Source organism: Nonomuraea sp. NPDC003560, assembly GCF_042878785.1.
GTDB lineage: Bacteria > Actinomycetota > Actinomycetes > Streptosporangiales > Streptosporangiaceae > Nonomuraea.
Genome location: NZ_JBIAOF010000015.1, coordinates 1 through 57,219, shown reverse-complemented (window position 1 = coordinate 57,219; position 57,219 = coordinate 1). Strand labels below are relative to the sequence as shown.

The window sequence follows — 57,219 nt, the reverse complement described above, 5'->3', positions numbered from 1 at the left end:
GCCACCAGAAGCTCGGCAACCTCGTCGTCCTGTACGACGACAACCACATCTCCATCGAGGACGACACCCTCATCGCCAAGTCCGAGGACGTCGTCAAGCGTTACGAGGCGTACGGCTGGCACACCGAGAGCGTCGACTGGACCGCCGGCGGCGAGTACGAGGAGGACGTCCAGGCGCTGTACGAGGCGCTGGAGGCGGCCAAGGCCGAGACCGACCGGCCCTCCTTCATCCGGCTGCGCACGATCATCGGCTGGCCGGCGCCGAACAAGAAGAACACCGGCAAGATCCATGGCGCGGCCCTGGGCGAGGCGGAGATCGCCGCGACCAAGGAGATCCTGGGCATGGACCCGGCCAAGAGCTTCGACGTGCCGGCCGAGGTGCTGCAGCACGCCCGCGAGGTGGTCGCCCGCGGCCGTACCGAGCGTGCCGAGTGGGACAAGGGTTATGCCGAATGGCGCCTGGCCAACCCCGAGCGGGCCAAGGAGTTCGACCGCATCTCCCACCGCGAGCTGCCCGCCGGCTGGGCCACGGCCCTGCCCGAGTTCGAGACCGGCTCCTCGATGGCCACCCGCAAGGCCAGCGGCGAGGTGCTGGGCGCGCTGGCGCCGGTGCTGCCCGAGCTGTGGGGCGGCTCGGCCGACCTGGCCGAGTCGAACCTGACCACGATGAAGGGCGAGCCGTCCTTCATCCCCGAGGAGTACCAGACCAAGGACTTCCCCGGTAACCGCTACGGCCGCACCCTGCACTTCGGCATCCGCGAGCACGCCATGGGCGCGATTCTCAACGGCATCGCCCTGCACGGCGGCACCCGCCCCTACGGCGGCACGTTCCTGGTCTTCTCCGACTACATGCGCCCCTCGGTGCGCCTGGCCGCGCTGATGAAGCTGCCGGTCACCTACGTCTGGACGCACGACTCCATCGGCCTGGGCGAGGACGGCCCCACCCACCAGCCGATCGAGCACCTGTGGGCGCTGCGCGCCATCCCCGGCCTCGACGTCGTCCGCCCGGCCGACGCCAACGAGACCGCGCACGCGTGGAAGACGATCCTGGAGCACACCGACCGTCCCGCCGCCCTGGCTCTGACCAGGCAGAACGTGCCGGTCTACGAGGGCACGAGCGCCGACGGCGTGGCCCGCGGCGGCTACGTGCTGCGCGAGGCGTCCGACGGCCAGCCGCACGTGATCATCATCGCCACCGGCAGTGAGGTCGAGGTGGCCGTGCAGGGCCGCGAGCTGCTGGAGGCGCAGGGCATCCCGGCACGAGTGGTGTCGATGCCGTGTGTCGAGTGGTTCAACGGGCAGGACTCCGCGTACCGGCAGACCGTCCTGCCGAGCTCGATCAGGGCTCGGGTCGCGGTCGAGGCCGGCGTCGCGCTCGGCTGGCACCAGTTCGTCGGCGAGTGCGGCGAAGTGGTCAGCCTGGAGCACTTCGGCGCCTCGGCGCCGTACAAGACGCTGTACGAGCAGTTCGGGCTCACGGCCGAGCGCGTGGCGGCCGCGGCCAAGGCGAGCCTCGCCAAGCTGGGTCAGGACAAGGGCGAGACGACGGGAAACTGAGAAGAAGATGAGCGAGAACCTCAACAAGCTGTCCGGCCAGGGCGTTTCCATCTGGCTCGACGACATCAGCCGCGAACGGCTGCGCACGGGCAACCTCGACCAGCTGATCCGCGAGAAGAACGTCGTCGGGGTCACCTCCAACCCGACGATCTTCGCCGGCGCGCTCAGCAAGGGCGACGCCTACAACGCCCAGCTCCACGACCTGGCCGTCCGCGGCGTCACCGTGGAGGAGGCCGTCCGCGCCATCACCACGTACGACATCCGCTGGGCCGCCGACGTGCTGCGCCCGGTCTACGACGCCACCGGCGGCGTGGACGGCCGCGTCTCGCTGGAGGTCGACCCGCGGCTGGCCCGCGAGAGCGAGAAGACCGTGGCCGAGGCCAGGGCGCTGTGGTGGATGGTCGACCGGCCCAACCTGTTCATCAAGATCCCGGCCACCCTTGAGGGCCTGCCCGCGATCACGCAGGCGCTGTCGGAGGGCATCAGCGTCAACGTCACGCTGATCTTCTCGCTGGAGCGCTACCGCGCGGTCATGGACGCCTGGCTGGCCGGCCTGGAGGCCGCGCAGGCCAAGGGCCTGGACCTGGCCACGATCGAGTCGGTGGCCTCGTTCTTCGTCAGCCGCGTCGACACCGAGATCGACAAGCGGCTCGACAAGCTCGGCAAGCCGGAGCTGAAGGGCAAGGCCGGCATCGCCAACGCGCGCCTGGCCTACGCCGCCTACGAGGAGGTCGTCAGCTCCGAGCGCTGGCAGCGCCTGCGCGCCGCGGGCGCCCGTCCGCAGCGCCCGCTGTGGGCCTCGACCGGGGTGAAGAACCCCGACTACTCCGACACCATGTACGTCGACCAGCTCGTCGCCCCCGGCACCGTCAACACGATGCCGGAGAAGACCCTCGACGCCACCGCCGACCACGCGCAGGTCACCGGCGACACCGTGCGCCCCTTCTACGAGCAGGCCTGGAACACCATGGCCGCGCTCAAGGACGCCGGCATCGACTACGACGACGTCGTGCGGGTGCTGGAGGAGGAGGGCGTCGAGAAGTTCGAGGCGTCCTGGAACGAGCTGCTGGAGAGCGTCACCAAGAATCTGGTGCCATGATCGAGGTGTCCTACCGCGAGGAGGGGGTGGCCGCGGCCGCCTCCTCCGTCGCGGGGCGCCTCGTCGCCGACGGCGTGCCCGCGCGGCTGGCCGGCGGCGACCCCACGCTGTGGGGTGAGGACGCCGAGGCGGTGGCGGCGGTCCGGCTCGGCTGGCTGACGCTGCCGCGCACCTCCCGCGAGCTCCTTCCCGAGCTGGGCAAGCTCGTGGAGCGGGCGCGCGCCGAGGGCCTGACGAACGTGGTGCTGGCCGGGATGGGCGGCTCGTCGCTGGCTCCCGAGGTGATCTGCCAGACCGCCGACGTGCCGCTGACCGTGCTCGACACGACCGACCCCGCGCAGGTCCGGCGGGCGCTGACCGACCTGCTGGAGTCCACGGTCGTGGTGGTGGCCAGCAAGAGCGGCTCGACCGTCGAGACCGACTGCCACCTGCGCATCTACGAACAGATCTTCACCGAGGCGGGCATCTCGCCCGCCGACCGGATCGTGGTCGTCACCGACCACGGCTCGCCGCTGGAGCAGCGGGCCGTCGAGGGCGGCTACCACCTGGTGCTGGCCGTCCCCGACGTGGGCGGCCGTTATTCGGCGCTGTCGGCGTTCGGGCTGGTGCCCAGCGCACTGGCCGGGGCCGACGTCGAGCGGCTGCTGGACGACGCCGAGGAGGTGCTGCCGCTGCTGTCCCTGGACACCGGCAACCCCGGCCTCGACCTGGGCGCGGCCCTCGGTGGCGCGGCGCTGGCCGGGCGCGACAAGCTCGTGCTGGAGGACCAGCTCTCCGGCATCAACGGGCTGCCCGACTGGATCGAGCAGCTCGTCGCCGAGTCCACCGGCAAGCAGGGCCGGGGCATCCTGCCGATCGTCAACGCCGACCCCAACCACACCAGCGACGAGCTGGTCGTCGCGATCGAGTCCGACAACGGCGCCGTACGCGTCGACGGGCCGCTCGGCGGCCAGTTCCTGGTCTGGGAGTACGCGACCGCCGTGGCCGGGCTGCTGCTGGAGATCGACCCGTTCGACCAGCCGAACGTGGCCGAGTCCAAGGAGAACACCGCGGCCCTGCTGGCCCTGCCCGACCTGCCGCTGGGCGCGCCCGCGCTGGTCGACGGGCCCGTCGAGGTCTACGGCGCGGTCCGCTCCCACGACCTGCCCGGCGTGCTGGCCGAGCTGCTGAAAGCCATCCCGCACGACGGCTACCTGGCCGTGATGGCCTACCTCGACCGCCTGGCCGCCTTCGACGCGCCGGTGCCCGAGGGGGCCGACTTCGAGCAGATGACCGACGCGTGGATGATGGCCGACGCGGCCACGCTGCGCGCCCTGCTCGCCATCCGCACCAACCGGCCGGTGACGTTCGGGTGGGGGCCGCGTTTCCTGCACTCGACCGGCCAGTACCACAAGGGCGGGCCGCAGAACGGCGTGTTCCTGCAGATCACGGGTGCGGTGGCCGACGACGTCGCCGTCCCCGGGCAGCCGTACACGCTGGGGCGGCTCCAGCTCGCGCAGGCGCTGGGCGACCTGGCCGCGCTGGAGACCCGCGGACGGCCCGCCGTACGCCTGCACTTGACGGACCGCGCGACGGGTGTCGCGCATTTGCTCGCAGCCGCACAGGAGGTTTGAGATGACTGACGAAGCATCTCCTGAGGAGGAGGTCGTCGCGGTGGCGGCGGCCGTGGCGAACACCGCCACGACATTGGAGGTCGCCGAGGCCAACCCCTTGCGCGACCCGCGTGACAAGCGGCTGCCGCGGGTGGCGGGACCGTGCGTGCTGGTGCTGTTCGGCGTGACGGGCGACCTGGCCAAGCGCAAGCTGCTGCCGGCCATTTACGACCTGGGCAACCGCGGCCTGCTGCCGCCCGGCTTCTCGCTGGTCGGTTTCGCCAGGCGCGACTGGAAGGACCAGGACTTCGCGCAGTTGACGCACGACGCGGTCAAGGCGCACGCGCGTACGCCGTTCCGCGAGGAGGTCTGGAAGCAGATCCTCGAAGGCATCCATTTCGTGCCGGGCGAGTTCTCCGACGACGGAGCCTTCGACGCGCTGGCGATGGCGTTGGCGGAGATCGACCAGACCCGCGGCACGGGCGGCAACTACGCTTTCTACCTGTCCGTCCCGCCCAAGTTCTTCCCCGTGGTGGTCGAGCAGCTCAAGCGCACCGGGCTGTCCGACGCGCCCGAGGGATCGTGGCGGCGGGTGGTCATCGAGAAGCCGTTCGGCCACGACCTGAAGTCGGCCCACGAGCTGAACGAGATCACCACGTCGGCGTTCCCGGAGAGCTCGATCTTCCGGATCGACCACTACCTGGGCAAGGAGACGGTCCAGAACATCCTGGCGCTGCGCTTCGCCAACAACCTGTACGAGCCCATCTGGAACCGCAGCTTCGTCGACCACGTGCAGATCACCATGGCCGAGGACATCGGCATCGGCGGGCGCGCCGGCTACTACGACGGCATCGGCGCGGCCCGCGACGTGATCCAGAACCACCTGCTCCAGCTGCTCGCGCTGGTCGCCATGGAGGACCCGACCTCCTTCGACGCCTCGGCGCTGCGCCGGGAGAAGGAGAAGGTGCTCAAGGCGGTGCGGCTGCCGTCCAACCTGGGGCTCAACACCGCGCGCGGCCAGTACGCGGCCGGGTGGCAGGGCGGCGAGAAGGTCGTCGGCTACCTCCAGGAGGAGGGCATCTCCGCCGAGTCGACCACCGAGACGTACGCGGCCATCAAGCTGGAGATCGCCAACCGGCGGTGGGCCGGGGTGCCGTTCTACCTGCGTACCGGCAAGCGGCTGGGCCGCCGGGTCACCGAGGTGGCCGTGGTGTTCCAGCGGGCGCCGCACCTGCCCTTCAGCAAGACCGACACCGAGATCCTGGGCCAGAACGCCCTGGTCATCCGCGTCCAGCCGGACGAGGGCATCACCGTGCGGTTCGGGTCGAAGGTCCCGGGCACCGCCATGGAGGTGCGCGACGTGTCCATGGACTTCGCCTACGGCGAGTCGTTCCTGGAGTCCTCGCCGGAGGCGTACGAGCGGCTGCTGCTCGACGTCATGATCGGCGACCCGCCGCTCTTCCCGCACCAGCGCGAGGTCGAGCTGTCCTGGACGATCCTCGACCCGATCGAGGACTTCTGGGCCACGCAGGGACAGCCCGAGGCCTACGAGTCGGGCTCGTGGGGCCCGGAGTCGGCCGACGCGATGATGGCGCGCGACGGCCGCGTGTGGAGGAGACTCTAGTGACGACGTTCATGCTGTCGGACACGACGGCCGGCAAGATCTCGGCGCAGCTCATGCTGCTGCGCCACCAGATGGGCGCGCCCGCCATCGGCATGGTGCTGACCCTCGTGGTGGTCTCCGAGGAGCGCCACCAGTACGACGCGCTGCGCGCCGCCACCGAGGCGGCCCGCGAACATCCCTCGCGCATCATCGTGGTGATCAAGCGGGAGGAGGCCGAGCCCAACCGGCTCGACGCCGAGCTGCGCATCGGCGAGAACACGCCGGGCGAGGTCGTGGTGCTGCGCCTGTACGGCGAGCTGACCCAGCACGCCGACTCCGTCGTCAGCCCCCTGCTGCTGCCCGACACCCCCGTGGTGGCCTGGTGGCCGGGCGCGGCCCCCGACGTGCCGTCCAAGGACGCGATCGGCGCCCTGGCCCAGCGGCGCATCACCGACGCCAAGGGCTTCGAGAACGGCGGCGCCGCGTCGCTGGTCACCCGCGCCAAGGGGTACGCCCCCGGCGACACCGACCTGGCCTGGGCCCGGCTGACGCCGTGGCGCAGCCTGCTGGCCGCCGCGTTCGACCAACCGGTGGGCAAGGTGCGCAAGGGCGTGGTGGAGGCCAGCGCCGGGCACCCGAGCGCGCCGCTGCTGGCGGCCTGGCTGTCGGAGCGGCTGGGTGCGCCGGTCAAGGTGGGCGAGTCGGCCGGTCCGGGCCTGACCGCCGTACGGCTGCAGACCGGCGACGGCGAGCTGTCGGTCATGCGTTCCGACGCGCGGCTGGCCACGCTGTCGCGGCCCGGCCAGCCCGACCGGAACGTGGCCCTGGCCAGGCGGCACACCTCCGAGCTGATGGCCGAGGAACTGCGCCGGCTGGACAGCGACGAGGTCTACGAGGCCGCCGTCAAGCGCTTCGCCCGTACGTACAAGGGCTGACCCCCTCCACTTGAGAAAGAAGTGTCGTGAGCGTTCCCAACGTTGTCGTGCACCGCGACGCCGACGTCCTGGCCAAGGCCGTGGCGGCGCGCATCATCACGCGCCTGGTCGACGTGCAGTCGGCCAAGGGGTCGGCCTCGATCGTGCTGACCGGCGGCACGGTCGGCATCGCCACGCTGGCCGCCATCGCCGCCACGCCCGCCCGTGACGCCGTCGACTGGCGGCGCCTGGACGTCTGGTGGGGCGACGAGCGTTTCGTACCCACCGGCGACAAGGAACGCAACGAGACCGGCGCCCGCCAGGCGCTGCTCGACCACGTGGACCTGGACCCCGGCCGGATCCACGTCATGCGCGGCCCCGACTCCGGCATGACGGCCGAGGAGTCGGCCGAGGCGTACGCCGCCGAGCTGCGCGCCGCGGCCCGCCCCGAGGACCACGGCCCGGTGCCGGCCTTCGACGTCATGCTCCTCGGCATGGGCCCCGACGCGCACGTGGCCTCGCTGTTCCCCGGCATGCCCGCCCTGTACGACACGCGCCCGGTCGTCTCCGTGCACGGCTCCCCCAAGCCGCCCCCCACCCGCATCTCCCTGACGCTGCCCGCCATCCAGGCGGCGCGCGAGGTGTGGGTGGTGGCGGCCGGCGAGGAGAAGTCGGGCGCGGTACGCCTGGCCCTGTCGGACTCGGGACACGTCCAGGTGCCCGCGGCCGGCGCCCGCGGCCGGGCCGGCACCCTGTTCCTCCTCGACCGCGCCGCCGCCACCAAGATCCCCCCAGAACTGGGCCGCCTTGCCTCCCCCTGACCTCGAACGCGGGTCGCGGGCGCACGACGATCCTGGCCGTCAGAGGTCGGCGGTCAGGGTGTCGATCTCCTTGAGGAGGGTCTGCTTGCGGTCGGCGGCCAGGTAGGAGGCGTTGACGGCGTTGCGGGCCAGTTGGGCCAGCTCGGTGGCGCCCAGGCCGAGCACGTGGGCGGCGGCGCGGTACTCCCCCGCCAGCGTGGTGGCGAACATGGGCGGGTCGTCGCTGTTGAGCGTGACGTACAGGCCCTCCTCCAGCATCCGGGGCAGCGGGTGGGCGGCGAGCTCGGGCACCTGGCCGGTGCAGACGTTGGAGGTGGGGCAGACGTCCAGGGGGAGCTGGGTCTCGCGCAGGTGGGCGACCAGGCGGGGGTCGGACAGGCAGTTGATGCCGTGGCCGATGCGCTCGGCGCCGTAGCCCTCGATGACCTCCCACATCGTCTCGGGGCCGCTCATCTCGCCGCCGTGCGGGACGCTGTGCAGGCCGGCGGCGCGTGCGGCGGTGAAGGCGTCGCGGTAGGCGTCGCGGTACTTGGGGCGGTCCTGTTCGATGCCTCCGATGCCGAAACCTACCAATGCGGCGGGAGGTTCGCGCAGAGCGTGGTCGACGGTGATCCGGGCGGCCTCCTCGCCGTACTCGCCGGGGATGTCGAAGATGTAGGCCATCTCCACGCCGTGGTCGGTCAGGGAGCGGCGGGCGGCCAGGTCGAGGGCCTCGGTCACCTCGCGCATGGGCATGCCGACCACGTGATGGGCGTACGGGGTGACCTGCAGCTCGGCGTACCGGCCGCCCTGTCCGGCGAGGTCCCTGGCCAGGCCGAGGACGAGGGTGGCGACGTCCTCGGGCTCGCGGACCAGGCTGTTGACGGCCTGGTACACGCGGGCGAAGTGGGGGAAGTCGAGGAAGGTGTAGAAGCGGCGCAGTTCCTCCTCGGTGGTCGGGACCTCACTGCCGGGATGCCGCCGGGACAGCTCCAGCACGGTGTCGACCGAGGCCGATCCGACCAGATGTACGTGCAGCTCCACCTTGGGCAGCGCGTCGATGAAGGCGTCGATGGTCATGGCGAAGACCATAAGCCTGAGCTTTCCTTCTGATACAGGGAATCGGGCGAAATTTCACCTTAAGATGTCAAGATTCGGGCTGCGGGGTAGGCTCCGGGGTTGTGAGGGATCCTGAGGCCTACGACCGCGGCTTCGCGCGGCTCAGCTCGCACACCGTCCAACCCCTGCTCGCCGCCGTGACCCGAGTCGCCGCCGTGACCCGAGTCGACACCGCGCCCCCAGGCGACACCCCGACCCGAGATGTCGCCGCGGCCCCAGGCGCCGACGTGACACCACGCTCGGAAGGCCGGGTGGAGCGGCGTCCTGAGGTCGGCGTTCCAGAGGGGCGTCGGGAGCGGATTCTTGACGTCGGATGTGGCACCGGCGTGGTCACGGCGGCCGCGCTCGCGGCCGGCGCCGAGGTCACCGCCGTGGACGCCGACCCCGCCATGCTGGAGTTGGTCGCCCGCCGCCACCCCGCCGCCACCGTCCGCCGGGCCACCCTGCCCGTCCTGCCGTTCGAGGACTCCTCCTTCGACGCCGTGGCGGGCAACTTCGTCGTCAACCACGTCGCCGACGTCCCGGCGACGCTCGCGGAGTTGCGCCGGGTGCTGCGTCCTGGCGGCGCCGTCGCGCTGACCTGGTGGAAGTCCGACGAGATGACGGCCACGAACGTCTTCGCCGAGGCCCTGGCGGCGGCGGGGGTGCCGTACGAACCCCCGGTCCGCCCCTTCGCCGCCGTGGAACGGCCGGAACGCTTCGCCGGGCTGCTGGAGCAGGCGGGCTTCACAGCCGTGGACGTGCGGACGCTGCGCTGGCGGCACCGGGTGGACGTCGCCGCCTGGTGGAGCGGCGTGGTCGAGGCGGGCGGCCCGCGTTTCGAGACGATCGCCCGTCAGCCGCCGGAGACCTACGCCCGCGTCCGGGCCTGCTACGACCGCCTGGCCGCCCCGTACGCCGGCACGGGCTTCCCCGTCTGCGCCCACCTGGCCCGCGGCGTGCGCTGATCGGGCGCAGGACCGGAGGACAGCCCCCATGAGCGGCGGGTTCCTGCGCTTTCGGCGGCACGCCCTTCAGCGGTGGGCGATCTCCTCGAACCGTACGCCCGTGAGCTGCGCGGACACCTCCCACAGCCGCCGCGCGACCTCCTCGGACCTGGCCGTCTCCGAGGGCGTGAGCAGCTTCAGCCGGGGGCCGACGAACTCGCCGCCGGTGATGTCCGGCGAGGTGGCGGCGTACAGCGAGGGGGCGGCACCGGCGTCGGCCGACTGGAGGAACAAGTGCAGGAGGGGCTGCAGGGGCCCCAGCTTGACGAAGCGGGTCGCGGTGGCACCCGGGTGGGTGGCCACGCTGATCAGGCCCGTACCGGCGCTGCTGGCCCGTCGCTGGAGCTCCAGGGTGAAGAGCAGGTTGGCGAGCTTGGACCGTCCGTACGCGCTCATCCGGCCGTAGCCGCGTTCCAGGGCGAGGTCGTCGAAGTCGAGCCTGCCCATGGAGTGCGCGTCGCTGGAAACGGTGACCACGCGGGCGTGCGGAGCGGCCAGGAGCCGTGGCAGGAGCAGCCCGGTGAGCGCGAAGTGGCCGAGGTGGTTGGTGCCGAACTGCAGCTCCCAGCCCTCCTTGGTCAGCTGACGGGGGATCAGGCCGATCCCGGCGTTGTTGATCAGCAGGTCCACCTTGTCCACCGTGTCGGCGAAGCGCCGGATCGAGGACTGGTCGGCCAGGTCGAGTGCGCCGTACGCGACGTCGGCCCCCGGCACGGCCCGCCGGATCTCCGCCACGGCGGCCTCGCCCTTGTCCGCCGAGCGGGCGGCCACGACGACGCGGGCGCCGTGCCGGGCCAGCTCGCGGGCGGTGGGCAGGCCGATGCCGCTGTTGGCGCCGGTCACGATGGCCGTTGTGCCGGTGAGGTCCGGGATGTCGGCGGGCGTCCAGGGGGCCATCGCCCCTCCTTGCAGGTGTACGAACGCGTTTCGTGCACCTTAGTCCAGTCGGCGGCGGGCGTGACGCTCCTCGCGGCGCGTGACCTCCAGACGTTGCCGGACCTCCTCCAGCCGCTTGCGGGCCTTGGCCAGCTTGCGTTCCAGCCGGGCGACCTTCTCGGCGCGCTCGTCGTGGTCGCGGGTGACCGACTCCAGCGCCTCGGCCCACTCCCGGTGGGCCGCCTCGGCCTCCGCGCGCTCCTTCGCCTTCCTGGCCTCCTTCGCCTCCTTGGCCTCCTTGGCTTCTCGGGCCTGCCTCGCCTCGGCCTCCGCCCGCGCCCGCGCCTCGGCCGCCGCGTCCCCAACGGCCCGCCCACGCCCACGCGCTCCGGGCCGGAGCTCGCTGGAGGGGGCGGTGGCCGGCGCAGCGGCGGGCGCGGTGGAACGGGCGGTGGCGGGCGCGGGGGCGAAGCCGCTGTAGCTGAGCGGTTTGGCCAGGCGGCCGGCCCGCACCTGGTCGGCGGCGCCGGCGTCCACGACGGCCGCGTCCAGCGTCTGGTCCACCTCCGAGGCGGCCGCCGCCGACAGGCCGCCGGCCTGCCTGGCCAGCCTCGCCACCTTGGCGGTCGCCTCGCCACGCGACCGGGTCAGCTCGGCCAGCGCCTCGGCGTCCTGCGCCTGCCAGGCCGCACGCAGCCGCTCCCCCACGCCGAGCAGTTCGGCCAGCTCGGCGGGGTGCTCCCGGGCCAGCCGGTTGACCGCCCAGGCCGAGACGGTGGGCTTGCGCAGCTTCGCGATGTCCCGCGAGAGCCGTACGTCGCCCGCCTCCTTGGCCGCGCGGACCTCGGCCGCGCGGGCGGCGGTGAACTCCGCCGGCGGGACTGCGTAGAGGCGGCCGGCCACCTCGTCAAGATCCACACAGGACAAATACCCCACACGGCGGGGTTTGTAGCGCATAGTGGAGGCAGCCCCAGTCGAACGGAGGCCCCCGGTGTTCGAACGCTTCACCGACCGTGCGCGCAGGGTCGTCGTGCTCGCCCAGGAGGAGGCGCGGCAGCTGAGCCACGACTACATCGGCACGGAACACATCCTGCTGGGCCTCATCCGCGAGGGCGAGGGGCTGGCCGCGCTGGTGCTCGACGGCTGCGGCGTGGAGCTGGAGCACGTACGGGCCTTCGTGGAGCGCGAGGTGGGCCGCGGGGCCAGCTCGCCGAGCGGGCACATCCCCTTCACCCCGCGCGCCAAGAAGGTGCTGGAGCTGTCCCTGCGCGAGGCCCTGCAACTGCGCCACAACTACATCGGCACCGAGCACATCCTGCTCGGGCTGATCAGGGAGGGCGAGGGGCTGGCCGCCCAGGCTCTGGCGGACACCGGCGCCGATCTGGCCGACGTCCGGCAGCGCCTGCTCGACCGGGTGGGCCGCGGCACCAGGGAACGTCCGACGGAGGTGTACTTCGGCGGCGGCTCGGTGCTCGCCGAACGGCTCACCCGCATCGAGGAGAGCCTGGAACGCATCGAGCGCCACCTGGGCATCGGCCCGGCCGCCGCCGGCCCGGCCGCCGCCGACCCCGAGTCCGGCGGGCCCGAGGAGGGCCTAGGCTGAGGCCCGCGCGCCGACCGGCAGCCGCGCCTCCACGACGCCGGGGTCCTCGGTCCGGCCGAGCGAGGCGCCCAGCGTGGTCAGCAGGCCGCGCATCCGCGCGTTGTCGGCCAGCAGGGTGGCCCTGACCTCCGCGTACCCGAGGTCGCGCGCCTGCCGCACCAGCATCCTGGCCAGCACGGCGCCCAGGCCACGCCCCTGCCAGCGGTCCTCGACCAGGAAGGCCATCTCGGCGATGCCGGGGTCGGGGGTGAACATGAGGTTCGCCATCGCCACGACCTGGCCGTCGTGTCCGGCGACCAGCGAGAAGCCCCTGCCGCGGTCGCAGAGCCGGTCGAACGCGCGCGGCGGGAGCGCGGGCATCGAGGTGAAGTAGCGGAACCTGCGGGCCTCGGGCGAGCATCTGTCGTGCAGGTCGCGCACCGCCTCGCGGTAGATCGTGGTGAGCGGCCGCACGGTGATCTCGGCGCCGTCGGCCAGTTTCAGTGCGCGTTCGGACGGGGTCTGCTCGGGCGCGGGCTGGGCGAGCCGGGCGAAGGAGGCCGCGCGGGCGGCCTCGGTCAGCGTGAACGGCAGCCCGGTGCGGCGCAGCCGGACCGCGCGCCGCCGCGCCACGGGCACGACGAGCAGGGTCGGGTCGGGGAGATCGCTCACCGGTTCACCATAGATCCACCGGGCGTCGTCCGCGCGCAGCAGCTCGGCCAGCAGCTCGGGCAGCCGCCAGGGCGTGGAACGCAGCCGGGAGGCCAGCAGCAGCGCTCTGGTCGGCTCGTCGGTCAGCTCGTGGGCGGTGGCGGGCACCACCTGGACGCGCCGGCCGCCGGCGGCCTCCAGCGCCTCGCGCACGGCCTCAGGGCCGGCCGGGATGTCGGCCACGAACTCGTCGACCGTGCCGTCGGCGTCGGACTGGACGCTCAGGCCGAGGATGTTGCCGCCCCTGGCGGCCAGGGCCGAGGCCAGCGAGGCCAGCCGTCCGGGTCGCTCGTCCACCGTGGTCCGGATGCGCAAGAATCCCATGGGAGGAGCATGCCTGGGACGTGTTACATGCCCGCTAACGACGGGTTTCATCACGAATTTCGGCGTGAGATGCGCCACCTAATCCCGATATAGCAGGATATGGGGCCATGAATGCGCGAGTTCCCTTGTCGTCCGGATTCGTCAACGGTGACGTGTCCTTCTGGTACCGCTCGTCCGGGGTGCCGGAGCCCGGTCCGCGGCTCGACGGCGACCTGCAGGCCGACGTGGCGATCGTCGGGGCCGGCTACACGGGGCTGTGGACCGCGTACTACCTCAAGAAGGCCCGCCCCTCGCTCCGGGTGGTGCTGCTGGAGCAGGAGTTCGCCGGGTTCGGCGCCTCGGGGCGCAACGGCGGCTGGCTGACCGGCGACCTGGCCGGCTCCCACGAACGGTACGGCTCGGACGCCCGCCGTCTGCAGCGCGAGATGTACGCCTCCATCGACGAGGTCATCGCGGTCTGCGAGAACGAGTCGATCGACTGCGACATCGTCAAGGGCGGCGTGGTGAACGTGGCCCGCACCCCCGCCCAGGCCGACCGGCTGCGCGCCTCGGTGGACGCCGCCCGCGCCTGGGGCATCGAGGAGGCGGACCTGCGCCTGGCCGACCCCTTGGAGCACGTCCGCGTGGCGGGCGCCCTGGCGGCCTCCTGGAGCCCCCACTGCGCCCGCATCCAGCCCGCCAAGCTGGCCCAGGGGCTGGCCAGGGCCGTACGCGACCTCGGCGTCCCGGTCTACGAGCGCACCCCGGTCACCGAGATCGCCCCCGGCCGGGCGGTGACCCCGTACGGGACGGTCACGGCGGCGTACGTCATCCGCGCCACCGAGGGCTTCACCGCCCGCCTGAACGGCCTGCGCCGCCAGTGGCTGCCCATGAACAGCTCCATGATCGTCACCGAGCCGCTCCCCGCCTCCTTCTGGGACGAGGTCGGCTGGCGGGGCGCCGAACTGCTCGGCGACCTCGCGCACTACTACATGTACGCCCAGCGCACCGCCGACGACCGCATCGCCTTCGGCGGCCGGGGCCGTCCCTACCTGTACGGCTCCCGCATCGACGCCCGCGGCCGCACCCACGAGTGGACGGTCGAGGCCCTGTGGCGGCTCCTGGTCGACTTCTTCCCCGCGGCCCGCTCCTCCTCGGTCGCGCACGCCTGGTCGGGCGTGCTGGGCGTGCCGCGCGACTGGTGCTCGACCGTGCACGTGGACCGCGCGACCGGCTTGGGCTGGGCCGGCGGCTACACCGGGCACGGCGTGACCACGACGAACCTCGCCGGGCGCACCCTGCGTGATCTCATACTCGGGGAGGAGACGGAGCTGACGTCCCTGCCGTGGGTGGGGCGCAAGGTGCGCTCCTGGGAGCCCGAGCCGCTGCGCTGGATGGGGTGCACGCGATGTACCGCCTGTACCGGGTGGCCGATCACCGGGAGCGTTCCATGCCCCGCACCTCGGCCCTGGCCCGCTTCGCCGACCTGATCACCGGCCACTGACCCCGCACCGAGAACCGCACTGAGAAAGGGAGAACCTCCTTGAACATCCTCTTCCGTGGTGGCAGCGCCTTCATCGGCGGCGCTGTGCGGCGCGACGCCGTGCTGGTGCGGGACGGGGTGATCGCCGCCGTCGGCCCGGAGGGCGAGCTGTCCCGCAGCGCCCCCGGCCACGACACCGTCGACCTGGACGGCGGCCTGCTCACCCCCGGCTTCATCGATGCGCACATGCACCCGGTACAAGCCGGACTCGAAAGAGCGAAGTGCGACTTGTCGGAGATCTTCGGCCTAGACACCTACATAGCCAAGATCTCCGACTACGCCACGAAAAATCCTGAAAAAGAGTGGATCGACGGCGGAGGCTGGGACATGTCAGCCTTCCCCAACGGCCTCCCTCACCGCTCCCAGCTCGACTTCCTCGACCGGCCGGCCTACCTGATCCAGCGTGACCACCACGCCGCCTGGGTCAACTCCCGCGCCCTCGACCTGGCCGGCATCACCCGGGACACCCCCGACCCCGCCGACGGCAGGATCGAGCGCGACGCCGACGGCACCCCGTCGGGCGTCCTGCACGAGGGCGCGATGGACCTCGTCGGCCTGCTGGCCCCCCGGCCCACCGCCGAGGACCAGGCCAGAGCCCTGGCCGAGGCCGAGCAGCACCTGTTCTCGCTGGGCGTCACCGGCTGGCAGGACGCCATCGTCGGCTCGTACGCCGGCTCTGACGACCAGCTTCCCACCTACCTCGACGCCGCCCGCGCGGGCCGGCTGCGCGCCCGCGTGGTGGGCGCGCTGTGGTGGGACAGGACGCGCGGCGAGGACCAGATCGAGGACCTGGTCCGCAGGCGGGCCGCCGCCGAGGGGCTGGACCGGTTCGCCGCCACCTCGGTCAAGATCATGCAGGACGGCATCACGGAGAACTTCACCGCCGCGACGCTGGAGCCGTACTGCCGGTGCGGCGGCACGGGCCTGTCCTACGTCGATCCCGGCAAGCTCAAGCGGTACGTCGCCGAGCTGGACCGGCTGGGCTTCCAGGTGCACTTCCACGCCATCGGCGAACGCGCCGTGCGCGAGGCCCTGGACAGCTTCGAGGGCACCGACCCGGCCAACCGCCACCACATCGCCCACCTGCAGATCATCGAGCCGTCCGACGTGCCGCGCTTCGCCGCGCTGGGCGTCACGGCCAACCTGCAGCCCCTGTGGGCCACCCACCACGCCCAGATGGACGAGCTGACGCTGCCGTTCCTGGGTGAGCCGCGCTCGTCGTGGCAGTACCCCTTCAAGGATCTCCAGGCGCACGGCACCCGGTTCTGCGCGGGCAGCGACTGGCCGGTCTCGGACGCCGACCCGATCCAGGGCATGCACGTGGCGGTGAACCGTACCGAACCGGGCGGATCGGTGCACGCGGGCTACCCGACGGCGCAGACGCCGTTCCTGCCCGGCCAGCGCCTCGACCTGGCCACGGCGTTGAGCGCGTACACCGAGGGGTCGGCCTGGATCAACCGTTCGCCGGCGGGCGTGATCGCGCCCGGCCGCCCGGCCGACCTGGTGGTGCTCGACCGCGACCCCTTCGAGCTGCCCCCGGCCGACATCTGGACGACGCGGGTGCGCATGACGTTCGTCGACGGCGTGGCGGTGCACGGCCGGTGACGCGCGAAGGGCCCCGGTGACCAGCACCAGGGCCCTTCCGCCGGCTCGCCTACCAGGGGGACTTGTTGTTGCGCAGGCGCTCCAGTGCCTCCTCGAGGATCGCCTTGCCGTCCTTGTCGCTCCGGCGCTCCTTCACGTAGGCCAGGTGCGTCTTGTACGGCTCGTTCTTGGGCGGGGCAGGCGGGGCCTCCTCGTCCTGTCCGGCTGGGAGGCCGCAACGTGGGCAATCCCACATCTCGGGGACCGCCGCGTCGCTGGCGAAACTGGGGCGCGTCTCGTGCATGTTGGCGCACCAGAACGAGACCCGCACTCTCGGAGCTGCCTCGCCGCGCTCGGCCTCCCCCATAGGGCCGGCGCCGACTCGGCTGCCACGGATCGCGTTGCCACTACCCACGGATGAACTCCTCGCTCGATCGCCCCGCGTCGTGACACGGGGGGAGAATCACTGTCACGCGTTAATCAGTTGTCTCAAGGCCGCATGAGCAGGCCGAGAGCGATGATGCAGACGAACCAGACGGTGCCCGTGATGACGGTCAGCCGGTCGAGGTTGCGCTCCACCACCGAGGAACCACCGAAGTTCGACGAGAAACCGCCGCCGAACATGTCAGACAGGCCGCCACCCTTGCCCTTGTGGAGCAGGACGAGCAGGATCATGAGACCGCTCGCCAGGATGAGGGCGATGGAGATTCCGATTTCCACGGTATGCCTGTTCCTTCAGTGCTCTGTTACGCGTGACGATTCAAACTTGCCTCTTGAGGGTACGGCCTGGTGTCAAGTCGCACCCTCAGAACGACTCAGTTAGCCAGGCAATTCGGAGAATCGGCAGATCTTGGCGAACTCCCCGGCATCGATGCTGGCACCGCCCACGAGCGCGCCGTCGACATCGGGTTGAGCCATGATCCCCACGATATTGCCGGACTTGACCGAGCCACCGTAAAGGATACGGACCGCGGAGGCCACTTCGGGGTCGTAGAGCTCCGCGAGTCTCACCCGCAACGCTCCGCAGACCTCCTGGGCGTCCTCCGGGGTGGCCACCTCGCCCGTGCCGATCGCCCACACGGGCTCGTAGGCCACCACTATCGATTTTGCCTGCTCGGCGCTGATTTTGCGCAGGGCGCCGTCGAGTTGACCGAGACTGTGCGCGATGTGGCCGCCCTCTTGGCGCACCGCCAGCCCCTCGCCGACGCACAGGATGGGCGTGAGCGAGTGCCGGTAGGCCGCCTGCACCTTGGCGTTGACGAGGTCGTCGTCCTCGCCGTGGTACTGGCGGCGCTCGGAGTGGCCGATGACCACGTACGTGCAGCCGAGCTTGGCCAGCATGACGCCCGACACCTCGCCGGTGTAGGCGCCGCCGTCGTACTGGGACAGGTCCTGAGCCCCGTAGACGATGCGCAGCTTGTCGCCGTCGACCAGCGTCTGGACGCTGCGCAGGTCGGTGAAGGGCGGCAGGACGGCCACCTCGGCCTTGTCGAAGTCCTTGTCGCTGAGCGCGAACGCCAGCTTCTGGACCAGGGCAATGGCCTCAAGGTGATTGAGGTTCATCTTCCAGTTGCCGGCGATGAGCGGCTTGCGCTGCTGGGCCACCTCAGTCCTCCAGAGCCGCGAGTCCGGGAAGGGTCTTGCCCTCAAGGTATTCCAGGCTGGCCCCGCCGCCGGTGGAGATGTGCGAGAAACCGTCCTCGGGCAGGCCCAGCCTGCGCACGGCCGCCGCGGAGTCGCCGCCGCCGACCACCGTGAAGGCGTCGGAGCCGATCAGGGCCTCGGCCACCGCCCTGGTGCCGCCGGAGAACGCGTCGAACTCGAACACGCCCATCGGGCCGTTCCAGAACACGGTCTTGGCGTCGGCCAGCTTGCTCGCGAACAGCTCGCGCGTCTTGGGGCCGATGTCGAGCCCCTCGCGGTCGGCCGGGATCGCGGTGGCCTCGACCACCTCGTGCTCGGCGTCGGCCGCGAAGGTGACGGCCGCCACCACGTCGACCGGCAGCACGAGGTCGACGCCCCGCTTACCGGCCTCGGCGAGGAAGCCGCGCACCTGGTCGAGCTGGTCCTCCTGGAGCAGCGACCGGCCCACCTCGTGGCCCTGGGCCTTGAGGAAGGTGTAGGCCATGCCGCCGCCGATCAGCAGCCGGTCGACCTTGGTGAGCAGGTTGGCGATGACGCCCAGCTTGTCGGAGACCTTGGCCCCGCCCAGGACGACCACGTAGGGACGCTCGGTGTCCTCGGTCAGCCTGCGCAGCACCTCGACCTCGGCCACGACCAGCCCGCCGGCCGCGTGCGGCAGCAGCTTGGGCACGTCGTAGACGCTGGCGTGCTTGCGGTGGACCGCGCCGAAGCCGTCGCCGACGTAGAGCTCGGCCAGGCCGGCCAGCTTCTCGGCGAACGCGCCGCGGACGGCGTCGTCCTTGGACTCCTCGCCCGGCTCGTAGCGCAGGTTCTCCAGCAGGGCGACCTGGCCCTCCTGAAGGGCCTCGACCGTCTGCCGGGCGCTGTCGCCGACCACGTCGGTGGCGAAGGCGACGTCCTGGCCGAGCAGCTCGCCCAGGCGGGCGGCCACCGGCCGGAGCGAGTACTCGGGATTGACCTTGCCCTTGGGCCTGCCCAGATGGGCGCAGACGACCACCTTGGCGCCGCGCCCGGCCAGCGCCTGGATCGTCGGCACCGACGCGCGGATGCGGCCGTCGTCGGTGATCTTCTCCCCGTCGAGCGGGACGTTGAGGTCGGCGCGCACGAGCACGCGCCGCCCCTTGACGTCGAGATCGTCGAGCGTGCGCATGCTCATGCTCCTGTTCCCGCAGCGGCCTCGGTCACGCTCACAGGTCGCGGCCGACCAGCTCGATCAGGTCGGCGAGGCGGTTGGAGTAGCCCCACTCGTTGTCGTACCAGCCGACGACCTTGACCTGGTTGCCGATGACCTTGGTGAGGCCGGCGTCGAAGATGCAGGAGTGGGGGTCGGTGACGATGTCGGAGGAGACGATCTCGTCCTCGGTGTAGCTGAGGATGCCCTTGAGCGGGCCCTCGGCGGCGGCCTTGACCGCGGCGTTGACCTCCTCGGCGGTGACCTCGCGGCTGACGTCGACGGTGAGGTCGGTGGCCGAGCCGGTGGGGATCGGCACGCGCATGGCGAAGCCGTCGAGCTTGCCCTTGAGCTCGGGCAGCACCAGGCCGATGGCCTTGGCGGCGCCGGTGGAGGTGGGCACCACGTTGAGGGCGGCGGCGCGGGCGCGGCGCAGGTCCTTGTGCGGGCCGTCCTGCAGGTTCTGGTCCTGCGTGTAGGCGTGGATGGTGGTCATCAGACCCTTCTCGATGGTGAAGGTGTCGTGGATGACCTTGGCCATCGGGGCCAGGCAGTTGGTGGTGCAGGACGCGTTGGAGATGATCGTGTGGCTGGCCGGGTCGTAGACGCCCTCGTTGACGCCCATCACGATGGTGACGTCCTCGTTCTTGGCCGGCGCGGAGATGATGACCTTCTTGGCGCCGTTGTCGGCGTGCACCTTGGCCTTGGAGGCGTCGGTGAACAGGCCGGTGGACTCCACCACGACGTCGACGCCGAGGTCGCCCCAGGGCAGCTTGGCCGGGTCGCGCTCCGCGAACGCCTTGATCGCCTTGCCGTCGACGGTGATCTCGTCGCTGGAGGCCTTCACCTCGTACGGCAGACGGCCCAGGATGCTGTCGTACTTCAGCAGGTGGGCGAGCGTCGCGTTGTCGGTCAGGTCGTTGACCGCGACGATCTCGATGTCCTTGCCGCTGGCGGCGACCGCGCGCCAGAAGTTGCGACCGATGCGGCCGAAGCCGTTGACGCCTACGCGGATGCTCACGGAAACCGATCTCCTCGAACAGATGGCGGTTGAATCTCAACCACGAACACTATCGGACCCAAATTGGTTTAGACCACTGCAGGTACCGCCCTGCGTATCCCCGTTCAGGGGGCGCAATTTGCGAGCTTCGAGTAAAGTGCCCGACTCGTCGGAGTAAATTCGTGCATTCTCTGGGGGCTGAGATGTCACATAAGCGGTCCGGCCTGCTTCCTGGACTGATCGCGGGGCTGGTCGCCGCGCTGGTCTGCGCGGCGGCCCTGGGGCTCGCGGTCCTGTTCCAGGACCGGCTGCCGAAGGCCGTGGCCACGCTGGGCAACGGCCACGCCCTGTCGGTGACGCTGTCGCTCCTGATCGCGCTGCTGGTCGCCCTGGCCGTGGGCGCGGCCCGCCCGCGCAACCGGGCGCTGCCGGTGGTGGCCGCCCTGTACGCGGCGGCGGCCGTCGCCGGCGGCCAGATCTCGGGCGTGTCCATCATCCTCGGCGCCGCGCGGCACACCTCCGCGACCGGCACGCCCTTCTCCCCGCGGCTCGGCGACATCACGGCGGCCAACGCCGGCGAGGGGCTTCCCCGCGCCCTGGCGGTCTACCGCGAGCCGCTCGCGCAGACGTGGCAGATGTGGCTGTACATCGCCGTCGCCGCCGTGGCGGCGCTCCTGCTGGTCACGTTGCGCGTCTTCCGCGTACGCCGCGCCGACCGGGCCGCCCTGGCCGCCCAGGAGGCGGAGGAGGCCGGGCAGGAGTACCGGGCGCCCTTCGAGCCCGCGCAACCGCCCGCCCAGTCCCCTGCACAGGTGCTCGCGCAGTCGCCCGGGCAGCAGGCCGCGCCCGCGGACCTGTTCACGCCGCGCAAGCCCGCCGGGGATTGACGGACGCCCACTCAGCGGCCGCCGGGCGGCCCACAGCGCGCTTCGTCACGGCGAGCGGCCCGTGAGCCCTCACGACCGGCCATGACGGGCGTGCGGGGACGTCGGCGCGTGCGGGCCACCGCGCGGAGCCGTACGGGATGGGGGTCTCCCGGACGGCGCCGCGGGCGCCCGCACGGCGGCCAGCCCGCTACGGCGCCAGCATGTCGACGGTGAGGTTGGCCTCGGTGTTCGGGATGCCCAGGTCGGAGGCGCGCTTGTCGGCCATCGCCAGCAGCCGCCTGATGCGCCCGGCGATGGCGTCCTTGGTCAGCGGCGGGTCGGCGATCTGGCCCAGCTCCTCCAGCGACGCCTGCTTGTGCTCCACCCGCAGCCGCCCGGCCACCACCAGGTGGTCCGGCGCCTCCTCGCCGAGGATCTCCAGCGCGCGCTGCACCCGCGCGCCCGCCGCGACGGCCGCCCGCGCCGAACGCCGCAGGTTGGCGTCGTCGAAGTTGGCCAGCCGGTTGGCGGTGGCCCGCACCTCGCGGCGCATCCGGCGCTCCTCCCAGGCCAGCACGCTGTCGTGCGCGCCGAGGCGGGTGAGCAGCGCGCTGATCGCGTCGCCGTCGCGGACCACGACGCGGTCGACGCCGCGCACCTCGCGGGCCTTGGCGTGGATCTTCAGCCGCCGGGCCGAGCCGACCAGCGCGAGCGCGGCCTCCGGCCCCGGGCAGGTGACCTCCAGGGACATCGAACGCCCCGGCTCGGTCAGCGAGCCGTGCGCCAGGAAGGCGCCCCGCCAGGCCGCCTCGGCGTCGCAGGCCGCACCGGCCACGACCTGCCGGGGCAGGCCGCGCACCGGGCGCCCGTGGTTGTCGATCAGGCCCGTCTGGCGGGCCAGCGCCTCACCGTCGCGGTAGACGCGCACCACGTAGCGCGAGCCCTTGCGCAGCCCGGCCGGCGCGAGCACGAGCACCTCGGCCTTGTGGCCGAACACCTCGCCGATGTCCTTGATCAGCCGCCGCGCGGTGGCGTTGGTGTCGAGCTCGGCCTCGATCACGATGCGGCCGCCCACCAGGTGCAGGCCGCTGGCGAACCGCAGCAGCGTGGACACCTCCGCCTTGCGGCAGCACGGTTTCAGCACCGGCAGGCGGCTCAGTTCGTCCTTCACCACACCTGTCATCGCCATAAGCGTTAGTCCTTCCCCCATTCAGACCGGCTCCCGCCAGTCTCTCGCACCTTCGCGCCACGCCGACCAGGATCAACGCTTCTGGAGGAAAATCTCGTCCAGGACGGAGGCAAGACGTCGTGGGTCGTGCCGGGGCGAGCCGTCGGCGGCGGCCACGTCGGCCAGGACGAGCCGGGCGCCGAGCGCCGCCGCGGCCTTGTCCAGGGCGTCGAGGTCGTCGACCACGCCGGTGTCGGCCAGCACGACGTCGAAGGCCAGGTCGGGGGCGTGCTGGCGGAGCACCTCCAGGTGCTGCTGGGGGGAGAAGTCGTCGGTCTCGCCCGGCTGGGGGGCCAGGTTGAGGGTGACGAGCCGCTTGGCCCTGCTGTCGTGCAGCGCGCGGGCCAGCTCGGGGACCTTCAGGTGCGGCAGCACGCTGGTGAACCACGAGCCCGGCCCGAACACCAGCCAGTCGGCCTCGTGCACCGCGGCGACCGCCTCAGGACGCGCCGGCGGGTCTTCCGGCACCAGGGAGATGGCCTGCACCCGGCCCGGCGTGAGCGCGCAGGCGACCTGGCCGCGCACGGTCGAGGTGACGCCGTCGAGCTCGACCTCGGCCACGATGTCGAGCGGCACCGAGGCCATCGGCAGCACCCTGCCGTGCGCGCCGAGCAGCCGGCCCACCCAGTCGAGGCCGGCCACCGAGTCGCCGAGCAGCTCCCACAGCGCCACGATGAGCAGGTTGCCGACGGCGTGCCCGTGGAGCTCGCCCTCGCTGCGGAAGCGGTGCTGGACGACCTCGCTCCAGGTGATGCCCCACTCGTCGTCGCCGCACAGCGCGGCCAGCGCCATGCGCAGGTCGCCGGGCGGCAGCACGCCGAGCTCGCGGCGCAGCCGGCCGCTGGAGCCGCCGTCGTCGGCCACGGTCACCACCGCGGTCAGCCGGTCGGTCACGACCCGTAAGGCCGACAGCGAGGCGTAGAGCCCGTGGCCGCCGCCGAGGGCCACCACGCGGGGGCCGTTCAGCGGATGGGGCAGCCCCGCCTCCATACGTTCATGGGTCACTCCCGCCCCACATCCCGGTGACTGACCTGGACCTCCATGCCGCGGTCACGCAGGCGGGCGGCGACCTGTTCGGCCATGGCCACGCTGCGGTGCTTGCCGCCCGTGCAGCCCACGGCCAGGGTCGCGTAGCTCTTGCCCTCACGGGCGTAGCCGGTGGCGACGACCTGCAGGACCTCCTCGTAGGCGTCGAGGAACTCCTTGGCGCCCGGCTGGCCGAGCACGTAGTCGCTGACCGGCGCGTCGAGGCCGTTCATCGGCCGCAGCTCGGGCACCCAGTGGGGGTTGGGCAGGAAACGGCAGTCGACGACGAGGTCGGCGTCGACCGGCAGGCCGTACTTGAACCCGAACGAGACGACGTTGAGCCGCAGCCCCGGACGGTCATCGCCGCCGAAGTAGGCGACGATCTTGTTGCGCAGGTCGTGCACGTTGTGGGACGAGGTGTCGATCACCAGGTCGGCGTTGGCCCGCACCTCGCGCAGGATGCCGCGCTCGCGGGTGATGCCGTCGACCAGGCGGCCCTCGCCCTGCAGCGGGTGGGGCCGGCGGACGTTCTCGAACCTGCGCACCAGCTCCTCGTCGCTGGCCTCGAGGAAGACGACCCGCACGCGCACGCCGCGGCCCTCCAGCTCCTCGATGGCCGCGTTGAGGTCGGTGGTGAAGGCCAGGCTGCGCACGTCGACGACCGCGGCCACCTTGTCGGCGGCCAGCTTGACCTTGCCCGCCTCCTCCGCCATCGCGAACAGCAGCCCCGGCGGCAGGTTGTCGATGACGAACCAGCCCAGGTCTTCCAGCGCCTTGGCGGCCGTGCTGCGCCCCGCCCCGGACATGCCGGTGACGATGACGAACGCCGGCTCGGTGCTCATGGCCTCACTCCGTTCGCCGACACCCTGCGCTCCCTCGCGGGTGTTCACGATGTATCTCCCTTCAGCGTCGACACGATGACCTCGGCGAGGGCCGGCCCGATGCCGGGAACCTCGCAGATCTCGGTCGCGCTGGCCTCGCGTAGCTTCTTGACGGAGCCGAAGTGCTTGAGCAACGCCTGCCTGCGCGCCGGCCCGAGGCCGGGCACGCCGTCGAGCGCGCTCTCCTTCACTGACTTGGACCTCTTGGAACGATGGTAGGTGATGGCGAACCTGTGTGCTTCGTCGCGGACGCGTTGCAGCAGGTAGAGACCCTCACTTGAACGAGGCATGATCACTGGCTGGTCGTCGCCGGGCAACCACACCTCCTCCAGCCGCTTGGCCAGGCCGCACACCGCGACGTCGTCGATGCCGAGCTCGTCGAGCGCCCGCTGCGCGGCGGCCGCCTGGGGGCCCGCGCCGTCGACGACGACCAGGTTGGGCGGGTAGGCGAACTTGCGCGGTTTGCCGGTCTCGGGGTCGATGGGCCCGTGGCCGTCGTCGTCCTCGGCGGCCAGCTCGCCGGTGGCCGAACGTTCCTCCAGGTAACGCCGGAACCGCCGCATGATCACCTCGTGGATCGAGGCGACGTCGCCCTCCTTGGTCTTGATCGCGAAGCGCCGGTACTCGCTCTTGCGCGCCAGACCGTCCTCGAAGACCACCATGGACGCCACGACGTTCTCGCCCTGCAGATGGGAGACGTCGTAGCACTCGACGCGCAGCGGCGCCTGGTCGAGGTCGAGCGCGTCGGCGATCTCCTGCAACGCCTTGCTGCGCGTGGTCAGGTCGCCGGCGCGGCGGATCTTGTGCTGGGCCAGCGACTCCTTGGCGTTGCGCTCGACGGTCTCCATCAGCGCCTTCTTGTCGCCGCGCTGCGGGACGCGCACCTCGACCCGGGCCCTGCGCTGCTCGGTCAGCAGCTCGGCGACCGCCTCGGCGTCGGGCGGCAGCGCGGGCACGAGCACCTCGCGCGGCATCGACTCGGGGCCGGCCTCGCCGTACATCTGCAGCAGGAACTGCTCGACCAGCTCACCGGGCGAGGTCTCCTCGACCTTGTCGACCACCCAGCCCCGCTGACCGCGGATGCGGCCCCCGCGCACGTAGAACACCTGGACGGCGGCCTCCAGCGGATCCTCGGCCAGCGCGATCACGTCGGCGTCGGTGGCCTCGCCGAGCACCACGGCCTGCTTCTCCAGCGCGCGCTGCAGCGCCTGGATGTCGTCGCGCAGCCGGGCCGCCCGCTCGTACTCCTGCTCGGCGGCGGCCTCGCGCATGTCCTTCTCGAGGCGCTTGATGAAGCGGGTGGTGTTGCCGGCCATGAAGTCGCAGAAGTCTTCGGCCAGCTCGCGGTGCTCCTGCGGGGTCACCCGGCCCACGCACGGCGCCGAGCACTTGTCGATGTAGCCCAGCAGGCACGGACGGCCGATCTGCCCCGCCCGCTTGAACACCCCGGCGCTGCACGTGCGCACCGGGAAGACGCGCAGCAGCAGGTCGACGGTCTCGCGGATGGCCCAGGCGTGCGAGTAGGGGCCGAAGTAGCGGGTGCCCTTGCGCTTGGCGCCCCGCATGACCTGGACGCGCGGGAAATCCTCCCCCATCGTCACCGCGAGGTAGGGGTAGGACTTGTCGTCGCGGTACTTGACGTTGAAGCGCGGGTCGAATTCCTTGATCCAGGAGTATTCGAGCTGCAGCGCCTCGACCTCGGTGCCGACGACGGTCCAGTCGACGTCGGCGGCCGTGGTGAGCATCGACTGGGTGCGCGGGTGCAGCGCGGAGAAGTCGGCGAAGTAGGAGTTGAGCCGCTGCCGCAGGCTCTTGGCCTTGCCGACGTAGATCACCCGGCCGTGCGCGTCCCTGAACCGGTAGACCCCCGGCGACTCGGGGATCGAACCTGGTCTGGGCCGGAAACTCAAGGGGCTGCCCGCTGCTCTCGCCACGGTCAAAGACTAGTAGGCGCCACCGACAAGGTGACCCGCCGAGCCTTCGGACGGCACGACGGGGCTCACCGCGTTCTCGGGTCAAGCCATGGATCACGCCGGCGGTCAGGCCAGGGTGATCTGGTCGCCCTCCACCTTGATCTGCTGGGCGGCCAGCGGCTTGTCGGCCGGGCCGTTGGTGACCGAGCCGTCGGCGATGTTGAACTTGCTGCCGTGGCACGGGCACACGATCGCGCCGTCCGCGACGCTGCCCACGGGGCAGCCCTTGTGCGTGCAGATCGCGCTGAAGGCCTTGAACTCACCCGCCGTCGGCTGCGTCACCACGATCTTCTGGTCCTTGAAGATCGTGCCGCCGCCGACGGGGATGTCGGCGGTCTTGGCCAGCGCGCCACCTGCCTGCGGGGCACTCGACTGCGGGGCGCCGGACTGCGATGCGCCCGGCTGCGCCGCGCTCGACTGGCCGCCCGCGTCGGGGGCGGTGGCCGCCGGGGTCTCGGTGCTTCCGCCGCAGGCGCTGATCGCCAGGGCCAGCCCGCCCGCGCCCACGCCCGCTATCACTGCCCGACGGCTTCGAAGGTCATCTCCCATGCGTTCCACCCAACCGGAGGCAGGTGAGAAATTCATGAGACGGGGATTAGGCGAGTCTGATCTTGTCGCCGTCCACGGTGATCTTCTTCTCGGCGAGCGGCGCGCCGGCGGGGCCGTCGGCCACCGAACCGTCCTCTATCTTGAACTTGCTGCCGTGGCAGGGGCAGTTGATGGTGCCGTTCGAGACGCTGGCGACCGTGCATCCCGCATGGGTGCAGATCGCCGTGAACGCCTTGAACTCCCCCTCGGTCGGCTGCGTCACCACGACCTTCTGGTCCTTGAAGACCGCGCCGCCGCCGACCTGGATGTCGCCGGTGTCGGCCAGCGCCTTGGCCTTCTTCTTCGCCTTCTTCGTGGGCTCCGACGACGGCTCCCCGGCGGCCGTCTCCTCGGTGGCCGGCGCCTCGTTCGCCGCCGTCGTCGGCGAACCGTAGCTCGCGCACGCCGTCAGAACCGCCGCGAGCCCGGCGCCTCCGGCGCCGAGCATGACCGTCCGGCGCGTCGTTTCTGTCATGGTGCGTCCTCCCAGGTCTCGGTCTCACATGCAGGTACGGCCGGCGCCCCCGCACCGGTTCAGCCTGCACGCCCCCAATCCCGGAAACCACGCACAATTACCCAGAACAAGCCTTCCCCGGCCCGCCCCGAGCGCCGGCCGCAGCCCGCACCCTCAGACCGTCCCCGAGCCCGCGCTCTCCGAGCGCGCCCTCAGCCCCATCCCGAGACAGGCCCTCAGACCATGTCCTGAGCCACGGCCTCAGACCACGGCCTCAGACCACGGCCTCAGACCACGGCCTCAGACCACGACGATGCCGTCGCCCTCCACCTTGACCTGGTAGACCGTCAGCGGCGCGGTCGCGGGCCCCTTGGTGGCCTGGCCGCTGTCGGCGGCGAACTCGCTGCCGTGGCACGCACACGTGATGACGTTGTCCTTAGGCGTGCCCACCGTGCATCCCTTGTGCGTGCAGACCGCGCTGAACGCCTTGTACACGCCCTTCGTGGGCTGCGTGATCACGATCCGCCACTCCTGCACGATCGTGCCGCCGCCGACGGGCACGTCCGCCGTCTTGGCGAGCACCTTGCCCTTGATCCCCGACGCGGGTTGCGCCTTGGCGTCCCCCGCCCCGCACCCGGCCAGCGCCAGCCCGCACGCGGCCACCCCGGCCACGCCGAGCATCTCGCGCCGCCCGATGCCGCCACCGTTTTCGGGCATGGCTTCGCCCTGATTCGTCACCGTCATGAATTAGCCGACCCTTCGCGTCTCCGCCGACCCCCAGCAGGTCAGGCCGTTACCCGTGCTTCAACTTTATTGACCCCACCCCTCGGTCCGCCCATCGGGTGACCGATACGGTCACCGTCGGGGCAAAGAGCGGTCGGCGCACGGTCAGCGGACGGTGCGCCCGCGGTCAGCGCCGGGCGCCAGCGTGTCGCTCATGACACTCACCGAGACTCCCAATCCCACGACGTCCGGCCCGCGCTGGTGGCGACGTCCGTGGGTGGCTCCGCTCGTGGTGGTGGCGATCGCGTTCGTCGCCTTCTCGCTGCCGCCCTACCTGTCGCTGGACCCGAGCCGGTCGCGGGTGCCCGCGCCCGACTTCTTCCCGCCGCACTTCGCGGTGCTCTCCCTGCACGTGATCTTCGGCTCGATCGCGATGATCTCGTGCTGTCTGCAGGTCTGGCCGTGGTTCCGCGCCCGTCATCCGCGGGCCCACCGCGTGATCGGCCGGGTGTACGTCTTCGGCGGCTGCCTGCCCGGCGGCCTGCTGGGACTGGTGGTCAGCCTGGCCACGCCCTTCGGCCCGGTGACCAGGGCCAGCGGGGTGGTGCTGGCGCTGCTCTGGCTGGGCTGCACCCTGGCCGGCTGGCGGATGGCCAGGCAGCGCAGGTTCGTCGATCACCGCAGGTGGATGATCCGCAGCTTCGCCCTGACGATGTCGATCATCACCAACCGCCTGTGGGGCGCGGTGTTCGTCATCACGCTGTCACCGCAGCTCGACACCACCTTCCACGGCGACCAGGCGCTGCTGGCCGCCACGGTCGGCGCGCTGAGCGCCTGGCTGGGCTGGGTGCTGCCGCTGCTGTTCGCCGAGTGGTGGCTGGAGCGCGGCGACGCCGCCAAGCGCCGCCGCCGCGCCCGCGCCACCGCCCTGACTCCCGGCGAAACCCGAGCCACCACCTGACCCAGGTGCGACCCAAGCCACCACCTGACCCAGCTGAGCCCCAGCCGCACCGAACCACCACCGGCCTCACAGCGAGACGAGCCCGGCCCGAACCACCACCCGCCTCACAGCGAGACACAGCCGCACCCGAGCCGGCCCCTGCCTCAGAGCGAGAGGATCTTCCGCAGGAAGCGGCCGGTGTGGCTCTCGTTGACCAGCGCCACCTCTTCGGGCGTGCCCGCGGCCACGAGCGTGCCGCCGCGGGACCCGCCTTCGGGGCCCATGTCGATGATCCAGTCGGCGGTCTTGATGACGTCGAGGTTGTGCTCGATGACGATCACCGTGTTCCCGCCGTCGACCAGCCGCCCGAGCACGCCGAGCAGCCGGCGGATGTCCTCGAAGTGCAGGCCGGTGGTGGGCTCGTCGAGCACGTAGATCGTCCGGCCGGTCTGGCGGCGCTGCAGCTCGGAGGCGAGCTTGACGCGCTGCGCCTCGCCGCCGGACAACGTGGTCGCCGGCTGCCCGAGCCGCACGTAGCCCAGGCCGACGTCGTTGAGCGTCTGCAGGTGCCGCTTGATCGCCGGGATCGCGTCGAAGAAGGCCAGCGCCTCCTCGATCGGCATGTCGAGCACCTCGGCGATCGTCTTGCCCTTGTAGTGGACCTCCAGCGTCTCCCGGTTGTACCGGGCGCCGTGGCAGACCTCACAGGGGACGTAGACGTCCGGCAGGAAGTTCATCTCGATCTTGATCGTGCCGTCGCCCGCGCACGCCTCGCAGCGCCCACCCTTGACGTTGAAGCTGAACCGGCCGGGCTGGTAGCCGCGCACCTTGGCCTCGGCCGTCTGGGCGAACAGCTTGCGCACGTGGTCGAAGACCCCGGTGTACGTGGCCGGGTTGGAGCGCGGCGTACGGCCGATCGGCGACTGGTCGACGTGCACGACCTTGTCCACCTGGTCCATGCCGTTGATGCGGGAGTGCCGCCCCGGCACCGTGCGGGCGCCGTTGAGCTCCTTGGCCAGCGCGTTGTAGAGGATGTCGTTGACCAGTGTCGACTTGCCCGACCCGGACACGCCGGTCACCGCCGTGAACACGCCCAGCGGGAACTCGATGTCGACGCCCTTGAGGTTGTGCTCGCGCGCGCCCTTGACCGTGATCTGCCGCTTCTTGTCGCGCTTGCGGCGCTTGGCCGGGATCGGGATGCTCCGGCGCCCCGACAGGTACTGGCCGGTCATGGACTCCTCGCTGGCGAGGAGCTCCTGGACGGTGCCGGACACCACGACCTGGCCGCCGTGCTCGCCGGCGCCGGGACCGATGTCGACCACCCAGTCGGCGGCGGCGATGGTGTCCTCGTCGTGCTCGACGACGATCAGCGTGTTGCCCATGTCGCGCAGCCTGATCAGCGTGTCGAGCAGGCGCATGTTGTCACGCTGGTGCAGGCCGATGGACGGCTCGTCCAGCACGTAGAGGACGCCGACCAGCCCGGAGCCGATCTGCGTGGCCAGCCGGATGCGCTGGGCCTCGCCACCGGCGAGGGTGGCGGCGGCGCGGTCCATGGTCAGGTAGTCGAGGCCGACGTCGAGCAGGAAGCCCATGCGGGCGTTGATCTCCTTGACCACCCGCTCGGCGATGTGCATGTCACGGTCGGACAGCTTGAGCTCGGCCAGGAACTTGGCGCACTCGCCGATCGACATGGCCGCGACCTCGGCGATCGACCGGTCGTCGACGGTGACGGCGAGGGTGACCGGCTTGAGCCGGGCGCCCTTGCAGGCCGGGCACGGGATCTCGCGCATGTAGCCCTCGAAGCGCTCGCGCGTGGCGTCGCTCTCGGCCTCTGCGTGCCGGCGCTGCACCCAGGGGATGACGCCGTCGAAGGTGGTGTAGTAGGAGCGCTGGCGGCCGTAGCGGTTGCTGTAGCGGACGTGCACCTGCTCGTCGTGGCCGTACAGCAGCGACTTCTGGGCCTTCTTGGGCAGCCGCTCCCACGGCGTGTCGAGGGTGAACCCGACCGTGTGGCCGAGCGCCTCGATCAGCCGGACGAAGTATTCGCTGGTGTGGCCGCCCGACCACGGGTGCAGCGCGCCGTCGCCGAGCGTGCGCTCGGGGTCGGGCACCACCAGGTCGGGGTCGACCTCCATCTTGGTGCCGAGGCCGGTGCACTCGGGGCAGGCGCCGAAGGGCGAGTTGAAGGAGAACGAGCGCGGCTCCAGCTCCTCGAACGACAGGTCGTCGTAGGGGCAGTAGAGGTGCTCGGAGTAGAAGCGCTCACGGCCCGGGTCGTCTTCCGGCAGGTCGACGAACTCCAGCGTGATCGTGCCGCCGGACAGCTGCAGCGCGGTCTCGACGGAGTCGGTGAGCCGGCGGCGCGAGGACTCCTTGACCGACAGGCGGTCGACGATGACCTCGATGTCGTGCTTCTCGTACTTCTTCAGCGTCGGCGGCTCCTCCAGCCGCACGACCGTGCCGTCGACCCTGGCCCGCGCGAAGCCCTTGGTCTGCAGCTCGCGGAACAGCTCGGCGTATTCGCCCTTGCGACCGCGGATGACGGGGGCGAGCACCTGGAAACGGGTGCCCTCCTCCAGGTCCATCACGCGGTCGACGATCTGCTGCGGCATCTGCCGGGCGATCGGACGGCCGCAGGCCGGGCAGTGGGGCTTGCCGATGCGCGCCCACAGCAGGCGCAGGTAGTCGTAGACCTCGGTGATGGTGCCGACGGTGGAGCGGGGGTTCTTGCTGGTGGCCTTCTGGTCGATGGACACCGCGGGCGACAGGCCCTCGATGAAGTCGACGTCGGGTTTGTCCATCTGGCCGAGGAACTGGCGGGCGTAGGCCGACAAGGACTCGACGTAGCGCCGCTGGCCCTCAGCGAAGATCGTGTCGAAGGCCAGGCTCGACTTGCCGGAGCCGGAGAGGCCGGTGAAGACGATCAGCGAGTCTCGCGGCAGGTCAAGCGAGACGTCCTTGAGGTTGTGTTCTCGTGCACCACGCACGATCAGGCGGTCTGCCACGGCGATCCCGGAGGTCGAAAGGCGGATAGGTCCACGGGGGATGGTAGACGGGGGCACCGACATTTTCGGCGAGCCGATCCCCGGCCCCCGAAAATCCGTCCTTCACAGGTTACGGCCATCTCCCGCGTCGGCAGGAGCCCTTTGAGAGTCAACCACTTGACCTGCCGCTTTATGCCCGCACCCGACCTTGGACACCTAAATGATGAAATATCCGGACATGACTGTTCTACCCGCGATACAGGCCGAACTCGCCTCCGCGACCGACCGGCTGCTGGCCACGGCCGCGTCCCTGTCCGACGCCGACGTCGCGGCCCCGTCCCTGCTGCCCGGCTGGACCAGAGGGCACGTGCTCGCCCACCTGGCCGGCAACGCCCGCTCCCACCTCCGCCTGCTCACCTGGGCCAGGACGGGCGTCGAGACCCCGCAGTACCCCTCCCTGGAGGCCAGGACCGCCGAGATCGAGGCCGCCGCCGCCCGCCCGGCCGCGCGCCACCTGGCCGACCTAGCCGACAGCGCCGCGCGGCTGGCCGCCGCGATCCGCGGTCTGCCCGCCGAGGCGTGGCCGGCGCCCGTACGCGGCATGCGGCCGCCGTCGCATCCCGCCTGGTACATCCTGGTACGCCGGTTGCGCGAGGTGGGCATGCACCACGTGGACCTCGGCGCCGGGTACGGCCCCCACGACTGGCCGGAGACGTTCGTCCGCCGCGAACTGCACGACCTCCGCCGATCCTGGCCGTACGACCGAAGCACGGTGCGCGAGGTCGTCCTGACCGGCGAGCCGGGGCAAAGGTGGCAGAACCTCGGCCACGGCCCGGCGGTCCAGGGCCGACCGGCCGACATGCTGGCCTGGTTGACGGGAAGGTCGGAGGGCGAGGGCGTTACCCTGGTGCCCGCGGGACAGCCGTCGCCGCCTGGTGACGGTGGCGCGCTCCTTCCCGAGCCGCCGCCGTGGCTGACGATGCCGGCCCCCGCTGATCTGCCCGCGACGCCCCCGAAGGACTACCCATGACCTACACCGGCGACGTCCGGGTCGGCGGCCCCGCCGACGTGCGCGAGCTGCCCGCCCTGACCATCTCCAAGCTGGCGGTCGGCCCCCACGACAACAACGCCTACCTGCTGCGTTCCACCGAGACCGGCGACGAGCTGCTGATCGACGCCGCGGCCGACGCCGACCGGCTGCTGGCGCTCGTCGGCGACCAGCCGCTCGGCGCGATCGTCACCACCCACCAGCACGGCGACCACTGGCAGGCCCTCGAACAGGTGGCCCGGGTCACCGGCGCCGAGGTGATCGCCCATCCGCTCGACGCGCCCGCCCTGCCCGTCCCGGCCGGCCGCACGGTCGACCACGGCGACACGATCGCCCTCGGCCCGGTCAGCCTGGAGGTCATCCACCTGCGCGGCCACACCCCGGGCTCGATCGCGCTGCTCTACGACGGCGGCCCCGACGGCCGTCACCTGTTCACCGGCGACTCCCTGTTCCCCGGCGGGGTGGGCAACACCGGCAGGGACCCGGAGCGTTTCGAGCGGCTCTACACCGACGTGACCGAGCGCATCTTCGACCGCCTGCCCGACGACACCTGGGTCTACCCCGGCCACGGCAAGGACACGACGCTCGGCGCCGAACGTCCCTCGCTGCCCGAGTGGAAGGCCAGAGGCTGGTAGCTCACCTGCCCGCGGCCAGCACGCGCACGATGCGCCCGGCCGCCAGGGCGGGATCGTCGGCCAGGCCCACGAGCTCGCCCCACGACCAGCGGTAGAACCACCCTTCGGGCAGCGGCACGCAGTCGATCGTCTCGGCCAGCAGCGCGGTGTCGGGATCGCTGATCCGCAGCGCGGGCGGGTTGGCCCGCAGGGTGGCGGTCAGCCCGCGCTGCTCCAGCTCGGTGGCCAGCTTGCCGAGGTAGTACGTACGCGTGTGCTCGCGCGGCATGGCCGACATGAATCCATCAAAACCGAAGATGGATGAAAAATCCCCTAGTTGCCGATTCGCTCGGCTTCCTTGCGCAGCTCCCGCTTGTAGAACAACATGCGCAGCGGGATGGCCGCGACGAGCGCGATCTGCATGGTCGCGCCGATCTTGATCGGCAGGTCGCCGCCTTCCGGCCAGGCCACCCAGAACGTGAGGAAGGCCACGTTCACCATGATCCACCCGAGGACGACCGCCGCGAGCTGTCCCTTCGGCTTGGGGTACTCGATCCGGCTGACCATCAGCCAGGCCACGCCGAGCACCGCGAACAGCGCCCAGATGCTGGGCTGGAACAGCAGCACGATGGAGATCACGGTCATGGCGCCCATGGGGATGGGCAGGCCCATGAAGTCGCCGCTCTTGGTCTTGACGCACGCGAAGCGCGCCAGGCGTACGACACCGGCGACCAGCACGGCCGCCGCGGCGGTGACCACCGCGATGAACGGCACCGAAGGCGGCGCGCCGACACCCCAGATCACGACCATGAACGCGGGCGCGAACCCGAAGCTGATCACGTCGGCAAGGTTGTCCAGCTCGGCGCCCATCGCCGAGGCGCGGAAGCGCCGCGCGACGAGCCCGTCGAACAGGTCGCAGGTCGCGCCGATGAGCAGCAGGACGATGGCGGTGGCGAAGTAGCTCGGCGTGGGCGTGAACTTGCCGTCGGCGACCGTGAGCTGCTGAATCGCCGAGTAGGCCAGGACGCAGACGGCGAGGAATCCGCAGACCGCGTTGCCCAGCGAGAGCGAGTCCGCGGCGGACAGGCGGAACGCCTTGCCCACGGGACCGCGGGGCTCTTCCTCGCCCGCCTGCCAGCTGCCGGCGTCAGCCGTGGTCAATTCTGGTCACCCCCGCAACCGTCTTCTCCCCCACGGTGACCGCGGGCGAGATGCCTTCGGGAAGGTAGATGTCGACCCGCGAGCCGAACCGGATGAGCCCGATGCGCTCGGTCTGCGCCACCTTCGCCCCGGCGCTCAGGTACGGCACGATCCGGCGCGCCACGGCGCCCGCGATCTGCACCATCTCGATGTCGCCCAGCGCGGTCTCGAAATGCCACACCACGCGCTCGTTCTGGTCACTGTCCTTGTTGAACGCCGGCAGGAACCCACCTGCGACATGCTGCACGGACGTGACATTTCCCGCAAGAGGGGCACGATTGACGTGCACGTTCAGGGGGCTCATGAAGATCGCGACGCGGGTGCGGCCGTCCGGCCAGGGATCGATGCTCTGCACCACGCCGTCGGCGGGCGACAGGATGCGCCCCTCGCCAGGAGTGCGCTCGGGGTCGCGGAAGAACCAGAGCATGCCGCCCGTGAGCGCACCCAGCGGGGCCGCAGCCAGGGCCCAGCGCCGGTCTCGGCGCGTCAGCAGCGCGGTGGCGGCCGCCGCGGCCGCCGTCGGGAGGAGCCACGGGGAGACCCCGCGCGCGAGCCGGACGCGGCTCGACTTAGCAGAATCGTCTGACACGTACAACCTTTGGTGGTGACTGGACTAGGCGCTTTGCCATGCTGTTACGGAACTCGCAACTATTACACGGCGCAACTTCACAAGCAAAGCGCCTCGATAGCCGTTCCGCTAGACCTGCTCCGGGTGCGTGTGCTCGCCTTCGCCGCTCGTCATGCGGGCTTTGATCAGGCTCGCAACCGTGGTGATCGCCATGGTGGAGCCGATGACCGTGAGCGACACCCAGATGGGAATTTCGGGTGCCCAGGAGACGCCGCTGGCATGCAACGCCTCCATTATCAGCTTAACCCCGATGAACCCGAGGATGAACGCCAAACCATAGCTGATGTAGACGAGTCGCTGCAGCAACCCGCCCAGCAGGAAGTAAAGCTGACGCAGCCCCATCAGGGCAAACGCGTTGGCCGTGAAGACGACGTAGGGGTCCTTGGTGAGCCCGAAGATGGCCGGAATCGAGTCGAGGGCGAACAGCAGGTCGGTGGTGCCGATGGCGACCATCACGATGAGCATGGGGGTCACCATGCGGCGGCCGTCGATCTTGACGCTGACCTTCGAGCCGACGTACCCCTCGGTGGTCGGGAACGCCCGGCGCACCCACCTGAGCAGGATGTTCTCGTTGAACTCGTCTTCCTCGCCCTTGAGGTGCTGCCGGATCAGGTTGACGGCGGTGTAGACGAGGAAGGCGCCGAAGACGTAGAAGAGCCAGCTGAACCGCTCAAGCGCCGCGGCGCCGAGCGCGATGAAGATGCCGCGCATGACCAGCGCGAGCACGATGCCGACGAGCAGCACCTTGTGCTGGTAGGGCCGCGGCACCGCGAACCTGCTCATGATGATGAAGAAGATGAACAGGTTGTCGACGCTCAAGCTGTATTCAGTGATGTAACCGGCGAAGAACTCCCCCGCCTTGTCGGCCCCGAAGGTGGCCCACAATCCCACGCCGAACAACGCGGCCAGGGCGACATAGAAGGTGACCCAATATCCGGCCTGCCGCATGGAGAACTCACGGGCTTCACCGCGGTCGACGATCCAAAGGTCAAAGGCGAGGACGACCAGCAGACCGCCGATGACGGCGATCCAGGCCCACACGGGTACGGTCACGATTCAAACCCTCCGGCATGCATGACTCATTGCCGGAGGTCTCTCCCGCCCGCGAACAACGCGGACCGGCAGCCCCGGGGGCCCCGTGGAGCGGGGCTGCACCGTGATGACGAGGCTGTCGCGAAGGGATACTCCCCTCCCTAACCCACGCAGTATACGCCGACACTCTGATCTCATCATCCATTCGATCTTGCCCCCTCGTACACCCCGAGGACGCTCTCCACGGCATCGTCACCGTCCGGCAACTCCCGTCCGCGGCGGGCGGCCGCCTCGGCCAGCGTCCGCGCGGCCCCCGGCTCGCCCAGGACCTCGCGCAACGCGCTGCGCAGCCCTTCGGCGTCCCCGTACGGCACCAGCCTCCCCGCGTCGCCGACCAGCCACGGGATCCCGCCGACGTCGGAGGCCACCACCGGCTTGCCCGCCATCAGTGCCTCGCTGAGGCTGAGCGGCAGCCCTTCCCAGCGGCTGCAGTTGACCACGACGGACGCGGCCGCCAGCAGGTCGGGGACGTCGTCCCGGTCTCCGAGAAGCAGGACGGGAAGGTTCCTGGACCGGATCCGGTCCTCCAGTTCCGCCCGCAACGGCCCCTCACCCGCGACGGCGAACAGGGGGGCCGGCGACTCCCACGGCCCGGCCGCCACGTCCAGCAGGGTGTCGAGCCCCTTCTGCTGGGCGAGCCGGCCGATCGTCAGCAGCAGGGGACGATCACCCGCCCCCAGTTCCTCCCGCACCTCCTCCGGCCTGCGCCGGGCGGGCCGGAGCGGAGGCGCGGGCACCACCGCCTCCGCCACCTCTCGAGCTCCCAGGACGCTCATCCGCTCCGCCAGATCCGGCGAGACCACCAGCACCCGGTCGGCCCGCCGCGCCACGATCCGCTCCAGCACCCCGTAGACGAACCCCACGAAACCGCCGGCGGTAAGCGCATTGTGCAAGGTGACCACCACCCCCGGCCCCTCCCGGCCGTCGCCCCTTCGCTTCCCCTGAGCTCTGAACGCACTCAGTGCCAGGCTCGCCAACGCCCCCGCTCGCAGGCCATGGGCGTGCACGACGTCGGCGTCGCGCGTCAGCCGCCGGATCGCGAGCACCGCGCGCAGGTCGTTCAGCGGATGCGGCCGGTCCGACACGGGCACCTCGGCGAACGTGGCTCCCGCCGCCCGGAAGGAGAACGCCTCCTCGACACTCCCCGGCCCCACGACCGCCGCCTGGTGGCCGCGCTGCACCAGCCCTTCGACGAGCATCCGTACATGCCGCCCGGTCCCACCCGACGTGGTCCCCATCACAAAAGCCACCCGCACGACCCCTCCTGAACCCTCACCGGAACCCGCAGCCACACCTCAAAGGTGAAACCGTAGCCCGAATCACGCCGCAGCTTCCCGATCTCACCCACCCAACCTGCCGACGCCAGTACCGGCCCCCCACAGGCACCTGAGCCTCAAAGGCCCCCGACCACCACGCCTTGGTCCGCCATGACCACCAACCAACCGCGCAGGCCCCTGTGCCCCAAGCCGGGATCCACGGTTCCCACGCCCGTGGCACGTTCGTGATGCCCAGCAGATCGACAGCCCCTGAGCTTCACGGACCCCAGAAATCTGGGCACCTTCACAGCCCGGCCAGCCTTGTGGGTGCCTGGCCCGCAAGAGGTCAAGCACCACCGGAACCATGTGCCCGATGCCCTGCGCTCCCTCCAAGGCCAGCAACCTTCCAGAGGCCACGCCCCCAGATGGCTCCTGGCCCCGCATGGCCCGTCACCTGACACAGGCCAGGCCCCTCGAAGGCAAGCCTTCGAGGAAGCCCTGCCTCACACAGAAGACCTCGCACCGCGGAACCAGCACCAACTGCGAGCCACACACTGCAGAAGCGCAGAAATCAGAGAAAACCAGGAGCCATGCCACCACGAACCGCGCGCCACTAGGCGTGCCAGCCTCAGAAGCCCCGCGCGACCAGCCGTCCAGTCCCAGAAGCGCGACCCAGCTGTGCAAGCCCCAGAAGCCGTACGGGACCAGCCGACCGAGCGTCCGAAGCCAAGCGCGACCAGCCGTCCGCGCCCGAACCCATGCGCGACCAGCCGTCCGCCCCCCGAAGCCGTGCGCGATCAGCCGTCCGCCCCCCGAAGCCGTGCGCGATCAGCCGTCCGCCCCCCGAAGCCGTGCGCGACAACCAGGAACCGCCGGAGCGCACCCACCGCACCACAGGCAGAGGATCACTGGCCGTGGATCAGCCGCCCCGTCCGAGCAGCCCGGCCACCACCCTGGCATCCGGCCGGTCCACCACCGCGACGACGGCAGCCCCCACCACCACGGCCACCACCGCCGCCAGCACCACCGCACCCACGTTCAGCCAGATGCCCGAGACCCCGAGCCACCTCACCACCCCAGCCCCCGCCAGGTACCCCAGCACACCACCGGCGATCGCCGCCCCCGCGGCCCGGGGCAGCCCCGCCGCGGCACTGCTCCCGCGCGCCCGCACCACGGCCCCGAGCAGCAACACTCCACCGGCGGTCATGCCGACGCTCATCCCCAGCGCCATGCCGCCGATCTTCCACCCTGCGGGCAGCAGCAGCACGAGCACGGTCTGCGCGACGATGACGACCAGCCACCCCGCCACCGTCCCGGTGGCGGCCGCCCGCCCGAGCCCGGCCGCGTAGAGCACCCTGCTCAGATGGGCGATGAGCCCGTAGCCGACGATGCCCGGCGCGAACAGCGCGATCGCCAGGGCGAGCTGAGGCGGCGGCACCTCGCTCCTGCCTCCCAGGAACACCACCGCCCCAGGCCCCGACGCGGCGGCCAGCACCCCGGCCGCCAGCCCCGTGACCAGCACCACGGCCCGCGTGGTCCGCGCCGCCAGCGCCGAGAACGCGACCGCGTCGCCCGCCTGCGCCGACAGCCGGGGGAACGCGCTGGTGGCGATCGGCACGGCCAGCACCGCGTACGGCACCAGGTAGATCGCCCACGCGTAGTTGTAGACGGTGAGAGCCCCGTTGCCGATCGCCTTGTTCGACAGCAGCACGACGACGATCATGGCGGCCTGCTGGGCGAGCAGCGCCGCGATCCCGGCCAGGGCGAGCCTGCGCACCTGCCCGGCCACGCCGTCGGGGAAGCGTAAGGTGGGCCGCCACCGCAGCCCCAGCCGCGACACGGGCCCGACCACGGTCAGCACGAGCGAGAGCACGCCCAGGCTGGTGCCCACCGACAACGCCAGCTCGGCCGGCCCGGGCAGCTGAGCCGGGTCGACGGTCCCCGAGCTGAGCGGCACGAACAGCAGGTAGGCCACGATGACCACGATGCTGGACACCAGCGGCGCGACCGCGGGCCCGGCGAAGCGGCTGTGCGACTGCAACACGCCGTAGAGCACGACGGCCACGCCGTACAGGGGGATCTGGGGGGCGAAGACGACCAGCATCCGGGTGGCGACGGCGACGAGCTGGGTCGTGTCGCATCCGTTGACGGCCTCGCCGAGGAACAGGCCGATGACCGGCCGGGCGAACAGCGCGGTGAGCGCCCCCAGCGGCACCAGGACCACGACGACCCACGTCAGCAGCGCCGAGCTGATGTGCCCGGTGCGCTCGCGCGAGGCCACGGCCCCGGCCAGCACCGGCACCACCATGCCCGCCAGCGCACCTCCGACGACGACCTCGAAGACGATGTTGGGGATCTGGTTGGCCGTCATGTAGGCGGTGGACAGGCAGTTGGTGCCGACAGTCTGGGCGAAGGCGTACTGCTTGGCGAAGCCGGCGATCCGGGCCAGCACGGTGATCGCCCCGATGAGCAGGGCGCCACCCGCCACGCCCCGCGCCGTCACGCTCCGCACCCGGCCTCCCCCGCCCAGTATCCGGTCACGCCGACATCCTGGCAGGTGCCACCGACAATCGCGCGCGGAGGGTCACACGTGGTCGACGGGACGCCGCCCGAGCATGTCGAGCCGGTTGAGCACCGGGTTCGCGGCGATGACCTTGGTGAAGCTGACCTTCTCCGAGGCCGCGGTGAGCGCCGCGACCGTGCCCAGGAGGACGAGCCTGCCGGGCCTGCCGAGCTTGGTGACCGCGGCCAGCCCGAGCAGGGCGCCGAGCGAGTTGGCGCCCGCGTCGCCGAGCATGGCGCGCTCGCCGAGGTCGTCGGGGAGCAGCGCCGCGGCGGCGCCCAGCGGCACGGCGGCCAGGGCCGCGGCGGCGGGCGAGGACCGCAGCAGCGAGACGGCCAGCAGCGGCCCGCCGGCCAGCAGCCCGACCTTGATCGCCCGGCCGGGACGCAGGTCGAACAGGTTGGCGAGGTTGGCGGCGCCGGCGATGGCCGCGCCGTTGACCAGGGTGTCGACGGGCCCGTCGGAGACGAGGGCGGCGGCGCCCAGCCCGGTGGCGCCGATCCCGAGGATCTTCACGGCGCCGCTGGTGACCTCGCCGCGGGCCAGAGCCGTCAGGTGGCCCTTGAACCCCTTGGAGGACGTGGTGCCGTAAAGGTCGTCGTAGGCCCCGAGGGCGCCGGTGCCGACGCCGGCCAGCACCGCGGCCAGCCGGGTACGCGGCGCCAGGCCCGGCGTGAGCGCGGCCGCGGCGCCGGAGCCCGCCACGAACGCGGGCCCTTCCAGCAGGGTGATGGGCTCGCCGCGGTGGTTCTTGCGCGTCCAGCGCCCGCCCAGGTCGGCCGGACGGTTCCGGGTGCAGGCGGAGTAGGCGGCACGGGCGGCGGCGGCACCGATCGCGGCGCCGGCCAGCGCGTAGAGCAGGCCACGGGCCATGTCAGCTCCCTGACTGGGTCGGTGAGGGTGTGGTGGTCGGCAGCGCGGGCTGGGTGGCCGAGGCCCCCTTGCCGATGCCGTACTGGCCGGCCCGCCCGCTCAGTTGCTCCCGGAGAGCGTAGACGACCACGACCCGGCCCGTGGGCATATCGACGGTATCGACGGTGGACACGCGCTTGGCGACGTCGCCGTCGTCGCGCAGGGCACTGACGGCGCCCCCGGTGACGGCCGCGTTGGCGGCGCTGCCGGCCAGCACCGCGCCCTTGCCCGCGGCGTCGAGCCGGTCGGCGACCGAGACGAGCGCGCCCAGCTGGGTCTCGGCCTGCTCCCCCTCGTACGCCTTCTCCGGCGCGAACATCACCGCCAGCATGGCCCGTTTGGCGGGGTCGCCGTCGGTGCTGACCAGCCCGCCCGCCTCGAACCCGCTGATGACGGCGGCGGTCGCGGCATTGGGGGTGCCCGCCTGGGCCTGGTCGGTGGTGAGCAGCGTGGAGGCGAGAAGTGCGCCGGCCTTGTCCCAGACGGTCGCCGTGGACGGGAAGACCATGTCGACCGGTTTGAGCTGGTTGACCAGGCCGTCGAGCACACCGCTGCGGTCGGGGGCGAAGAACTTCTCGGTCAGCGTGACGCGCCCGCTCACCTCGGCGCCCGCCTCCTCCAGCACCTGCTGCTCGGCCTCGCGGAACGTGGTGCTCGACCCCGGCGCCTCGACCAGCAGCACGCGCTGGCCGGTCAGCTCGCCGGCCACCAGCTTCGGAGTGACGCTGGTGACGAAGGCGTCGTTGCCCGCCTCGCGGCCCTGGAGCTGGTCGATCTGCACGCGCAGCTCGTCCTTGGTCTTGGTGAGCTGCGCGGAGATCTCCTGCGCGGACTTGACCGCGGGCTCCTGCAGCAGCGTGGTGCCCAGGACGATCCCGACCGCCAGCGCCAGGAAGATCGCGACGATGGAGACGACGTGGTAGCGAAAATCGATCACGAGAAGAGTCCGACCAGCCAGAAGATGAATGCGTTCCAGACGTCTTGCAGGCCGTTCAGCCAGGTCTGGCCGAGCGGCGACAGGAAGAGCGCCACCCCCATGGTGATCAGGGCGGTGATCACGAGCATCAGGAGCTGGGAGGTGGTGATGCGGCTGCGGTAGAGCCTGCTCACGCCCTTGGCGTCGATGAGCTTGCTGCCGATGATCAGCCGGGTCAGGAAGGTGCTGGCCATTCCGGAGCGGCCCTTGTCGAGGAACTCCTCCAGGGTGCCGTGGGTGCCGACCGCGACGATCAGCTCGGCGCCCTTGTCGTCGGCCAGGAGCATCGCGATGTCCTCGCTGGTGCCGGTGGCCGGGAAGATGACCGCCTCGCGGCCGAGCTGGTGCACCCGCTCCAGGCCGGGGGCGCGGCCGTCGCGGTAGGCGTGCACGACGAGCTCGGCGCCGCACGTCAGGGCCTTGGTCGAGACGGAGTCGAAGTCGCCCACGATCACGTCGGGGAGGTAACCGGCCTCCAGCAGCGCGTCGGCGCCGCCGTCGACGCCGACGAGGACGGGACGGTATTCCCTGATGTAGGGGCGGAGAGTGGCGATGTCTTCCTTGTAGTGATATCCGCGCACCACGATGAGGACATGTCTGCCCTCCATCGGGGTGCGGATCTCAGGCACGCCGACTCCGTCGATGAGAAGCTTGCCCTCACCGCGAACGTACTCCATCGTGTTGACGGCGAAAGCCTCGATCTGCACGGCCAGCCCGGCGCGCGCCTCGGCCATGGCGGCCTCGACGGCCTCGGCCGTCTGCTCGTCGCCCTTGCCCACGACGTCGTCGTCGAGGTAGATGACGCCCTCGTGGAGGCGGATGACGTCGCCGTCCTTGACGCGTTCGAACAGCTCGGGGTTGGCGTTGTCGACGAACGGCATGCCCGCGTCGAGCAGGATCTGCGGACCCAGGTTGGGATAGCGGCCGCTGATGCCGGCGGCGACGTTGACCACCGCCGCCGCGCCGCACGCGACGAGCGCCTCCGCGCTGACCCGGTCAACGTCGACATGGTCGATAATCGCTATTTCCCCGGGCTGGAGGCGTTTGGTCAGCCTCTTGGTTCGCCGGTCGATTCTCGCCACTGCCGTCACACCGGGAAGGTCACCGACCTTCCTGCCACGGAGGCCCGGCATCTTGCTCCCCGGAACCTTCATCATGACCATCCTGCCAGAGGGAAACAGCGCGGAGGCCAAGCACTACGCCGCGTGTCCACTATGTCACGCTGAATCACCTGTCGGCCGCTGCGAGCCCGAGCAGCTCCTCCGCGTGCGCCCGGCCCAGTTCGGAGTCCTCCAGACCGGCCAGCATGCGCGACAGTTCGCGGACGCGCCCCTCGTGGTTGAGCGTGACGACCCCGCTGCGCACGACGCTGCCGTCGCTGGCCTTCTCGACGACCAGATGCTGGTCGGCGAAGGCCGCCACCTGCGGGAGGTGGGTGACGACGATCACCTGCGCGGTGTGTGCGAGCCGGGCCAGCCGGCGCCCGATCTCGACCGCGGCCTTGCCGCCGACCCCCGCGTCGACCTCGTCGAACACGAACGTCGGCACCGGGTCGGCACCGGCGAACACGACCTCGATGGCGAGCATGACGCGGCTCAGCTCGCCGCCGGAGGCGCCCTTGTTGAGCGGCAGCGGCGGCGCGGCCGGGTGGGCGGCCATCCGCAGCTCCACCTCGTCGACGCCCTCCGGGCCGAACTCGGCGCTCTGGGTGAGCTGCACCACGACCCGGGCGTGGGGCATGGCCAGCGCGGTCAGCTCTTCGGTCACGGCCTGGCCGAACCGCTCGGCGGCGGCCTCGCGGACCTTGGTGAGCTCGGCGGCCAGGGTGGTGAGCCTGGTGGTGAGCTCCTCGTGCTCGCGGGTGAGCTCCTCGATGCGCTCGTCATCGCCTTCGAGCTCGCCCAGCCGGGCGGCCGCCTGCTGGGCCCAGGCCAGCACCCCTGCGCTGTCCTCGGCGTACTTCCTGATCAGGCTGCCCAGCACGGACCTGCGTTCCTGCACGGCTCCCAGACGGGCGGGGTCGGCCTCGATGGACTCTGCGTAGGCGGCCAGGTCGGTGGCGACGTCAGAGATCAGGTATCCGGCCTCGGCGAGCCGGTCGGCCACGCCGGCGAGCTGGGGGTCGTAGTCGCGCACGGCCTCGACGGCCGCGCGGGCCTCCCCGAGCAGCGAGATCACGTCACGGGCGCCGCCGCCGGCCTCCATCGGGTCGCCGAGCAGCGCGGTGTGGGACGTGGTGGCCGCGCTGCGCAGCGCGTCGGCGTGCGAGAGGCGCTCCTCCTCCTCGCGCAGCTCGGCGTCCTCGCCCGGCTTGGGGTCGACCTTCTCGATCTCCTCCAGGCCGAACCGCAGCCGGTCGGCCTCCTGGGCACGCTCCCTGGCCTGGGTGGTCAGCTCGTCGAGCAGCGCCCCGACCTGCTTGTGCCGCTTGTACGCCTGTGAATACGCCCGCAACGGCTTGACCAGCTCGTTTCCGGCGTAACGGTCGAGCGCGGCGCGCTGCCTGGCGGCCTGCAGCAGCCGCTGCTGGTCCATCTGCCCGTGCACCGCCACCAGGTCGTCGGCCAGGTACGTCAGCGTGCCGACGGGCACCGTACGGCCCCCGAGCCAGGCCCTGGAGCGGCCCTCGGCCGAGACGGTGCGCGAGATGATCAGCTCGCCGTCCTCGACCTCACCGCCGAGGTCCTCGACCTGCTGGGCGACCCGGCCGCCGGGCTCGACGACGAGCGTGCCCTCCACGGTCGCCTTGTCGGCCCCCGGACGGATGCGCGAGGGATCGGCCCGGCCGCCGAACAGCAGCCCGAGCCCCGTGACGACCATCGTCTTGCCCGCGCCGGTCTCGCCGGTGACCACGTTGAAGCCCGGCGAAAGCTCGAGTACGGCCTCGTCGATGACGCCGAGCCCCTGGATGCGGACCTCCTCGACCCTTGGTCGCACTGCCCACTCCCGTCACTGCCGTGCCTGATGGCCGGTCGATTGTCTCCGGACACCTGTTGCCCATGGGATCCTACGCGCTCCGCCCTCCATTCATTCAGGGTCGCACTCTCCCGCGCCATCCCTGAACCGGTAGTTCGAACTTGGCGACCAGCCTGTCGGTGAAGGGCGCGCCGGTGTTCTCGACGCCATGCAGACGGGCCAGGCGCACCGGCTCGGCGCCCCTGCGCACCTCCACACGTGACCCGGAGGGCAGCTCGAAACGGCGGCGGCCGTCGCACCACAGAACCCCGCCCGGAGTGTCCGGCAGGATCTCCACGGCCATCGTGGACCGGGGCGAGACCACCAGCGGCCGCGCGAACAGCGCGTGGGCGCTGATCGGCACCAGGAGCAGCGCCTCCACCTCCGGCCAGACCACCGGCCCGCCGGCCGAGAACGCATACGCCGTCGAACCCGTAGGAGTGGCACATATCACGCCGTCGCAGCCCCAGCGGGACAGCGGCCGCCCGTCGATCTCGGCGACCACCTCCAGCATGCGTTCCTGCTTCTCCACGGTGACCTCGTTGAGCGCCCATGTGTCGGCGATCACCCGGCCGTTCTGCCTGGCCAGGACGTCGATCGTCATGCGCTCCTCGACGTCGTAGCGCCCGGCGACCACGCTGTCGACCGCCGAGGCCAGGTCGGCCACCTCCGCCTCGGCCAGGAACCCGACGTGCCCGAGGTTGACCCCGAGCAGCGGCGTGCCGGCGGGCTTGGCCAGCTCGGCCGAGCGCAGCAGCGAGCCGTCGCCGCCGAGCACGATCATGACCTCGGCGTCCTTGGCCGAGCCGGGATCGTCGCTGGGGACGACCTCCACCCCGCCACAGCCGATGTCACGCGCCTCGGTGTCCAGGACGCGCACGTTGATGCCCGCCCCGACCAGCCGGTTGATGACCAGACGGGCGCTCTCGACGGCGGCGCCCCGCCCGGTGTGGACGGCGACCAGCACGGTCCGGTTCATTGCGGCCCTTCCGCGACGGCACGCTGGATCTCGGCATCGAGCTCGGCGACGGGCGGATCACCCTCTCCTTTGCCCAGCCACAGCAGGTATTCGACATTTCCGGAAGGGCCGGGCAGCGGGCTCGCGGTCACGCCCCGCACGCTCAGTGCCAGCTCCTGCGCCTTGGCCGCGGCCTCGCGCACCGACCTGGCCCGCAGCTCGGGGTCGCGCACCACGCCGCCCGCGCCCACGAGCTCCTTGCCCACCTCGAACTGCGGCTTGACCAGCATGACGAAGTCGGCCCGCGGCGCGGCGACCTGCGCCAGCGCGGGCAGCACGAGCCGCAGCGAGATGAACGACAGGTCGCCCACGACCAGCGTGGGCGGCTCGCCGACCATGTCGGGGGTCAGGTCGCGCACGTTGACGCGTTCCATCACGGTCACCCGCTCGTCGGTGCGCAGCGACCAGGCGAGCTGGCCGTAGCCGACGTCGACGGCGAGCACGTGGGCCGCGCCGTGGCGCAGCAGCACGTCGGTGAAGCCTCCCGTGGAGGCTCCCGCGTCGAGGCATCTGCGCCCCTCCACCGACAGGCTCTTGAACGCCTCCAGCGCCCCGAGCAGTTTGTGCGCTCCCCGCGAAACGTAGTCGGGCCCGTCGGCCGACTCGGCGACGACGATGGCCGAGGCGGTGTCGACCTGGGTCGCGGGCTTGTGCGCCTGCTGACCGCCCACGCTGACCCGCCCGGCCTCGATGAGCTGGGCGGCCTGCTCGCGCGACCTGGCCAGCCCGCGGCGCACCAGCTCGCTGTCGAGACGGATCCTGCGGCTCACCGCTCGCCCAGCGCTTCGTCGCCCGCACCCGCGAGAGTGGACTCCAGCCCGGCGAACGCCTCCTCGAACACGGTCACGTGCTCGTTCACCGGCAGCTCGCCCACACGACCGAGACCGGCCACGATGGCGTCGACCCGCTCGTCACCGGTCTCCTCCGGCAGCTCACTCATGACTCGACCGTAACGCCTCGGGCGAGCGCCCGGGACCTTGGCAGGCGTGTCATGCGTTGAGACTCATACGGGGGTGCTAGTGATGTGGAACGCTACCGACCGCAAAGGGAAAGAAAGGATGCCCAACATGGCAAGCGTCGAGGAGTGCCGGGCGGCACTGGCCAGGCTCGTCGCCCAGTTCGACGAGATCGGCGCGGAGGATCGTGCCAAACACGTGGTCGAGCGCACGGTCAGCGCCCGGGTCTCCGACCTCGACCTGATCTTCTACGGGCGGCTGCACCACGGGGGGCTCGACCCGTTCACCGAGGAGCCGCCGGCGGGCGGCAAACCGGCCGATGTGAAGATCACCATCGCGAGCGACGACCTGGTCGCGCTGGTCGACGGCGAACTGGACCTGGCCCGTGCGCTGCTCGGAGGGCGGGTGAAGATCGACGCGAGCTTCGGCGACCTGCTGCGCCTGCGCAAGCTGATCTGACCGGTTCCGTTCAGGCGGCTGTTCAATGTCCTACGCAGCTGCGCAGCGCGGGTGTTCGCTGTCAGGCGACTACTCGGCGCGTGCGTTAACTGTTAGGCGACAAGCGAACAGCGAACCTGCCCCTCGACCCCCGACCGACTGAGCCGCCCTCCGGCGGCCACGTCGCCCCCATCTGACGCTCCCCGCGATCACCGGCACTGCCCTGCACCACGCGCGTGGACGAGCCCGTCGTGTTGCGAGCCGTGGAAGAAGGACGCCGTCACGACAGGACTCGTGGGCTCCTGGCCGCTGCAGGGCGGGAAAGGCAAGGCCGAGGCGGCCCCCGCGCCGGTCGTCTCACCCCACGCGCTTCAGGACGTCCTTGATCGCGTCCTCCCCGATCTGCCCTTCGCCCGCGGCCGTCCAGGCGGCGTCGCAGGCTGCGCGCAGGCCGTCGATCCGGCTGCCGTCGCCTTCGAGGTGCAGCGTCCCGTCACGCCACTCGGCCCGCCATCCCCCGCAGGCGCCGTCCCGCACGTCGGGATAGGGCTGGACCAGCGCGCCGAGGTCCTCGGCCAGGTACGTGGGCCGGTGCCGGGGCGCAGCGGTCAGCACGTCGAGCGGGGTGGCCACCCCGGTGAACACCAGCAGGCTCTCCACGCCCGCGTTGGAGGCCCCTTCGATGTCGGTGTCCAGCCGATCCCCCACCACTAGCGGCCGCCGAGCGCCCGTACGGATCATCGACTCCCGGTGCAACGGCGGATCCGGCTTGCCGGCGTACACCGGTTCAACCCCGGCGGCGGTGGCGATGACCCGGACCATTGCCCCGTTCCCCGGCAGTTCGCCCCGCCCGGTCGGCATGGTGCTGTCACCGTTGGAGGCCACGAACAGCGCGCCCTGCCGGACGGCCAGCGCCCCCTCCGACAGCAGGGCGTACGACAAACCGGGAGCGATCCCCTGAACCACCGCCGCGGGCGACTCGGCCGCGACGGACACCGGCCTGAGCCCATGAGCGCGTACGGCCACCCGCAGCCCCGACCCGCCCACGACCAGCACCGCGGCGCCCGGAGCCACCCGCTCGGCGACCAGCCGCGCAGCCGCCTGCGCCGAGGTCACCACATCGGCCGCCGTGGCCGGGACGCCGAGTTCCCGCAGGTGAGCGGCGATGGCGGCGGGCGTCCGGGAGGCGTTGTTGGTCACGTAGGCGAGCCTGACCCCCTTGCCCTGCGCCTCCTCCAGCGCCTGCCTGGCCCCGGGAACCGCGTGCTGTCCGAGATAGACCACACCGTCGAGGTCGAGCAGCAGGGTGTCATAGCCGTCAATCAGCACAGCGCCTCTTCCCGTTTGACTCTCACGCCGCGTGAGACTTTAGCGTCGCCTTCGTACCCCGCCACAGGAAGCCCTCTCCTCGTGGATCGGGAAACCCGTACCCGACACCGGAAGGACGACCATGTCCCACGAGCGCGACGCCACGACCGAGGAACGCATACAACTGCTCGGCGCTCCCGCCCATGACGAGTACGCGGCGGAGGCCGAGGAACGCTGGGGCGGCACACACGCCTGGGCCGAATCCGCACGCCGCACCTCGACCTACACGCGGGAGGACTGGCGGCGACACGAGGCCGAGGCAGCCGCCCTCTCGGTCCGGCTCGCCGACGCGATGCACGCCGACGTCCCGGCAGACGGCGACCTCGCGATGGACCTGGCCGAGGAACACCGCGCCCACCTCTCCCGCTGGTTCTACGACTGCACGTACGACATCCACCGCGGCCTGGCCGACCTGTACGTCTCCGACCCCCGCTTCACCGCCGCCTTCGACCGCACCTCGCCCGGCCTGGCCGCCTACCTCCGATCCGCCATCCTCGCCAACGCCACCCGCCACGGCTGACGCCTGACCAGTCGCATAGACGTGACGCCACGCGTGGAAGGCGACGGCCGACAAGCCGGGAACTGGGGCACGGCCCTCAAGGCGCCGTTCTGCTGCGCAACCCGGGCAAAGTCCCTCACGACAACCTTGCGCCGCTTCCATGGCGGTGGAGCAGCCAAATGCGGCCACTGGCATGCCTGTTCCCTTACGCAAGGGCAGCCAGATGCAGCCACGGCATGCCTGCACGTTCGAACAGGAACGGCCTGGGCAGCCACGACGGCTGCATTCGCCGCACCACGCCCCCTGGGCATTCGGCTGGGAAAGCCACCGCATAGGCCCCTCATGTCCCAGTAGGTCGTGTTCTCCACACAACCCGAGTCGGTCGCCCAGCAGTGGGGTAGCCACTTCTCCGGTAATGGGCGGAGTCGTCACGGCCGGCCGGGTGCTCGGGGTCGGCAGCGGGCAAGTGCCGCGATGTCCCTCAGCCGCCGTCAGCGGCTGGGGAACGCGCGGACATGGCCGCCCATGCGTGACGGCATGAACCCCTCGACGGCCTGAACGCCTCGACGAGGCCCCGGAAGGCCCTCAGCGACAGCCTCACCCCCATGGGCCGACCAGGGCACGGCAATAGTCGCGTGCCCGGGCCACGGACACGCTCCGTCCAGTACGGGGCCAGACCAAGGAAGCGCTCTGCTGCGACGACGCCCGCTCAGCACCACGGGCCGCGAGCAAACACCGCAGGGGCTCCCGTCCGAGCTGATGCCCACAGGGAGGATCGAAACGCCCATCTGGCACAGTCGCTTGGGAGGCGACGTTCGCCATGGCCGGCTCCCGCGCTCGCCTGCCCCCTACATCTCTCGACGAGCCCTCAACGTCGCCCGCACACTCTTCAAGGCCGACACGTAATGCCGCTCGTCCGGCCGCATGGCCACCGCGATGGCCAGCGGCTCCTGAGCGCCTTCCAGATCCCCCGTACGCCACAACGACAAGCCCAGCCCGAAGTACGCATAATCCTCAGCCGGGTTCGCATCCACGATCTGCCGGAAGCTGGCCGCGGCCTCCGCGTACTGGCGGGAGTTGAACTGCGCCCGAGCCAGCGCCTCAAGGATGCTCCGGGACTGCGGCTCAGCAGCGGCGGCCCGCTCCAGCAACGCCGCGGCAGCAGCCGGACTCCCCTCCTTCAGCAACTTCACACCACGCTGATACCAGTCGTAAACACCGCCCCCGGGAACGCCACCCACGGACTCATCGTGACCATTTCCGCCCTGAACCATGCGTGAGGACTCCTTCATCGCTGGACGACGAACCTCGCTCCCGCTCCGCCGCGTAAGGGGCGCGACAGCAAACGATTGGGGCAACTCCTGGTAGGCGCAAGCATTTATGGGAGCATGCCCGGTATGGGGACTCCTGAACTGCCGGTGCCTGACGGACTGGTGCTACGGCCCTTCCGAGGCGTACGTTTCGATGTCGAAGATCCCGCCAAGGTGACCTCCCCACCGTACGACCTGATCAGCGATGCGGACGTCGAAGCCCTCCTTGCCTCCCACCCGAACAACGTCGTCCGCCTCATCCTTCCCTGCAACCCCGAAGCGACACCCGCCGCCGAACCCGGCACCCCTCGCGGCTCGGCCGGTACCCCGTCCAGACTCCGCCACCGGACCGAGGTGCCACTCGAAGCCCGCTACTCCGAGGCCAGGGACACCCTGAGGGCCTGGCTGGACGCCGGCGTCCTGGTGGCCGACGACACCCCCGCCCTGTACGTGTACGAGCAGAGCGGCCCGCACGTCCTCCAGCGTGGCCTGATCGGAGACGTCGGCCTGGTCGACCCCGCCGAACGCGTCATCCTCCCCCACGAGGACGTCATGCCCGGCCCCATCGCCGACCGGCTGGCTCTCATGAGCACCACCGAGGCCAACCTCGAACCCATCTTCCTGCTCTACAACGGCGACAACGGCAAGGCGACCCGCCTGGTGGACGAGGTGGCCGCCAAACGACCGCCCCTCGTCACGGCCGGAACCGAGGACGGCCTCACCCACCGGCTGTGGGCGATCACCGACCAGGACGAGATAGACGCCATCAACGCCGACCTGCGCAACCGTCAGGCCCTGATCGCCGACGGCCACCACCGGTACGCCACCTACCGCGTCCTCCAGCGTCAGGAGCACGCCGCCCGCCAAGCCCTGCGGGACGGAACCGACCAAGCCACGCCCTACGACCCCCAGGCTTCTCAGCACACCCCTCTCAACGCGCCTCCGGACCGCCCCGTAACCCCCTCTCCCAGCCCAGTCACCTCGTTCCGGCACGAGCTGACCGACCACCTGGCCCATCCGTCAGCGGAACCGGCCTCCGCCCCGGCCGACCCCCGGCAGGCGCTGGGCCCCTGGGACTTCGGGCTGGCCCTGATCGTCGACTCCACCGCCTACCCACCCGACCTCAAGGCCATCCACCGCGTCATCCCCGGTCTCCCCTTGACCGAGGCCGCCGCCCGGGCCAGGGGCGCCTGGCAGGTGCACGACTACGACGACCTGGCGCAGGGCCTGGAGGCACTGCAGAACGCGGCCGAGCCCGCCTTCCTGCTCGCCGGCGAGAGCGGCACCCATCTGCTCACCGACCCCGACCCGGTGCAGCTGAACCTGGCGATGCCGGACCACCATTCGGACCGCTGGAACTCGCTGAACACCTCGATCCTGAGCGAGTTCATCCTGCCCAAGGTGTGGGGCATGGAGGACGACGAGCGGGCCGTACGCATCGTCCACCACGACACCGAGGCGGCGTTGCGGCTCGCGATCCAGACGGGCGGCACAGCCGTCATCCTCAAGCCGCTCATGGTCCATGACGTGCTGGCGGTCGCCGCGGGCGGCGAACGAGTGCCCCGCAAGTCCACCTCCTTCGGCCCCAAACCGCGTACCGGCCTGGTCCTGCGCACGTTCGCCATCGACTGACGCCGCCCCTTCCGCGTGGCCGCGCCTCCCCTGCCCCCTCCGAGCGCTCTCCGAGGCGGCGCCTCGCCATCGCCGGCAAGGTCAGCCCGCCCCGGCCAACTGAGCCACCTGCCGCGGCCCCCGGCTCGGAACCACCTCCTCAGACGGCTCAGGAACCGTCTCCTCGACAGGTCTGACGGCACTGACCTCCACCTCGTACCGCCAGATCTTGGCGGCGGCCGGGCCGAAGACCCGGCAGCGGAACGCGCCCGTCACCTCGATGAAGTCCCGCGGTTTGAGGCCCCGCACGATCTCCGCCACCTCGGGATCGAACGTGACGCACGGGATGCTGTCGGTGAGAGCCGGGCCTCGCCGGTGCCTGCGCCGGCGGCGGACGATGACGCGCCACTTCGTGGCCATGTCGCCGCTCGGCATCGCGTATTCCTCGACCGCCGCCGACAGCCGCCCCACCAGCACGACCTCGTTCCGATCCATTGTCGTCCTCCCGTTTGTGTTCCGGAGGAGATCACTCTCTACGATGAAGGGAAGCCCGGATCGATACGAACGTCGTTCTGGGGATGACGGATGTACGCGCGGGAGTGCCTGTGGACAACATCACCGCACTAGGCGGCGACGTCTATGAGATCGACACCAAGATGGCCGGATACGCGGGCATCACCGCCGGCTACCTGATCCTGGGAGATCGGCCGTGCCTGGTGGAGACGGGCACCTCGACCTCGTCCCCCGTGGTGCGTGACGCGCTCGCCTCGCTCGGCGTCGGCCCGGACGACCTGGCCACCGTGGTGGTGACCCATATCCACCTGGACCACGCGGGCGGTGTGGGCGACATCGCGAAGTTCTTCCCGTCCGCGCAGGTGGTGGTACATGAGAAGGGCGCGCGCCATCTGGCCGATCCGTCGCGTCTGATGGCCAGCGCCCGGATGGTCTGGGGTGACCAGCTCGACACCCTCTTCGGCGAGCTGTCCCCCACCGAGGCCGAGCGGATCGTCGCCCTGGGCGACACCGGAGCCATCGACCTGGGCAACGGCCGCACGCTGAGCAGCCACTACTCTCCGGGCCACGCCAAGCACCACGTCGGCCTGATCGACTCCGCCACCGGAGACCTCTATGTCGGGGACGCCGCGGGCGTGTACCTGCCCCAGACCGGCGACCTGCGCCCCGCCACCCCGCCGCCGGACTTCGACCTTCAGACGGCCCTCGACTCGATCGCCCTGTTCCAGGCGCTTGGTCCGCAACGGTTGCTGTTCAGCCATTACGGACCGGTCGGCGCCGTCCAGGAGACCCTTGAGCGGTCCGCCGAAGAGCTCCGGGTATGGGTGGATCTCACCCGTCAGGCACACTCCGAGGGCCTCGACCTCGATCACGCGGTCGCCATGGTCCGCGACCGCACCAAGGAGCGCTACACCGCCCTGCAGTCGGACGACGTGACGGCCGAGCAGTTCGAGCTGCTGAGCGGCGCCCCGTCGAACGTCGCGGGCATCCTCCACTGGCTCAACCGCGTCGAACGATGACGACCGGCCGATCACACCCCATGTGACACAAAAACTCCGCCGTACCCCTGATCATCAGGGGTACGGCGGAGCGGCAACACCTACTCGTCGTTCTTCTTCGGCCGGTCCTGAGCGGATTCGTCCGTCTCGACTTCCAGCACGTCACCGAAGTCCGGCTCGATGAACGCGGGCGTGATCCCCGGCGTCCCGGCCTCCGCCGGCTTCTCTTCCTCGCCACCGTCGGCGGGCTCGCCCGCCTCCGGCTCGGCCGTCTCAGCAGCGACGGCGTCCTTCGGCTCGGCAGGCTCGACCGGCTCGACCGGCTCGGCAGGCTGCTCGGCGGCCTCGGGCTCCAGGAGGTCGTCCGCCTCGGCCAGGGCCTCGTCGTCCTCTTCCTCCTCCTCGGCCAGCGTGCCCGCGTCGGCGGCGCCGGCGTCGTCGAAGTCGTCCTCGGAGTCGAGGTCTTCCTCGAAGTCCTCCTCGACGTCCTCGATGACGGCTCCGGTGAGCTCGGCGTAGCGCTCGGCCGCGTCCGTCTCGCCGTCCTCGTCGAAGGCCATCGCACGGGCGAACCAGTCGGTCGCCGCCTCCTGGTGTCCGGCGTCGGCCAGGGCGTCCGCATAGGCGAACGCGAGGCGCGCCGACCACGGCTTGGGCTGCGGGTCACGCAGCTCGGGCAGGCGCTGAAGGGTGATCACGGCCGCGTCTTGCTGGCCGAGGTCACGCCTGGCGCCCGACTCGACGATGGTCAGCTCGATGCGTCCGGCCCGGTCGAGGCGCTCGGCCTCCGGCGAACGTACGAGATCGATGGCCCGCTCCGGACGGCCCAGACCGCGCTCGCAGTCGGCCATGACCGGCAGGTACGCGTCGGACCCCGTCATCCTTCTGGCCGCACGCAGGTCGCTGAGCGCCTCGGAGAAGTGTCCGGCCCGGTAGGCGACGATGCCCGCAGCCTCGCGTACGACACCGATGCGAGCGGCGAACCGACGCGCCACCTTGGTGTGTTCGTGCGCCTTGTCGGGATCGTCCTCCTCCAGGGCGCGCTCGGCCGCGACCAGGTGCCTGCCGACCAGGTCGGAGAGGTCACCGGGCAGCGAACGCAGCTCCTCGCGCACTTCCTTGTCGAGCTCTTCCGCGGTGATGTCCGGCGCCACCTCGGGCAGCCTCTCGCGCTGCGGGGCGTCGGAGTCGCGGTCCTCCCGGCCGTACCTGGCGCGGGTGCCACCGCCCGGACGCTCCCCGCGGTCGTCACGCGAGAACGGACGCGACTCACGGTAGCCGCCACCCTCGCGACGAGGCCCGTAGGAGTCGTCGCGACGCGGGCCACGGTCATAGCCACCCTCGCGACGCGGCCCCCGGTCGAACCCCTCACGACGCTGCCCGCCGCCGCGGTCGTCACGGAACCCGCCCTCTCGGCGCGGCCCCCCTTCGCGACGCGGACCACGGTCACCGTAACCGCCGCCTTCACGACGCGGCCCACGGTCGAAGCCCTCACGGGGACCACGCTCGGAGCCCTCACCACGAGGACCACGGTCATAGCCTTCCCGGCGCGGGCCCCGGTCACCGAAGCGGTCGTCGCGGCGCTCGCCGTACCCGCCGCCCTCACGGCGCGGACCCCGGTCGAAGCCTTCGCGACGCGGCCCGCGGTCGAAGCCTTCTCTGCCCGGACCGCGGTCAAAGCCCTCGCGACGCGGCCCACGGTCTCGGTCGAACCCCTCACGACGCGGCCCCTGCTCGAACCCCTCACGGCGCGGGCCCCGGTCAAAGCCTTCCCGACGCGGCCCGCGGTCACCGTAGCCACCGCCTTCACGACGCGGCCCACGGTCACCGTAGCCGCCACCTTCACGACGCGGCCCACGGTCGCCATAGCCGCCGCCCTCACGCCGAGGTCCGCGGTCCTGGAAGGGACGACGCTCGTCGCCCTCACGACGCGGCCCGCGGTCGAAGCCCTCCCGGCGAGGACCACGGTCGAAACCCTCGCGGCGCGGTCCGCGGTCACCGTAGCCACCGCCCTCACGGCGCGGCCCCCGGTCCTGGTACGGACGACGGTCATCGCCCTCACGGCGCGGCCCACGGTCATCCCGGTCCCGGTAAGGAGGACGCTCGTCGCCCTCACGACGCGGCCCGCGGTCGAAGCCCTCACGGCGAGGACCACGGTCGAAACCCTCACGACGCGGACCCCGGTCAAAACCTTCCCGACGCGGCCCGCGATCGCCGTACCGGCTCTCGCGACGCTCGCCGCCGCCCTCGCGACGCTCGCCGTAGCCGCCGCCGCCTTCGCGACGCTCACCGTAGCCGCCCTCGCGGCGGGGTCCGCGGTCGTCCCGGTCGCGGTAGGAGCGGCCCTCGTCCCGGAAACCGCCCTCGCGCCGCGGCGCACGCTCGTCGCGGGAACCCTCCCCGCTTCGGGGCGCTCTGTCCTCGCGGTTGTACGGCCGCGGCCGGCCCTCTGAACGGAACGGACGATCGCCACCGGAATCACGCCCGCGAGAGCCGTATCCGCCAGTCCTGCCGCCGCTGGAGCGCCTGTCCCCGTAGTCGCCGCGCCCGCGCTGTCCGCCGTCCGATCCGTTATCACTGTTCACTTCTGGTCCATTTCGTTGGCTCACTCAGCGGACTCACAACGGCGGTCCACCGTGGCTGGTCGCCGCCCGCCCTCGGGCCTTACGCGACGAAGGCCACCCGTGGGGGTGGCCCGCTCCCCCCAGCCTAGCAAGCCCCCGACCGTTAACGAGCCCTCCAGCCACCCACGACGATCCCAGCTAAGACGCGGAGTGATCTCATAGCCGAAATCACGCAACACAAGAACAGGAAGGCATCCTCATCTACATCTGGCGGACGTTCTCGTGCACGTGTCTCCGGAGGCATTGGAGGAAGCCTCTGAACGATGAGTTCTGCGAGACACATCGCGGACAAGCCTGTGGCCTAGGGGTGGCTCCTCACAACTCCTGGGCGCCAGGCGCCCCAAGAGGGCTCTGCTCTGATGCGACCGATCCAGAAGGCGCCAGAACGACACCTAGCGCACCGCTCCTGCCAGGAGAGGCGGCCGAGGAATTGCCGGTTCGACCGTGTACGCAGCAATTGGCTCACCGCCATCCCCCATGGCAGGCTCACGAGGTTTATGAGGCGTCGCGCCCGACCTCCAGGCGTCGGAACGGGAAGTCGCTGGGGTCGATGTGCTCGTATCCAACAGGGGGCAAGCCAGGTCCGGAGAGCGCGTCAGCACATGTGGTCTCCTACAGCGCACCGCCCTGACAGGAAGCTCCGTGTTCGCGAGCCGGCCAGCACGACGCGACTGGCGGCCAGACGCGTTACACGGAACCGAACTCCCAAGGCGTACTGTGCTGCGCGCCACCTGAAGCTCTTCACCGGAAAACGTGTACAACGCAAAGAAGCCCCACACGATCCGTGTGGGGCTTCTTTGAAAGATTGTCCGGCGGTGACCTACTCTCCCACACCCTCCCGAGTGCAGTACCATCGGCGCAGAGAAGCTTAACTTCCGGGTTCGGAATGTAACC

General features: G+C 71.1%; 51 protein-coding genes, 1 rRNA gene and 2 pseudogenes (1 of these 54 only partly in view). 19 read left to right on the top strand and 35 right to left on the bottom strand.

Annotated elements, in window-relative coordinates; translation table 11 throughout:
• The 6 genes in view from tkt to pgl are tightly spaced (at most 26 nt apart) and all read left to right on the top strand, a layout consistent with a single transcriptional unit that may run on beyond the window.
• Window positions 1-1,556, top strand: the 3' portion of a protein-coding gene (tkt, locus tag ACFYUV_RS43340; RefSeq protein WP_387680351.1) for a transketolase. 475 nt of this gene lie to the left of the window's left edge; the window shows 1,556 of its 2,031 coding nt (coding positions 476-2,031); its start codon lies off the left edge, out of view; its stop codon occupies window positions 1,554-1,556.
• 7 nt (window positions 1,557-1,563) lie between these two features.
• On the top strand, window positions 1,564-2,655 hold the full coding sequence (gene tal / locus ACFYUV_RS43335) for a transaldolase (protein ID WP_352364404.1): 1,092 nt from the start codon (window positions 1,564-1,566) through the stop codon (window positions 2,653-2,655).
• A complete protein-coding gene (locus ACFYUV_RS43330; protein ID WP_387679981.1) occupies window positions 2,652-4,268 on the top strand; it encodes a glucose-6-phosphate isomerase in 1,617 nt (538 codons plus the stop codon). The genes tal and ACFYUV_RS43330 overlap by 4 nt, the downstream gene beginning before the upstream one ends.
• A gap of 1 nt (window position 4,269) precedes the next feature.
• Window positions 4,270-5,871 carry a glucose-6-phosphate dehydrogenase gene (gene zwf, locus ACFYUV_RS43325; RefSeq protein ID WP_387679978.1) on the top strand — a complete coding sequence of 534 codons (1,602 nt, stop codon included), beginning with the start codon at window positions 4,270-4,272 and terminating at the stop codon, window positions 5,869-5,871.
• Window positions 5,871-6,785: a glucose-6-phosphate dehydrogenase assembly protein OpcA gene (opcA, locus tag ACFYUV_RS43320; protein WP_352323011.1), complete on the top strand. Its 915-nt coding sequence runs from the start codon at window positions 5,871-5,873 to the stop codon at window positions 6,783-6,785. The genes zwf and opcA overlap by 1 nt, the downstream gene beginning before the upstream one ends.
• 26 nt (window positions 6,786-6,811) lie before the next feature.
• Window positions 6,812-7,585 carry a 6-phosphogluconolactonase gene (gene pgl, locus ACFYUV_RS43315; RefSeq protein ID WP_387679975.1) on the top strand — a complete coding sequence of 258 codons (774 nt, stop codon included), beginning with the start codon at window positions 6,812-6,814 and terminating at the stop codon, window positions 7,583-7,585.
• Between the two features lie 39 nt (window positions 7,586-7,624).
• On the opposite strand, the gene add is transcribed toward pgl, so the two are convergent.
• Window positions 7,625-8,644 carry an adenosine deaminase gene (gene add, locus ACFYUV_RS43310; protein ID WP_387679972.1) on the bottom strand — a complete coding sequence of 340 codons (1,020 nt, stop codon included), beginning with the start codon at window positions 8,642-8,644 and terminating at the stop codon, window positions 7,625-7,627.
• A 101-nt stretch (window positions 8,645-8,745) separates the two neighbouring features.
• Here add and ACFYUV_RS43305 point away from each other — a divergent pair, with 101 nt between their 5' ends.
• The gene (locus tag ACFYUV_RS43305; protein ID WP_387679969.1) at window positions 8,746-9,630 is read left to right on the top strand and encodes a class I SAM-dependent methyltransferase; all 885 of its coding nucleotides are present in this window, start codon (window positions 8,746-8,748) and stop codon (window positions 9,628-9,630) included.
• 66 nt (window positions 9,631-9,696) lie between these two features.
• On the opposite strand, the gene ACFYUV_RS43300 is transcribed toward ACFYUV_RS43305, so the two are convergent.
• On the bottom strand, window positions 9,697-10,566 hold the full coding sequence (locus tag ACFYUV_RS43300; RefSeq protein WP_387679966.1) for an oxidoreductase: 870 nt from the start codon (window positions 10,564-10,566) through the stop codon (window positions 9,697-9,699).
• Window positions 10,567-10,605: 39 nt separating this feature from the next.
• Window positions 10,606-11,463 (bottom strand): hypothetical protein, encoded by an 858-nt coding sequence (locus ACFYUV_RS43295; RefSeq protein ID WP_387679964.1) that lies wholly within the window; start codon window positions 11,461-11,463, stop codon window positions 10,606-10,608.
• Window positions 11,464-11,536: 73 nt separating this feature from the next.
• Here ACFYUV_RS43295 and ACFYUV_RS43290 point away from each other — a divergent pair.
• Window positions 11,537-11,953: pseudogene (locus ACFYUV_RS43290) on the top strand (Clp protease N-terminal domain-containing protein); the annotation flags it as partial.
• Window positions 11,954-12,139: 186 nt separating this feature from the next.
• On the opposite strand, the gene ACFYUV_RS43285 reads toward ACFYUV_RS43290, so the two are convergent.
• Complete coding sequence (locus ACFYUV_RS43285; protein ID WP_387679962.1) at window positions 12,140-13,162, bottom strand: GNAT family N-acetyltransferase; 1,023 nt, start codon at window positions 13,160-13,162, stop codon at window positions 12,140-12,142.
• A 107-nt stretch (window positions 13,163-13,269) separates the two neighbouring features.
• Here ACFYUV_RS43285 and ACFYUV_RS43280 point away from each other — a divergent pair.
• Window positions 13,270-14,645, top strand: a pseudogene (locus ACFYUV_RS43280) (NAD(P)/FAD-dependent oxidoreductase).
• Window positions 14,646-14,684: 39 nt separating this feature from the next.
• Window positions 14,685-16,289, top strand: a complete 1,605-nt coding sequence (locus tag ACFYUV_RS43275; protein ID WP_387679959.1) for an amidohydrolase — start codon at window positions 14,685-14,687, stop codon at window positions 16,287-16,289.
• A 49-nt stretch (window positions 16,290-16,338) separates the two neighbouring features.
• On the opposite strand, the gene ACFYUV_RS43270 is transcribed toward ACFYUV_RS43275, so the two are convergent.
• From ACFYUV_RS43270 to gap, 5 genes are all read right to left on the bottom strand, one after another.
• Window positions 16,339-16,683: an RNA polymerase-binding protein RbpA gene (locus ACFYUV_RS43270; protein WP_082310244.1), complete on the bottom strand. Its 345-nt coding sequence runs from the start codon at window positions 16,681-16,683 to the stop codon at window positions 16,339-16,341.
• A 74-nt stretch (window positions 16,684-16,757) separates the two neighbouring features.
• Window positions 16,758-16,988 carry a preprotein translocase subunit SecG gene (gene secG / locus ACFYUV_RS43265; protein ID WP_090942947.1) on the bottom strand — a complete coding sequence of 77 codons (231 nt, stop codon included), beginning with the start codon at window positions 16,986-16,988 and terminating at the stop codon, window positions 16,758-16,760.
• A 99-nt stretch (window positions 16,989-17,087) separates the two neighbouring features.
• Window positions 17,088-17,873: a triose-phosphate isomerase gene (tpiA, locus tag ACFYUV_RS43260; protein ID WP_357705739.1), complete on the bottom strand. Its 786-nt coding sequence runs from the start codon at window positions 17,871-17,873 to the stop codon at window positions 17,088-17,090.
• Window position 17,874: 1 nt separating this feature from the next.
• A complete protein-coding gene (locus ACFYUV_RS43255; RefSeq protein ID WP_387679955.1) occupies window positions 17,875-19,062 on the bottom strand; it encodes a phosphoglycerate kinase in 1,188 nt (395 codons plus the stop codon).
• Between the two features lie 37 nt (window positions 19,063-19,099).
• Entirely contained in the window at window positions 19,100-20,104 is a 1,005-nt protein-coding gene (gene gap / locus ACFYUV_RS43250; RefSeq protein ID WP_364340028.1) for a type I glyceraldehyde-3-phosphate dehydrogenase, read from the bottom strand.
• A 182-nt stretch (window positions 20,105-20,286) separates the two neighbouring features.
• Between gap and ACFYUV_RS43245 the strand changes: the two genes are divergently transcribed.
• Window positions 20,287-20,970: a hypothetical protein gene (locus ACFYUV_RS43245; protein WP_387679952.1), complete on the top strand. Its 684-nt coding sequence runs from the start codon at window positions 20,287-20,289 to the stop codon at window positions 20,968-20,970.
• A 187-nt stretch (window positions 20,971-21,157) separates the two neighbouring features.
• Here the strand turns inward: ACFYUV_RS43245 and whiA are convergent, their stop codons facing one another.
• The 7 genes from whiA to ACFYUV_RS43210 form a co-directional block, all read right to left on the bottom strand.
• The gene (gene whiA / locus ACFYUV_RS43240) at window positions 21,158-22,138 is read right to left on the bottom strand and encodes a DNA-binding protein WhiA (RefSeq protein WP_138714326.1); all 981 of its coding nucleotides are present in this window, start codon (window positions 22,136-22,138) and stop codon (window positions 21,158-21,160) included.
• A 72-nt stretch (window positions 22,139-22,210) separates the two neighbouring features.
• A complete protein-coding gene (gene yvcK, locus ACFYUV_RS43235) occupies window positions 22,211-23,167 on the bottom strand; it encodes a uridine diphosphate-N-acetylglucosamine-binding protein YvcK (protein WP_387680348.1) in 957 nt (318 codons plus the stop codon).
• Window positions 23,168-23,178: 11 nt separating this feature from the next.
• Window positions 23,179-24,045 (bottom strand): RNase adapter RapZ, encoded by an 867-nt coding sequence (gene rapZ, locus ACFYUV_RS43230; protein ID WP_352323031.1) that lies wholly within the window; start codon window positions 24,043-24,045, stop codon window positions 23,179-23,181.
• Window positions 24,046-24,089: 44 nt separating this feature from the next.
• Window positions 24,090-25,994: an excinuclease ABC subunit UvrC gene (uvrC, locus tag ACFYUV_RS43225; RefSeq protein ID WP_352323041.1), complete on the bottom strand. Its 1,905-nt coding sequence runs from the start codon at window positions 25,992-25,994 to the stop codon at window positions 24,090-24,092.
• Window positions 25,995-26,123: 129 nt separating this feature from the next.
• A complete protein-coding gene (locus ACFYUV_RS43220; RefSeq protein WP_387679950.1) occupies window positions 26,124-26,576 on the bottom strand; it encodes a Rieske (2Fe-2S) protein in 453 nt (150 codons plus the stop codon).
• A gap of 76 nt (window positions 26,577-26,652) precedes the next feature.
• Window positions 26,653-27,120 carry a Rieske (2Fe-2S) protein gene (locus tag ACFYUV_RS43215; protein WP_387679947.1) on the bottom strand — a complete coding sequence of 156 codons (468 nt, stop codon included), beginning with the start codon at window positions 27,118-27,120 and terminating at the stop codon, window positions 26,653-26,655.
• A gap of 279 nt (window positions 27,121-27,399) precedes the next feature.
• Window positions 27,400-27,816, bottom strand: coding sequence for a Rieske (2Fe-2S) protein (locus tag ACFYUV_RS43210; RefSeq protein WP_358300207.1), 417 nt, complete (start codon window positions 27,814-27,816; stop codon window positions 27,400-27,402).
• A 220-nt stretch (window positions 27,817-28,036) separates the two neighbouring features.
• Between ACFYUV_RS43210 and ACFYUV_RS43205 the strand changes: the two genes are divergently transcribed.
• Window positions 28,037-28,783 (top strand): DUF2306 domain-containing protein, encoded by a 747-nt coding sequence (locus ACFYUV_RS43205; protein ID WP_387679944.1) that lies wholly within the window; start codon window positions 28,037-28,039, stop codon window positions 28,781-28,783.
• Window positions 28,784-28,926: 143 nt separating this feature from the next.
• On the opposite strand, the gene uvrA is transcribed toward ACFYUV_RS43205, so the two are convergent.
• Window positions 28,927-31,767, bottom strand: coding sequence for an excinuclease ABC subunit UvrA (uvrA, locus tag ACFYUV_RS43200; protein ID WP_352323036.1), 2,841 nt, complete (start codon window positions 31,765-31,767; stop codon window positions 28,927-28,929).
• Between the two features lie 217 nt (window positions 31,768-31,984).
• Here uvrA and ACFYUV_RS43195 point away from each other — a divergent pair, with 217 nt between their 5' ends.
• Together ACFYUV_RS43195 and ACFYUV_RS43190 are read left to right on the top strand one after the other, a co-directional pair.
• On the top strand, window positions 31,985-32,776 hold the full coding sequence (locus ACFYUV_RS43195) for a maleylpyruvate isomerase family mycothiol-dependent enzyme (protein ID WP_387679941.1): 792 nt from the start codon (window positions 31,985-31,987) through the stop codon (window positions 32,774-32,776).
• Entirely contained in the window at window positions 32,773-33,429 is a 657-nt protein-coding gene (locus ACFYUV_RS43190; protein ID WP_387679938.1) for an MBL fold metallo-hydrolase, read from the top strand. Before ACFYUV_RS43195 ends, ACFYUV_RS43190 begins: the two co-directional genes overlap by 4 nt.
• A gap of 1 nt (window position 33,430) precedes the next feature.
• Here ACFYUV_RS43190 and ACFYUV_RS43185 read toward each other — a convergent pair whose 3' ends face one another.
• The 13 genes from ACFYUV_RS43185 to ACFYUV_RS43125 form a co-directional block, all read right to left on the bottom strand.
• Entirely contained in the window at window positions 33,431-33,706 is a 276-nt protein-coding gene (locus ACFYUV_RS43185; protein ID WP_364340010.1) for a hypothetical protein, read from the bottom strand.
• Window positions 33,707-33,741: 35 nt separating this feature from the next.
• Entirely contained in the window at window positions 33,742-34,569 is an 828-nt protein-coding gene (gene pssA, locus ACFYUV_RS43180; protein ID WP_357983442.1) for a CDP-diacylglycerol--serine O-phosphatidyltransferase, read from the bottom strand.
• The gene (locus ACFYUV_RS43175) at window positions 34,556-35,197 is read right to left on the bottom strand and encodes a phosphatidylserine decarboxylase (protein ID WP_352329585.1); all 642 of its coding nucleotides are present in this window, start codon (window positions 35,195-35,197) and stop codon (window positions 34,556-34,558) included. The genes pssA and ACFYUV_RS43175 overlap by 14 nt, the downstream gene beginning before the upstream one ends.
• Before the next feature lie 108 nt (window positions 35,198-35,305).
• On the bottom strand, window positions 35,306-36,289 hold the full coding sequence (locus tag ACFYUV_RS43170; protein ID WP_352364449.1) for a TerC family protein: 984 nt from the start codon (window positions 36,287-36,289) through the stop codon (window positions 35,306-35,308).
• Between the two features lie 176 nt (window positions 36,290-36,465).
• A complete protein-coding gene (locus ACFYUV_RS43165) occupies window positions 36,466-37,566 on the bottom strand; it encodes a glycosyltransferase (protein WP_387680345.1) in 1,101 nt (366 codons plus the stop codon).
• A 937-nt stretch (window positions 37,567-38,503) separates the two neighbouring features.
• Entirely contained in the window at window positions 38,504-40,096 is a 1,593-nt protein-coding gene (gene murJ / locus ACFYUV_RS43160) for a murein biosynthesis integral membrane protein MurJ (protein WP_387679934.1), read from the bottom strand.
• Window positions 40,097-40,168: 72 nt separating this feature from the next.
• The gene (locus ACFYUV_RS43155) at window positions 40,169-41,020 is read right to left on the bottom strand and encodes a hypothetical protein (RefSeq protein ID WP_387679931.1); all 852 of its coding nucleotides are present in this window, start codon (window positions 41,018-41,020) and stop codon (window positions 40,169-40,171) included.
• A 1-nt stretch (window position 41,021) separates the two neighbouring features.
• Window positions 41,022-41,996: a copper transporter gene (locus ACFYUV_RS43150; RefSeq protein ID WP_387679928.1), complete on the bottom strand. Its 975-nt coding sequence runs from the start codon at window positions 41,994-41,996 to the stop codon at window positions 41,022-41,024.
• Window positions 41,993-43,189 carry a putative cytokinetic ring protein SteA gene (gene steA / locus ACFYUV_RS43145; protein WP_387680342.1) on the bottom strand — a complete coding sequence of 399 codons (1,197 nt, stop codon included), beginning with the start codon at window positions 43,187-43,189 and terminating at the stop codon, window positions 41,993-41,995. The genes ACFYUV_RS43150 and steA overlap by 4 nt, the downstream gene beginning before the upstream one ends.
• Window positions 43,190-43,262: 73 nt before the next feature.
• The gene (recN, locus tag ACFYUV_RS43140) at window positions 43,263-44,972 is read right to left on the bottom strand and encodes a DNA repair protein RecN (RefSeq protein WP_387679925.1); all 1,710 of its coding nucleotides are present in this window, start codon (window positions 44,970-44,972) and stop codon (window positions 43,263-43,265) included.
• A gap of 94 nt (window positions 44,973-45,066) precedes the next feature.
• Entirely contained in the window at window positions 45,067-45,969 is a 903-nt protein-coding gene (locus ACFYUV_RS43135) for an NAD kinase (protein WP_352364459.1), read from the bottom strand.
• On the bottom strand, window positions 45,966-46,778 hold the full coding sequence (locus ACFYUV_RS43130; protein WP_387679922.1) for a TlyA family RNA methyltransferase: 813 nt from the start codon (window positions 46,776-46,778) through the stop codon (window positions 45,966-45,968). The genes ACFYUV_RS43135 and ACFYUV_RS43130 overlap by 4 nt, the downstream gene beginning before the upstream one ends.
• Window positions 46,775-46,948 (bottom strand): hypothetical protein, encoded by a 174-nt coding sequence (locus ACFYUV_RS43125; RefSeq protein WP_387679919.1) that lies wholly within the window; start codon window positions 46,946-46,948, stop codon window positions 46,775-46,777. The genes ACFYUV_RS43130 and ACFYUV_RS43125 overlap by 4 nt, the downstream gene beginning before the upstream one ends.
• 127 nt (window positions 46,949-47,075) lie before the next feature.
• On the opposite strand from ACFYUV_RS43125, the gene ACFYUV_RS43120 reads away from it, so the two are divergent.
• The gene (locus tag ACFYUV_RS43120; RefSeq protein ID WP_387679916.1) at window positions 47,076-47,423 is read left to right on the top strand and encodes an SCP2 sterol-binding domain-containing protein; all 348 of its coding nucleotides are present in this window, start codon (window positions 47,076-47,078) and stop codon (window positions 47,421-47,423) included.
• A gap of 336 nt (window positions 47,424-47,759) precedes the next feature.
• Here the strand turns inward: ACFYUV_RS43120 and ACFYUV_RS43115 are convergent, their stop codons facing one another.
• Window positions 47,760-48,731, bottom strand: a complete 972-nt coding sequence (locus ACFYUV_RS43115; protein ID WP_387679913.1) for an HAD-IIA family hydrolase — start codon at window positions 48,729-48,731, stop codon at window positions 47,760-47,762.
• 121 nt (window positions 48,732-48,852) lie between these two features.
• On the opposite strand from ACFYUV_RS43115, the gene ACFYUV_RS43110 reads away from it, so the two are divergent.
• A complete protein-coding gene (locus ACFYUV_RS43110; RefSeq protein ID WP_387679910.1) occupies window positions 48,853-49,290 on the top strand; it encodes a TipAS antibiotic-recognition domain-containing protein in 438 nt (145 codons plus the stop codon).
• Between the two features lie 827 nt (window positions 49,291-50,117).
• Here ACFYUV_RS43110 and ACFYUV_RS43105 read toward each other — a convergent pair.
• The gene (locus ACFYUV_RS43105; protein WP_352326203.1) at window positions 50,118-50,543 is read right to left on the bottom strand and encodes a tetratricopeptide repeat protein; all 426 of its coding nucleotides are present in this window, start codon (window positions 50,541-50,543) and stop codon (window positions 50,118-50,120) included.
• 144 nt (window positions 50,544-50,687) lie between these two features.
• Between ACFYUV_RS43105 and ACFYUV_RS43100 the strand changes: the two genes are divergently transcribed.
• Window positions 50,688-52,211 (top strand): DUF1015 family protein, encoded by a 1,524-nt coding sequence (locus tag ACFYUV_RS43100; RefSeq protein WP_387680340.1) that lies wholly within the window; start codon window positions 50,688-50,690, stop codon window positions 52,209-52,211.
• Between the two features lie 81 nt (window positions 52,212-52,292).
• Here the strand turns inward: ACFYUV_RS43100 and ACFYUV_RS43095 are convergent, their stop codons facing one another.
• The gene (locus ACFYUV_RS43095) at window positions 52,293-52,685 is read right to left on the bottom strand and encodes a single-stranded DNA-binding protein (protein ID WP_387679904.1); all 393 of its coding nucleotides are present in this window, start codon (window positions 52,683-52,685) and stop codon (window positions 52,293-52,295) included.
• 83 nt (window positions 52,686-52,768) lie between these two features.
• Between ACFYUV_RS43095 and ACFYUV_RS43090 the strand changes: the two genes are divergently transcribed.
• Window positions 52,769-53,722: an MBL fold metallo-hydrolase gene (locus tag ACFYUV_RS43090; protein WP_387679901.1), complete on the top strand. Its 954-nt coding sequence runs from the start codon at window positions 52,769-52,771 to the stop codon at window positions 53,720-53,722.
• A gap of 80 nt (window positions 53,723-53,802) precedes the next feature.
• On the opposite strand, the gene ACFYUV_RS43085 is transcribed toward ACFYUV_RS43090, so the two are convergent.
• Window positions 53,803-54,816, bottom strand: coding sequence for a hypothetical protein (locus ACFYUV_RS43085; protein ID WP_387679898.1), 1,014 nt, complete (start codon window positions 54,814-54,816; stop codon window positions 53,803-53,805).
• On the opposite strand from ACFYUV_RS43085, the gene ACFYUV_RS43080 reads away from it, so the two are divergent.
• Window positions 54,760-56,154, top strand: coding sequence for a hypothetical protein (locus tag ACFYUV_RS43080; RefSeq protein WP_387679895.1), 1,395 nt, complete (start codon window positions 54,760-54,762; stop codon window positions 56,152-56,154). The genes ACFYUV_RS43085 and ACFYUV_RS43080 overlap by 57 nt on opposite strands.
• Window positions 56,155-57,132: 978 nt before the next feature.
• Here the strand turns inward: ACFYUV_RS43080 and rrf are convergent.
• Window positions 57,133-57,219, bottom strand: a 5S ribosomal RNA gene (gene rrf / locus ACFYUV_RS43075); the annotation flags it as partial.

Bases quoted from the DNA above. Each gene is read 5' to 3' on its own strand.
- ACFYUV_RS43245 (WP_387679952.1), top strand. From the start codon at position 20,287: ATGTCACATAAGCGGTCCGGCCTGCTTCCTGGACTGATCGCGGGGCTG.
- ACFYUV_RS43205 (WP_387679944.1), top strand. From the start codon at position 28,037: ATGACACTCACCGAGACTCCCAATCCCACGACGTCCGGCCCGCGCTGG.
- ACFYUV_RS43255 (WP_387679955.1), bottom strand. From the start codon at position 19,062: ATGCGCACGCTCGACGATCTCGACGTCAAGGGGCGGCGCGTGCTCGTG.
- ACFYUV_RS43185 (WP_364340010.1), bottom strand. From the start codon at position 33,706: ATGTCGGCCATGCCGCGCGAGCACACGCGTACGTACTACCTCGGCAAG.
- ACFYUV_RS43300 (WP_387679966.1), bottom strand. From the start codon at position 10,566: ATGGCCCCCTGGACGCCCGCCGACATCCCGGACCTCACCGGCACAACG.
- ACFYUV_RS43165 (WP_387680345.1), bottom strand. From the start codon at position 37,566: ATGGGGACCACGTCGGGTGGGACCGGGCGGCATGTACGGATGCTCGTC.
- tal (WP_352364404.1), top strand. From the start codon at position 1,564: ATGAGCGAGAACCTCAACAAGCTGTCCGGCCAGGGCGTTTCCATCTGG.
- yvcK (WP_387680348.1), bottom strand. From the start codon at position 23,167: ATGGAGGCGGGGCTGCCCCATCCGCTGAACGGCCCCCGCGTGGTGGCC.
- ACFYUV_RS43210 (WP_358300207.1), bottom strand. From the start codon at position 27,816: ATGCCCGAAAACGGTGGCGGCATCGGGCGGCGCGAGATGCTCGGCGTG.
- ACFYUV_RS43190 (WP_387679938.1), top strand. From the start codon at position 32,773: ATGACCTACACCGGCGACGTCCGGGTCGGCGGCCCCGCCGACGTGCGC.
- ACFYUV_RS43095 (WP_387679904.1), bottom strand. From the start codon at position 52,685: ATGGATCGGAACGAGGTCGTGCTGGTGGGGCGGCTGTCGGCGGCGGTC.
- ACFYUV_RS43110 (WP_387679910.1), top strand. From the start codon at position 48,853: ATGTCCCACGAGCGCGACGCCACGACCGAGGAACGCATACAACTGCTC.
- steA (WP_387680342.1), bottom strand. From the start codon at position 43,189: ATGAAGGTTCCGGGGAGCAAGATGCCGGGCCTCCGTGGCAGGAAGGTC.
- ACFYUV_RS43285 (WP_387679962.1), bottom strand. From the start codon at position 13,162: ATGGGATTCTTGCGCATCCGGACCACGGTGGACGAGCGACCCGGACGG.
- rapZ (WP_352323031.1), bottom strand. From the start codon at position 24,045: ATGAGCACCGAGCCGGCGTTCGTCATCGTCACCGGCATGTCCGGGGCG.
- ACFYUV_RS43105 (WP_352326203.1), bottom strand. From the start codon at position 50,543: ATGGTTCAGGGCGGAAATGGTCACGATGAGTCCGTGGGTGGCGTTCCC.
- ACFYUV_RS43125 (WP_387679919.1), bottom strand. From the start codon at position 46,948: ATGAGTGAGCTGCCGGAGGAGACCGGTGACGAGCGGGTCGACGCCATC.
- ACFYUV_RS43330 (WP_387679981.1), top strand. From the start codon at position 2,652: ATGATCGAGGTGTCCTACCGCGAGGAGGGGGTGGCCGCGGCCGCCTCC.
- ACFYUV_RS43215 (WP_387679947.1), bottom strand. From the start codon at position 27,120: ATGACAGAAACGACGCGCCGGACGGTCATGCTCGGCGCCGGAGGCGCC.
- ACFYUV_RS43135 (WP_352364459.1), bottom strand. From the start codon at position 45,969: ATGAACCGGACCGTGCTGGTCGCCGTCCACACCGGGCGGGGCGCCGCC.
- add (WP_387679972.1), bottom strand. From the start codon at position 8,644: ATGACCATCGACGCCTTCATCGACGCGCTGCCCAAGGTGGAGCTGCAC.
- ACFYUV_RS43120 (WP_387679916.1), top strand. From the start codon at position 47,076: ATGGCAAGCGTCGAGGAGTGCCGGGCGGCACTGGCCAGGCTCGTCGCC.
- whiA (WP_138714326.1), bottom strand. From the start codon at position 22,138: ATGGCGATGACAGGTGTGGTGAAGGACGAACTGAGCCGCCTGCCGGTG.
- ACFYUV_RS43195 (WP_387679941.1), top strand. From the start codon at position 31,985: ATGACTGTTCTACCCGCGATACAGGCCGAACTCGCCTCCGCGACCGAC.
- ACFYUV_RS43090 (WP_387679901.1), top strand. From the start codon at position 52,769: ATGACGGATGTACGCGCGGGAGTGCCTGTGGACAACATCACCGCACTA.
- zwf (WP_387679978.1), top strand. From the start codon at position 4,270: ATGACTGACGAAGCATCTCCTGAGGAGGAGGTCGTCGCGGTGGCGGCG.
- ACFYUV_RS43155 (WP_387679931.1), bottom strand. From the start codon at position 41,020: ATGGCCCGTGGCCTGCTCTACGCGCTGGCCGGCGCCGCGATCGGTGCC.